At 43.4% G+C, this 57,671-nt stretch carries 52 protein-coding genes (1 of these 52 running past the window's edge); 11 read left to right on the top strand and 41 right to left on the bottom strand.

Annotated elements, in window-relative coordinates:
* On the top strand, positions 1-8 hold the 3' end of the coding sequence (locus FCV43_RS12965) for a sensor domain-containing diguanylate cyclase (protein ID WP_136995433.1). The gene continues 1,501 nt to the left of window position 1, outside the view; the window shows 8 of its 1,509 coding nt (coding positions 1,502-1,509); its start codon lies off the left edge, out of view; its stop codon occupies positions 6-8.
* 48 nt (positions 9-56) lie between these two features.
* Here FCV43_RS12965 and FCV43_RS12960 read toward each other — a convergent pair whose 3' ends face one another.
* A complete protein-coding gene (locus tag FCV43_RS12960; protein WP_170961657.1) occupies positions 57-965 on the bottom strand; it encodes a LysR substrate-binding domain-containing protein in 909 nt (302 codons plus the stop codon).
* 170 nt (positions 966-1,135) lie between these two features.
* Here FCV43_RS12960 and FCV43_RS12955 point away from each other — a divergent pair, with 170 nt between their 5' ends.
* Together FCV43_RS12955 and FCV43_RS12950 are read left to right on the top strand one after the other, a co-directional pair.
* Positions 1,136-2,392, top strand: a complete 1,257-nt coding sequence (locus FCV43_RS12955; protein ID WP_136995431.1) for a D-amino acid dehydrogenase — start codon at positions 1,136-1,138, stop codon at positions 2,390-2,392.
* Between the two features lie 329 nt (positions 2,393-2,721).
* Positions 2,722-4,269 carry an alanine/glycine:cation symporter family protein gene (locus FCV43_RS12950; protein WP_017053784.1) on the top strand — a complete coding sequence of 516 codons (1,548 nt, stop codon included), beginning with the start codon at positions 2,722-2,724 and terminating at the stop codon, positions 4,267-4,269.
* Positions 4,270-4,408: 139 nt separating this feature from the next.
* On the opposite strand, the gene FCV43_RS12945 is transcribed toward FCV43_RS12950, so the two are convergent.
* From FCV43_RS12945 to guaB, 4 genes are all read right to left on the bottom strand, one after another.
* Positions 4,409-5,005, bottom strand: a complete 597-nt coding sequence (locus FCV43_RS12945; protein WP_017053783.1) for an acetate uptake transporter — start codon at positions 5,003-5,005, stop codon at positions 4,409-4,411.
* A 235-nt stretch (positions 5,006-5,240) separates the two neighbouring features.
* Positions 5,241-6,971: a chitinase gene (locus FCV43_RS12940; protein WP_136995430.1), complete on the bottom strand. Its 1,731-nt coding sequence runs from the start codon at positions 6,969-6,971 to the stop codon at positions 5,241-5,243.
* A gap of 227 nt (positions 6,972-7,198) precedes the next feature.
* Positions 7,199-8,752 (bottom strand): glutamine-hydrolyzing GMP synthase, encoded by a 1,554-nt coding sequence (gene guaA, locus FCV43_RS12935; protein ID WP_136995429.1) that lies wholly within the window; start codon positions 8,750-8,752, stop codon positions 7,199-7,201.
* A gap of 83 nt (positions 8,753-8,835) precedes the next feature.
* Positions 8,836-10,299, bottom strand: coding sequence for an IMP dehydrogenase (guaB, locus tag FCV43_RS12930; RefSeq protein WP_017053780.1), 1,464 nt, complete (start codon positions 10,297-10,299; stop codon positions 8,836-8,838).
* Positions 10,300-10,521: 222 nt separating this feature from the next.
* Between guaB and xseA the strand changes: the two genes are divergently transcribed.
* Positions 10,522-11,871, top strand: a complete 1,350-nt coding sequence (xseA, locus tag FCV43_RS12925; RefSeq protein WP_240697166.1) for an exodeoxyribonuclease VII large subunit — start codon at positions 10,522-10,524, stop codon at positions 11,869-11,871.
* 97 nt (positions 11,872-11,968) lie between these two features.
* On the opposite strand, the gene FCV43_RS12920 is transcribed toward xseA, so the two are convergent.
* The 21 genes from FCV43_RS12920 to trmJ all read right to left on the bottom strand — a co-directional run bounded on the left by FCV43_RS12920 (position 11,969) and on the right by trmJ (position 31,763).
* Positions 11,969-12,196, bottom strand: a complete 228-nt coding sequence (locus FCV43_RS12920) for a zinc ribbon domain-containing protein (protein WP_136995427.1) — start codon at positions 12,194-12,196, stop codon at positions 11,969-11,971.
* A 4-nt stretch (positions 12,197-12,200) separates the two neighbouring features.
* Positions 12,201-13,208, bottom strand: coding sequence for a sensor domain-containing diguanylate cyclase (locus FCV43_RS12915; RefSeq protein ID WP_113796567.1), 1,008 nt, complete (start codon positions 13,206-13,208; stop codon positions 12,201-12,203).
* Positions 13,209-13,492: 284 nt separating this feature from the next.
* Positions 13,493-14,368 (bottom strand): alanyl-tRNA editing protein, encoded by an 876-nt coding sequence (locus FCV43_RS12910; RefSeq protein WP_136995426.1) that lies wholly within the window; start codon positions 14,366-14,368, stop codon positions 13,493-13,495.
* 126 nt (positions 14,369-14,494) lie between these two features.
* On the bottom strand, positions 14,495-15,979 hold the full coding sequence (der, locus tag FCV43_RS12905; protein WP_017053775.1) for a ribosome biogenesis GTPase Der: 1,485 nt from the start codon (positions 15,977-15,979) through the stop codon (positions 14,495-14,497).
* Positions 15,980-16,154: 175 nt separating this feature from the next.
* Complete coding sequence (gene bamB / locus FCV43_RS12900) at positions 16,155-17,312, bottom strand: outer membrane protein assembly factor BamB (protein ID WP_017053774.1); 1,158 nt, start codon at positions 17,310-17,312, stop codon at positions 16,155-16,157.
* Positions 17,313-17,324: 12 nt separating this feature from the next.
* Entirely contained in the window at positions 17,325-17,939 is a 615-nt protein-coding gene (locus FCV43_RS12895; protein ID WP_136995425.1) for a YfgM family protein, read from the bottom strand.
* A 107-nt stretch (positions 17,940-18,046) separates the two neighbouring features.
* The gene (gene hisS / locus FCV43_RS12890) at positions 18,047-19,315 is read right to left on the bottom strand and encodes a histidine--tRNA ligase (protein WP_017053772.1); all 1,269 of its coding nucleotides are present in this window, start codon (positions 19,313-19,315) and stop codon (positions 18,047-18,049) included.
* A gap of 31 nt (positions 19,316-19,346) precedes the next feature.
* Positions 19,347-20,468 (bottom strand): flavodoxin-dependent (E)-4-hydroxy-3-methylbut-2-enyl-diphosphate synthase, encoded by a 1,122-nt coding sequence (gene ispG, locus FCV43_RS12885; RefSeq protein ID WP_017053771.1) that lies wholly within the window; start codon positions 20,466-20,468, stop codon positions 19,347-19,349.
* An 8-nt stretch (positions 20,469-20,476) separates the two neighbouring features.
* Entirely contained in the window at positions 20,477-21,472 is a 996-nt protein-coding gene (gene rodZ / locus FCV43_RS12880) for a cytoskeleton protein RodZ (protein ID WP_136995436.1), read from the bottom strand.
* Between the two features lie 474 nt (positions 21,473-21,946).
* A complete protein-coding gene (locus FCV43_RS12875) occupies positions 21,947-23,065 on the bottom strand; it encodes a bifunctional tRNA (adenosine(37)-C2)-methyltransferase TrmG/ribosomal RNA large subunit methyltransferase RlmN (RefSeq protein WP_017053769.1) in 1,119 nt (372 codons plus the stop codon).
* 233 nt (positions 23,066-23,298) lie between these two features.
* Positions 23,299-23,724 (bottom strand): nucleoside-diphosphate kinase, encoded by a 426-nt coding sequence (ndk, locus tag FCV43_RS12870; protein ID WP_017053768.1) that lies wholly within the window; start codon positions 23,722-23,724, stop codon positions 23,299-23,301.
* Positions 23,725-23,784: 60 nt separating this feature from the next.
* On the bottom strand, positions 23,785-25,080 hold the full coding sequence (gene pepB / locus FCV43_RS12865; RefSeq protein ID WP_017053767.1) for an aminopeptidase PepB: 1,296 nt from the start codon (positions 25,078-25,080) through the stop codon (positions 23,785-23,787).
* Between the two features lie 179 nt (positions 25,081-25,259).
* Positions 25,260-25,460 carry a Fe-S cluster assembly protein IscX gene (gene iscX, locus FCV43_RS12860; protein WP_017053766.1) on the bottom strand — a complete coding sequence of 67 codons (201 nt, stop codon included), beginning with the start codon at positions 25,458-25,460 and terminating at the stop codon, positions 25,260-25,262.
* 39 nt (positions 25,461-25,499) lie between these two features.
* On the bottom strand, positions 25,500-25,838 hold the full coding sequence (fdx, locus tag FCV43_RS12855) for an ISC system 2Fe-2S type ferredoxin (RefSeq protein WP_017053765.1): 339 nt from the start codon (positions 25,836-25,838) through the stop codon (positions 25,500-25,502).
* A 49-nt stretch (positions 25,839-25,887) separates the two neighbouring features.
* Complete coding sequence (hscA, locus tag FCV43_RS12850; protein ID WP_136995424.1) at positions 25,888-27,756, bottom strand: Fe-S protein assembly chaperone HscA; 1,869 nt, start codon at positions 27,754-27,756, stop codon at positions 25,888-25,890.
* 22 nt (positions 27,757-27,778) lie between these two features.
* Positions 27,779-28,294: a co-chaperone HscB gene (hscB, locus tag FCV43_RS12845; RefSeq protein WP_017053763.1), complete on the bottom strand. Its 516-nt coding sequence runs from the start codon at positions 28,292-28,294 to the stop codon at positions 27,779-27,781.
* 62 nt (positions 28,295-28,356) lie between these two features.
* Entirely contained in the window at positions 28,357-28,680 is a 324-nt protein-coding gene (gene iscA / locus FCV43_RS12840; RefSeq protein ID WP_017053762.1) for an iron-sulfur cluster assembly protein IscA, read from the bottom strand.
* A gap of 74 nt (positions 28,681-28,754) precedes the next feature.
* Entirely contained in the window at positions 28,755-29,135 is a 381-nt protein-coding gene (iscU, locus tag FCV43_RS12835) for a Fe-S cluster assembly scaffold IscU (protein ID WP_017053761.1), read from the bottom strand.
* Between the two features lie 33 nt (positions 29,136-29,168).
* Positions 29,169-30,383 (bottom strand): IscS subfamily cysteine desulfurase, encoded by a 1,215-nt coding sequence (locus FCV43_RS12830; protein ID WP_017053760.1) that lies wholly within the window; start codon positions 30,381-30,383, stop codon positions 29,169-29,171.
* A gap of 27 nt (positions 30,384-30,410) precedes the next feature.
* The gene (gene iscR / locus FCV43_RS12825; RefSeq protein ID WP_017053759.1) at positions 30,411-30,917 is read right to left on the bottom strand and encodes a Fe-S cluster assembly transcriptional regulator IscR; all 507 of its coding nucleotides are present in this window, start codon (positions 30,915-30,917) and stop codon (positions 30,411-30,413) included.
* Between the two features lie 114 nt (positions 30,918-31,031).
* On the bottom strand, positions 31,032-31,763 hold the full coding sequence (gene trmJ, locus FCV43_RS12820; RefSeq protein ID WP_136995423.1) for a tRNA (cytosine(32)/uridine(32)-2'-O)-methyltransferase TrmJ: 732 nt from the start codon (positions 31,761-31,763) through the stop codon (positions 31,032-31,034).
* Between the two features lie 243 nt (positions 31,764-32,006).
* Between trmJ and suhB the strand changes: the two genes are divergently transcribed.
* Entirely contained in the window at positions 32,007-32,810 is an 804-nt protein-coding gene (gene suhB / locus FCV43_RS12815; protein WP_017053757.1) for an inositol-1-monophosphatase, read from the top strand.
* Between the two features lie 236 nt (positions 32,811-33,046).
* On the opposite strand, the gene secF is transcribed toward suhB, so the two are convergent.
* The 5 genes from secF to queA all read right to left on the bottom strand — a co-directional run bounded on the left by secF (position 33,047) and on the right by queA (position 38,706).
* Complete coding sequence (gene secF, locus FCV43_RS12810) at positions 33,047-33,994, bottom strand: protein translocase subunit SecF (RefSeq protein WP_017053756.1); 948 nt, start codon at positions 33,992-33,994, stop codon at positions 33,047-33,049.
* 15 nt (positions 33,995-34,009) lie between these two features.
* Positions 34,010-35,866: a protein translocase subunit SecD gene (gene secD, locus FCV43_RS12805; RefSeq protein WP_084654895.1), complete on the bottom strand. Its 1,857-nt coding sequence runs from the start codon at positions 35,864-35,866 to the stop codon at positions 34,010-34,012.
* Positions 35,867-35,885: 19 nt separating this feature from the next.
* On the bottom strand, positions 35,886-36,215 hold the full coding sequence (gene yajC, locus FCV43_RS12800; protein WP_017053754.1) for a preprotein translocase subunit YajC: 330 nt from the start codon (positions 36,213-36,215) through the stop codon (positions 35,886-35,888).
* Between the two features lie 124 nt (positions 36,216-36,339).
* Positions 36,340-37,470 (bottom strand): tRNA guanosine(34) transglycosylase Tgt, encoded by a 1,131-nt coding sequence (gene tgt, locus FCV43_RS12795; RefSeq protein WP_113796585.1) that lies wholly within the window; start codon positions 37,468-37,470, stop codon positions 36,340-36,342.
* 183 nt (positions 37,471-37,653) lie between these two features.
* A complete protein-coding gene (queA, locus tag FCV43_RS12790; protein ID WP_136995422.1) occupies positions 37,654-38,706 on the bottom strand; it encodes a tRNA preQ1(34) S-adenosylmethionine ribosyltransferase-isomerase QueA in 1,053 nt (350 codons plus the stop codon).
* 256 nt (positions 38,707-38,962) lie between these two features.
* Between queA and FCV43_RS12785 the strand changes: the two genes are divergently transcribed.
* Positions 38,963-39,412: a CBS domain-containing protein gene (locus FCV43_RS12785; protein ID WP_136995421.1), complete on the top strand. Its 450-nt coding sequence runs from the start codon at positions 38,963-38,965 to the stop codon at positions 39,410-39,412.
* 94 nt (positions 39,413-39,506) lie between these two features.
* Here FCV43_RS12785 and aceA read toward each other — a convergent pair whose 3' ends face one another.
* From aceA to FCV43_RS12770, 3 genes are all read right to left on the bottom strand, one after another.
* The gene (gene aceA / locus FCV43_RS12780; RefSeq protein ID WP_017053748.1) at positions 39,507-40,817 is read right to left on the bottom strand and encodes an isocitrate lyase; all 1,311 of its coding nucleotides are present in this window, start codon (positions 40,815-40,817) and stop codon (positions 39,507-39,509) included.
* A gap of 178 nt (positions 40,818-40,995) precedes the next feature.
* On the bottom strand, positions 40,996-42,573 hold the full coding sequence (aceB, locus tag FCV43_RS12775) for a malate synthase A (RefSeq protein WP_431188293.1): 1,578 nt from the start codon (positions 42,571-42,573) through the stop codon (positions 40,996-40,998).
* 630 nt (positions 42,574-43,203) lie between these two features.
* Entirely contained in the window at positions 43,204-44,109 is a 906-nt protein-coding gene (locus FCV43_RS12770) for a hydrogen peroxide-inducible genes activator (protein WP_136995419.1), read from the bottom strand.
* Positions 44,110-44,294: 185 nt separating this feature from the next.
* Between FCV43_RS12770 and FCV43_RS12765 the strand changes: the two genes are divergently transcribed.
* Positions 44,295-44,903 (top strand): peroxiredoxin C, encoded by a 609-nt coding sequence (locus tag FCV43_RS12765; RefSeq protein ID WP_017053745.1) that lies wholly within the window; start codon positions 44,295-44,297, stop codon positions 44,901-44,903.
* Positions 44,904-45,197: 294 nt separating this feature from the next.
* The gene (locus tag FCV43_RS12760; protein ID WP_136995418.1) at positions 45,198-45,938 is read left to right on the top strand and encodes a copper homeostasis protein CutC; all 741 of its coding nucleotides are present in this window, start codon (positions 45,198-45,200) and stop codon (positions 45,936-45,938) included.
* A 31-nt stretch (positions 45,939-45,969) separates the two neighbouring features.
* Here the strand turns inward: FCV43_RS12760 and phoU are convergent, their stop codons facing one another.
* The 7 genes from phoU to phoB all read right to left on the bottom strand — a co-directional run bounded on the left by phoU (position 45,970) and on the right by phoB (position 54,618).
* A complete protein-coding gene (gene phoU / locus FCV43_RS12755; protein ID WP_017053743.1) occupies positions 45,970-46,668 on the bottom strand; it encodes a phosphate signaling complex protein PhoU in 699 nt (232 codons plus the stop codon).
* A 43-nt stretch (positions 46,669-46,711) separates the two neighbouring features.
* A complete protein-coding gene (gene pstB / locus FCV43_RS12750) occupies positions 46,712-47,530 on the bottom strand; it encodes a phosphate ABC transporter ATP-binding protein PstB (protein WP_017053742.1) in 819 nt (272 codons plus the stop codon).
* A gap of 2 nt (positions 47,531-47,532) precedes the next feature.
* The gene (gene pstA / locus FCV43_RS12745) at positions 47,533-49,209 is read right to left on the bottom strand and encodes a phosphate ABC transporter permease PstA (RefSeq protein ID WP_136995417.1); all 1,677 of its coding nucleotides are present in this window, start codon (positions 49,207-49,209) and stop codon (positions 47,533-47,535) included.
* Positions 49,210-49,247: 38 nt separating this feature from the next.
* The gene (locus FCV43_RS12740; RefSeq protein ID WP_136995416.1) at positions 49,248-51,467 is read right to left on the bottom strand and encodes an ABC transporter permease subunit; all 2,220 of its coding nucleotides are present in this window, start codon (positions 51,465-51,467) and stop codon (positions 49,248-49,250) included.
* Positions 51,468-51,595: 128 nt separating this feature from the next.
* Complete coding sequence (locus tag FCV43_RS12735) at positions 51,596-52,591, bottom strand: PstS family phosphate ABC transporter substrate-binding protein (protein WP_136995415.1); 996 nt, start codon at positions 52,589-52,591, stop codon at positions 51,596-51,598.
* Entirely contained in the window at positions 52,588-53,886 is a 1,299-nt protein-coding gene (gene phoR / locus FCV43_RS12730; protein ID WP_113796608.1) for a phosphate regulon sensor histidine kinase PhoR, read from the bottom strand. Before phoR ends, FCV43_RS12735 begins: the two co-directional genes overlap by 4 nt.
* A gap of 42 nt (positions 53,887-53,928) precedes the next feature.
* Positions 53,929-54,618 (bottom strand): phosphate regulon transcriptional regulator PhoB, encoded by a 690-nt coding sequence (gene phoB, locus FCV43_RS12725; protein ID WP_136995414.1) that lies wholly within the window; start codon positions 54,616-54,618, stop codon positions 53,929-53,931.
* 191 nt (positions 54,619-54,809) lie between these two features.
* Here phoB and rdgC point away from each other — a divergent pair, with 191 nt between their 5' ends.
* The 3 genes from rdgC (at position 54,810) to FCV43_RS12710 (ending at position 57,539) form a co-directional block, all read left to right on the top strand.
* On the top strand, positions 54,810-55,724 hold the full coding sequence (gene rdgC / locus FCV43_RS12720; RefSeq protein WP_029203489.1) for a recombination-associated protein RdgC: 915 nt from the start codon (positions 54,810-54,812) through the stop codon (positions 55,722-55,724).
* A 154-nt stretch (positions 55,725-55,878) separates the two neighbouring features.
* Positions 55,879-57,282 (top strand): tRNA 5-hydroxyuridine modification protein YegQ, encoded by a 1,404-nt coding sequence (yegQ, locus tag FCV43_RS12715; protein WP_136995413.1) that lies wholly within the window; start codon positions 55,879-55,881, stop codon positions 57,280-57,282.
* A 2-nt stretch (positions 57,283-57,284) separates the two neighbouring features.
* Positions 57,285-57,539 (top strand): YfhL family 4Fe-4S dicluster ferredoxin, encoded by a 255-nt coding sequence (locus FCV43_RS12710; RefSeq protein WP_084654890.1) that lies wholly within the window; start codon positions 57,285-57,287, stop codon positions 57,537-57,539.
* Positions 57,540-57,671 lie beyond the last annotated feature (132 nt).

Genomic DNA, 57,671 nt, shown 5'->3' with positions numbered 1-57,671 from the left:
ATAAGTAGACGTGATGGTTCAAAACCAGCTTGAAATTATGGCAAAGAGGCAGAGCTTCAGGACTCATTCTTAATTTGCACTCTCAACCATGCCGTGAATTTTTCAACAGCTGGTGATGTGGTATTGGATATTAGAAAATAACCGGCTCCTGCAGTTATGGGCTCAAAAGGTGCGACCAATCTTTTGGTTCGTAGCTCATCTTGAATTAATGCGGTACGAGCCATCGCAATTCCAACGCCAGCTTCCGCAGCCGACATCGCCATATCAGTTCGATTAAAGAAGTGGCCTTGATTAACTTTAATTTCAACGCCATAGATTGAAGCCCATGATTTCCACTCTAGATCTCTGCTCGCGTTGTCCCACGGCATCGCATCATGTAGCAATACAACTGAGTCGAAATCAGAATGCTGTAAACTCGTCGATTCTAACTGTGGATGTCCTTTTAAATATGATGGACTCATGACCGGCAGCAACTTCTCTTTCATCAGTAATTCAGGCTTCAATAACATTGAGTCAGCATGTTTATGAGTAAGTGGGCCATAATCAATCGCAAGATCATAGTCTTTTATCTCACTTTCAACCAACGCTCCTTCCGCAAATATTTGTATTTGAATATCTGGGTATTGCTTATGAAAATTTTCTAAACGTGGCACTAACCATTTAAAAGCGAAAGATGGAGTGAGCTTCAAACGGATCTCATTACTGTCCACTTCTGACCTCAATATCTTATCAATCACACTATCAATATCTTCTAAACCGCTTTCAACGACATCAAGTAACTCTTTCCCCTCATCAGACAGTTGAATACCTCTTGAGTGCCTATGAAATAAAGTGAAACCTAATTGATTTTCAAGCTGAATCAACTGCTGGCTTACCGCACCCGTCGTTACACATAACGCTTTTGCGGCACTGGTTAAGCTACGATGTTTGGCAGTTTCGACAAAAGTAATCAACCCACTTCCCATGCTACTTTTTACATGCTTCACAACCACCAGCCTTTAGAATTTCTATAAACAGGATTCAAATAATATCGATTGTTATAAAAATGTAAAGCACTCACTATTTCGCCATTAACAAAGACTAAGAATTAGACACCGTCAGTCGACGATTCAATACATCATGGGCAGGAATAATAATGGAAATCATCGTTTTAGGTTCAGGAGTAGTAGGTGTAACGTCTGCTTGGTATCTTGCCGACAAAGGCCATCAAGTTACGGTCATTGATCGTCAACCACGCAGTGCTGAAGAGACCAGTTTTGCCAATGCTGGACAAATATCCTATGGCTACTCCTCCCCTTGGGCAGCACCGGGGATCCCGCAAAAAGCGTTAAAATGGCTATTCCAAGAGCATGCGCCACTGAAGATAAAGCCCTCTCTTTCTCCCGAGCTCGCAAGCTGGGCCTCTCAAATGCTGATGAATTGTAGTGTCTCCCGATATAACAAAAATAAACAGCGCATGCTGAGCATTGCCAACTATAGCCGTCAATGTTTAGCAGATTTAAGAGAAACGTATCAACTTAATTACCAAGGAAGACAGAAAGGGACACTGCAAGTTTTTCGAAACCAGAAACAGCTACAAGCGATTCAAAAAGACCTCAAACTCTTACAAGAGAGTGGCACCCATTACCAAATGCTTGATGTTGAAGGCTGCATTACTCATGAACCGGGGTTAGCCGCTGTACAAGAAAAATTAGTGGGAGGCTTACTTCTTCCAGGGGATGAAACCGGCGATTGCTTTCTCTTTTGCCAGCAGTTGACTGAGCTTGCCCAAAAAGCAGGGGTCTCCTTTAAGTTCAATACCCAAATTGAACAACTATTATATGAAGATAACCACATCATTGGTGTCCAAACCGATCAAGGTACTTTCACCGCCGATCAATATGTTGTCGCTATGGGCAGTTACTCTACTGATCTGCTTCATCCGTTAGGGATTAACATTCCTATTTACCCTGTTAAAGGTTACTCACTCACCGCTCCAATCAAGGATGCGGACCAAGCTCCGTTATCAACGGTAATGGATGAAACCTATAAAGTCGCCATCACACGTTTCAGTGATCGAATTAGAGTCGCAGGTACGGCTGAACTAACAGGCTATGACTATTCAATACCAGAAAAGCGCAAAGCCACAATCGAAATGGTCGTACGTGATCTTTTTCCTCAAGCGGGTGAATTTGATGATGCTGAATTTTGGACAGGTTTACGCCCAATGACACCAGACGGGACACCGATTATCGGAAAGACCCCTTTCCTGAACCTCTATACCAATACCGGACACGGAACTTTAGGTTGGACAATGGCTTGTGGCTCCGCAAAATTACTTGCCGATATCGTTTCTGGATCGCCTTGCGAGATCGACGACACGGATCTCAATATGTTTCGGTATCAATCTTAAAAGATGCATCAAGATGAATATTAGCAGTTATTAAATTCAAAAATCGCCCCTCATCTAGCATGAAAAGCTAGCGGGAAAATCAAAATGTGAATAGACATTCGTCGACAGGCATAGTCATTCATTGTCGAAACCTATGACCGTCACCACCGTTAACGGAGTGATACAACTGCGTTTTAACATTTTATTAGCATTTTGTGTCCGTAGTCACGCTACGAGACTAAAACAGATAAATCAGTTAACAAATGAGTTACAAGTCGATTAATATATCGAACACAAAACAACCATAAGAAACACAAGAGCCATACAATTACTAAACAGGGAAAATACTCATGCAGTCTATAGTTGATTTTTTGAATGGAATAATCTGGAGCCCAGTACTGATTTATTTGTGCTTAGGTGCTGGATTGTTCTACTCGGTTCTAACCCGCTTTGTACAAGTCCGTCACTTCTTTGAAATGTGGCGTTTACTCCTATCAGGAAAAAGTTCAACCAAAGGTATTTCATCTTTCCAAGCACTTGCGGTATCGCTTTCTGGTCGTGTTGGTACTGGTAACATCGCTGGAGTTGCTGCTGCTATCGGTTTTGGTGGCCCTGGTGCGGTATTCTGGATGTGGGTGGTTGCCTTCTTCGGTGCAGCAACAGCATACGCAGAATCAACACTGGCTCAAATCTATAAAGAAGAAGATGAAGGTCAGTTCCGTGGCGGCCCTGCTTACTACATTGAAAAAGCGATGGGTCAAAAGTGGTACGCTTGGATCTTCGCTATTTCAACTATTTTCGCTTGCGGTATTTTACTTCCAGGCGTGCAATCGAACAGTATCGGTAACGCAGTAGAAGCGGCGTTCGGTTCTGGCGATATGATCGAAACAGCTATCGGCACCTTTAGTTTTGCCAAAATTTTTACTGGTACTGTTATCGCAATCATTCTTGCTTTCATCATCTTCGGTGGTGTTAAACGTATTGCAAACTTCACTCAAATCGTAGTGCCATTCATGGCATTGGCTTACATCATTGTCGCTTTCGTCATTATTCTTCTAAACATTGGTCAAGTACCTGCTGTTTTTGCAATGATTGTTGGTGATGCATTCACACCAATGGCTGGCTTTGGTGCTGCAATTGGTTGGGGTGTTAAACGTGGTGTTTACTCAAACGAAGCGGGTCAAGGTACTGGTCCTCACGCAGCAGCGGCTGCAAGTGTTGATCACCCAGCTCAACAAGGTCTCGTTCAAGCATTCTCCATCTACATTGATACGCTTCTAGTATGTTCTGCGACCGCATTTATGATCATCATCACTGGTGCTTATAACGTTCATGGTGGTGCAGAAGGTGTATTCTTAGTACAAAACCTTGCTGCCAATATTGGTGCTAATGGCCCTGTATTTACGCAAATGGCAATTGAAAGCACAATGCCTGGTATCGGTAAACCGTTCATCGCATTTGCACTATTCTTCTTCGCATTTACTACGATTCTTGCTTACTACTACATTGCTGAGACGAACATCGCTTACCTACGTCGTACCATCAAAATTCCTGGAATGATGTTTGTTCTAAAAGCGGTTCTCATCACAGCCGTTTTTTATGGCACAGTAAAAACAGCGAACCTTGCATGGGCAATGGGTGATGTGGGTGTGGGCTTAATGGCTTGGTTAAACATCGTCGGTATTATCATTATCTTCTTCATGTCTAAGCCTGCGGTTAAAGCTCTGCATGATTATGAAGAGCAGCAGCGAGCAGGTGTCACTGAATATACATTTAACCCTGTTAAACTTGGTATTGAAGGGGCAACTTACTGGGAAGAGAAGTACAAACGTAAAACTGGCCAGGCTCCAACCTCAAAAGAAAAAGAGTCCCAAGCGGTTGAACAACCATCGACCTAACAAGGTAGATGACAATCTAGACGTTACCTAAAAAATATAACGCTAGATAAATTTAAGAAAGGCAGTGGATATGAAAAAGGGTTAGCTTAATCGCTAACCCTTTTCTTTTATCTTCTAACAATGATATTTAGACGATAACTTATGCTGTTGCAGTTTGAGCAGCAACAGTACGACCGATTGTCGGTTCGCCAACAGGCATAACAGTACGGCCAAATTCGTTGTTCAGTACTTGTGCCATTGCAAAGTAAACTGCAGATGCACCACAGAAGATACCTTCAAAGCCCGCAATAGTGCCGATCAGTTCACTACCCGTAAAATCACGAGCCGCTAATAGGAAGAAAAGTACGGTTAGTGAAGCAAATACCACTTGTTTTGCTTTCGGGTAGCATAGTGAACCGATGAACATGAAGCCTGTAAATACGCCCCAAAGCAGTAAGTACCAACCCATGAAACCAGCAGGGCTAGCAGGAAGACCCATGTGTGGCATAACAATAAGTCCAACAAGTGTTAGCCAGAATAGACCGTATGAGGTAAATGCTGTAGTACCAAATGTATCACCACGTTTAAAGCACATCATGCCAACTAGCACTTGACTCAAACCACCGTAGAAAATACCCATTGCTAGGATCATTGAATCAATTGGGAAAAAACCTGCATTATGGATGTTAAGCAGGATTGTCGTCATACCAAAACCCATAAGGCCAAGTGGAGCCGGGTTTGCTAATTTTGTTGACATGAAGGAGTACCTTTCAAAAATATTAGTAAAAATTACGCGCGGAGTTTAATGGAGCTAAGAGGAAAAAGGAAAAGACGATAACGAAAACTAAGATTGCAAAATAACACACTAACTTGTTCACAAAGTAAACAGGCGCTAACCTAAAGATAACGCCTGCTGTTTTGGCTTATACCACTATAATTACCGGATAATCAGGATTAAGTCCTTTGGCTCACATCAAAGTACTTCATTACCTTTACTGGCACACAATTTCATCCCAGAACCAATTACTCCTCGATGGTGACTCCCATACTCCTGGGCCATTTCTTGCTATGAAACATTTTCCGAGATAAGTCACTTTCTCACCGTTACTGACTTGAGAAACGCCAGGTTTCCACTCGATATAAGTATCCGGCACTGGCGCTACAGGGGGCTCAACGACCGGTGGGTCAATAACGGGAGGTTCTGTAGGGTTAGGGTCTGTCGGCTCAGGATCTACCGGGGTTGGTTCTGTCGGTGTAGGTTCTGTTGGTATTGGGGAGCCCGAAACTAACTTCCACGGATCACCTTTCGCAGGAACATTGCCTTGTGACCACCACTTCGCTTCATAGACGCTCTCTTGGTAGCTCACCTGATCGCCACCTGTATAGACTTTATTTGCATCCCAACTATCAATTCCGGGAACAGGGTTCGTTGGATCGGTAGGTTCTACAGGGTCAAGCTTATCCACCACTCGGATTTCAGGCCAATTCGCGTGAGAGCCATAAAAATTAGCCACACACTTTTCATAATCACCTTCAACTAATGCTGAATATGCCGTTTGGAAGCCGACTAACTCACATTCAAATGAGACTCCTCCAGGGCGATCCGCATAATACTTCCAGTTACCATCCCAGTTGGTATAAAGCACATCTTTTGCACCATCAAGGTTCAAACTTCCATAGGGGGTTTGCTGCCAACATGTGTTCTTTTCATCCGCTTCAACTGGAATTTGATAATAATCCGACAAGCCCTCCCAGTAACGAATGCGGTTGACAGGCTGCCCTTTATCTTGATTTTGAACACCACACTCAATACCACCATTGATCACGTTGATTGTGGTACCAAAACCGTAACCAATACCCGCTTCTGTTTCTCGGACTGAAGGTGACCACGTTCTATCGATAACGTGTAACATCGCGGGTTTTGGTGCTTGTGGCGTTAAGAAAAACCAAATGGCAGAAGCAAGATTCAACCACGAATCCGCGACGAGACCGGGATTATTCAATAGCACGGTTGCATCACCATCAAACATCACTTCAGAAAATGCACCGTAGTTAAAATGATAAGAGAGTTGCTTAGCACCACGACCAAAATACCCCTGACCTGCCGCGCAAGGCCAACGAGCATTTTGCCAATCGTTCTGCCCACAACCCGTGGTATACCCTGCTTGCCCTTCCGACCAACCCATTTCACGAACATGCACTAATGCTTGTTGCCACTCTTCTAAACCTTGCGGATTGTCCCAAGTGTTCTCTTTAGCAATATGCCCTCCGGTCTCCTGCGCAAAGTGTGCAAAAGCCGTCACTATCGATTTTTTACAAATGGCGTCAGAGTCTCGCCCATCGGTATACTCACCACAAAATGCGGGAAACTTACCGATAGCGCGTAAAAAGCGTTGGTATGTGTATTCTGGCGCCGCCATCTGGGTGAGAAAATCCCATTCAGATTGAGGGAAAACATGCTCAACACGCTTTACGTTTTCAGGATTTGAGTTCAAACCGGGCTCAATCGCTTCAACCACCGTATTGGTGCGAGTTTGTAACGCTTTCGACCAGATAGCATACATTGGGTCTGCTGTTTTCTGCTGCTCTATGGCTTGTAACTCAGCACGTGAAACAACGTAGCCCGTTGGATTTTGTGGATCTGGCTGTATATTCATAGAAGCAAGTGCAGGCTGGCTAACCGCGACCCCAACCATGACGGCAAGATAGTTAAATTTGTTCATTTACCAATCCCTTAAGGTAATAAAATCCCACTAAGCTAAACAGCAAATAGCTTATACCTGTAGCTCTGATTTAGCCGTCATTAAGGAACTGCGAGTCGGTTAGTATTAATTACGTAAGCCTAACATCTGAGTCAGGTTGGATTGATAGGTAGGTTCAAAAAAAAAGTATAAAAAACCAGCCCGAAAGCTGGTTAATATGATTGAATCTTACCGCTTACAATTGAGGATTATTCCCACTCAATTGTTGCTGGTGGCTTACCAGAAATATCGTAAACAACACGGGAAATGCCGTTAACTTCGTTGATAATACGGTTAGATACCTTACCTAGGAAGTCGTATGGTAGGTGTGCCCAGTGAGCAGTCATGAAGTCGATCGTTTCTACAGCACGTAGAGATACAACCCAATCGTACTTACGGCCATCGCCCATTACGCCAACTGAGCGTACAGGTAGGAATACCGTGAATGCTTGAGATACTTTGTGGTAAAGGTCAGCAGCGTGAAGCTCTTCAATGAAGATAGCATCAGCACGACGCAGTAAATCACAGTACTCTTTCTTAACTTCGCCAAGTACACGAACACCTAGACCTGGACCCGGGAATGGGTGGCGGTAAAGCATGTTGTATGGAAGACCAAGCTCTAGACCAATCTTACGTACTTCATCTTTAAATAGCTCACGTAGAGGCTCAACAAGGCCCATTTCCATATCATCAGGAAGGCCACCAACGTTGTGGTGAGATTTGATTACGTGTGCTTTGCCAGTCTTAGATGCAGCAGACTCGATTACATCTGGGTAGATGGTACCCTGAGCAAGCCATTTAGCATTCTTCAGTTTCTTAGACTCTTCATCGAAGATATCGACGAATACGTGACCGATGATCTTACGTTTAGCTTCAGGATCCGCTTCCCCTTCCAGAGCGTCAAGGAAACGGTCTTCAGCATCCACTTTGATGATATTTAGCCCGAATTGGTCACCAAACATCTCCATAACCTGCTCACCTTCGTTTAAACGAAGAAGGCCGTTATCTACAAATACACATGTTAGTTTGTCACCGATAGCACGGTGGGCAAGCATTGCAACAACAGATGAGTCAACACCACCAGAAAGACCAAGGATAACTTCATCGTCACCGACTTGCTCTTTAATACGTGCAACGGCATCTTCAATGATTGACGCTGAAGTCCACAGACCTTCACAACCACAAACGTTAAGAACGAAGTTCTCAAGCATTTTTAGGCCGTTCTTGGTGTGCGTTACTTCTGGGTGGAATTGAACACCGTAGTATTTTTTCTCTTCATTCGCCATTGCAGCGTATGGACAAGTTTCTGTTTCTGCAATTTTCACGAAATCAGAAGGAATCGCTGTCACTTTATCACCGTGACTCATCCAAACATCTTGAGTCGCTTCAAGATCTTTAAATAACGCAGATTCACCCGTCACTTGAACTGCAGCGTAACCAAACTCACGCTCAGTAGACGTTGATACTTTACCGCCAAGTTGCTCAGCCATAGTCTGCATGCCGTAACATACGCCAAAGACAGGAACACCTGAATCAAATACATATTGTGGAGCACGTGGCGAGTTTTCTTCCGTTACACTTTCAGGGCCGCCTGAAAGAATAATGCCATCTGGATTAAATTCGCGAATATCTGCTTCTTCTACGTCCCAGCTCCATAGCTCACAGTAAACACCAATTTCACGGATGCGACGAGCAACAAGTTGAGTGTACTGAGAACCGAAATCTAAAATAAGAATACGTTGATCATGGATGTTAGTTGTCATTTGGGGGAAATCTCAAAAATTAATTTATTGGATGGGGACAAGATTAATCATCCCCATAAGCTTCAAAATAATGTGGTTAGCTATTAACCCAAACGATAGTTTGGCGCTTCCTTGGTAATTTGAACATCGTGTACGTGAGACTCTTTCATGCCCGCACCAGAGATACGAACAAACTCAGCTTTAGTACGCATGTCTTCAACCGTTGCTGAACCTGTCAGGCCCATGCTTGAGCGTAGACCGCCCATCTGTTGGTGGACGATCTCTTTTAGACGACCTTTGTATGCGATACGACCTTCAATACCTTCTGGAACAAGCTTGTCTGCAGCGTTATCAGATTGGAAGTAACGGTCAGAAGAACCTTGAGACATAGCGCCAAGAGAACCCATGCCACGGTAAGACTTGTAAGAACGACCGTTATAAAGGATGACTTCACCCGGAGCTTCTTCAGTACCAGCGAACATTGAACCAACCATCACACAAGATGCGCCAGCAACGATAGCTTTACAGATATCGCCAGAGAAGCGGATACCGCCATCTGCGATGACTGGAATACCGTATTCGTTAGCCACTTCAGCTGCGTCTGCGATTGCTGTTACTTGAGGAACACCAACACCAGTAACGATACGAGTCGTACAGATTGAACCTGGGCCGATACCCACTTTAACTGCACTTACACCTGCGTCGATAAGAGCACGAGCGCCAGCGCCAGTTGCGACGTTACCACCGATGATTTGTAGATCAGGGTATGCGGCGCGAGTTTCGCGGATACGGTTAAGTACACCTTCAGAGTGACCATGTGAAGAGTCAATAAGCAGAACGTCTACGCCAGCTTCAACAAGAGCAGCAACGCGCTCTTCATTACCCGCACCAGCACCAACAGCTGCGCCTACACGTAGGCTGCCGCGCTCATCTTTACAAGCGTTTGGTTTACGTTCTGCTTTATGGAAATCTTTTGCAGTGATCATTCCAGTTAGTTGGAAGTCATCATTAACAACAAGAACTTTTTCAACGCGCGCTTCGTGCATTTTCTCTTGAACTTCTTCACGAGTTGCACCTTCTTTAACAGAAGCAAGGCGAGCTTTAGGCGTCATTACTACGTCAACTTTCTTAGAAAGGTCAGTCACAAAACGAACATCACGGCCAGTAATAATACCAACAAGTTCGTTATTTTCAGAAACGACAGGGAAACCAGCGAATCCATGTTTTTCTGTTAACTCTTTTACATCAAGGATAGTCGCATCAGGACGAACAGTAACCGGAGCAGAGACAACACCTGCTTCAAAGATTTTTACCAAGCGTACTTGCTCAGCTTGCTGTTCAATAGACATGTTTTTGTGGATAAAACCGATTCCACCTTCTTGCGCGAGTGCAATCGCAAGGCGCGCTTCTGTCACTGTATCCATAGATGCTGAGATCATAGGAATATTTAGTGAAATATTCTTCGTTAGCTGAGTGCGAAGATCAGCGGTATTTGGAAGAACAGTGGAGTGTGCAGGGACAAGTAAAACGTCGTCAAACGTTAAAGCTTCTTTGGCAATTCGTAGCATTTGCAATATCTCACAACATAGTTGATGTTAAAGGGAGTAAATCCCACTCTATCGTTTCGCATAATAAAGTGATTTGGATTTGATATTGCAGACGGATTATACGCACAGCGCAATCGCTTGACCACACATTTTTTTATTTTAAATTTGCATTCCCCCCCTTGCTATGTATTATCTTGCGGCTAATTTCCATATTTACGTCCCCTGAGATTAGCCGTGTCTTCCCTGAGCAATAACAATATTTTTACCGTTTCACGCCTCAACGCAGAAGTTCGCCTATTACTCGAAAATGAGATGGGGATTGTTTGGCTTGTTGGCGAAATTTCCAATTTTTCTGCGCCTGTGTCTGGCCACTGGTACCTCACTCTTAAAGACTCTCGCGCTCAAGTAAAATGTGCCATGTTCCGTGGCAATAACCGCCGTGTCACCTTCAAACCAGCCAATGGCAATCAAGTTCTGGTTAAAGCTCGCTTATCCCTGTACGAACCAAGGGGGGATTACCAGTTAATCATCGACAGTATGCAACCAGAAGGTGATGGTCGGTTACAACAAGAGTTCGAACAACTAAAGATGAACCTTGCGGCTGAAGGGTTATTTGCTCAAAGTAATAAACAGCCTCTTCCAGATCACCCTAAATGCGTTGGTGTTATCACCTCTAAAACAGGAGCAGCTCTGTTTGACATCCTAGATGTGCTCAAACGACGAGATCCTAGCTTGCCAGTCATTGTTTACCCAACCATGGTGCAAGGCGATAGTGCCTCCATTCAAATAGCCCAGGCGATTGGACGAGCAAATGAACGTGATGAATGTGATGTATTGATCGTTGGTCGTGGCGGTGGCTCTCTAGAAGATCTATGGTGCTTTAATAACGAGATCGTTGCCCGCACAATTGCTGCGAGTAGAATCCCAATCATTAGTGCCGTTGGGCATGAAGTCGACGTTACTATTGCTGATTTTGTTGCCGATATGCGTGCTCCTACTCCTTCCGCTGCTGCAGAATTAGTCAGTAGAGATCAAGGCAACAAAACTCAGTCTATTGATAGTAGAAGACAAAAGCTTACTTCCGCGATACAGATCTACTTATCAGATCAACGCCATCAAATTCAGCACTTATCGCATACGCTAGAGAAACACCACCCTAGCTATCAATTGGAACGTCAGAGCCAGCAACTAGATGATCTGGAAAACAGATTAAACCTTTCTATTCAAAGATTTATTTCTGGGCATCAACAAGGTGTTGAACGAAAACAGCATCGTTTACAGCTTAACTCTCCAATTAGGCGATTGGCCGAGCAAAAACTAAAAATGCAGAAGGCTGAGCAGAGCTTGTTGGACGCAATGGATCGCAAGCTATTGACGACAAGGCACCAACTTGCGATGGCAGCAGAGAAGCTTGAAACCGTGAGTCCTTTAGCGACACTCAAGCGTGGGTATTCAATTACGCACTCTGCAGATAACGATAATCGTGTTATCGCATCGGTGAAAGATGTATCGGTGGGTGAAGCACTTACCACACAAATAGAAGATGGTATTATCCACTCAAGTGTCGTCTCAATCACTCCGGCTTCAAGCTAGAAAGCGAATCATTTCCAACTTAAATGAAAAAGCCTAAATATCTCTGAAAACAGGAGAAGATATTTAGGCTTTTTTCTCAACTCCGTGAAAGACAACACTACTCAACGGCTGAAAATACGAACTTAACCCGCGATTTAGACTTCAATTCATTACATGCTGCATTACAGAAGTAACTCGCGGCTCCACAGGCTTGAAGCTTTTCTAACTCCGCATCACACTCAGGGCAAAACGCAGATTTTGTCCAGTGTTGATTGCAAGGTTTACATACGTAACGGCCATCCCAATCTAATTCTTGTTCGCACTTCGGGCAAATATTTCCACTCATAAGATCACCACTTCACTTTATTCTGTTTAATTTTGTACATATTTTTGTCGGCTTGAGCAATGAGAAAAGGCAGATCAACCTCTTCATTTTGCTTACTACATGCCATGCCAACACTCACTGAAAATTGATGATTATTCACGTTTAATACAGCTGCTAACTGTTCATTCAGATAAAGAAGAAACTGTTGAGCCTCTTGCTCCGAAGTAAAACAGCTAAATGCGACAAACTCATCACCACCATAGCGCCCAATTTTGGCACAGTGCACCATTGAATCCGTTAATGTATCAGCCACTTTTATTAAGATTTCATCGCCTAATTGGTGACCAAAAGTGTCATTAATATACTTAAATTTATCTATATCAATGAACAAACAGGCCATTATCTTCTGACCAAAGCAGCGCTCTTTAAGAAGCAGTGACGCTTTCTTCAATAAAGCTCGGCGATTATAACAATGAGTCAGCGAATCTCTGTCTGCATGAAATTTTAGCTGTACTTCCAGTTCATACTTCTCTAAGGCAACAGAGTACAACGAGGCTAATAAATCTAAAATCTCTAACTCAAATTCATTCGGTATGGATGGATACTCACTATAAATAGCAAATGTTCCTAATACTGAGCCTTTAGAGGTCATGATAGGAACTGACCAACATGCATGCAGATTTGCCTGTTGAGTCAACTCGGTGAATGGGGACCAGTTGGGATGTGTATTAATATCATCGACAATAATCGGTTTTTTTAAGAAAGCAGCAGCACCACACGAACCAACATTCTCACCGATAGCGACACCTTCAATGGCTTGACTATAAAAGCTAGGCAAATTGGGAGCGTATTCAAGATGCAAGGTTCCAGATTCTGAATTGAGCATTAATATCGATGCTTTACGTTTTCCAAACAGATGTTCAGTCAACTGTATGATTTCTCGATTCAGTACCGTTCGTTCCATACCAAGGGCTAATTTATGCAGTAATACGTTCACCGAACGGTGCGCGTCTAATAAAAAAAGGTATTCCATACTTAAACTGCTTTCTGCTATTTATTATTTCGATGAACTCATCATGATCTATTGCGACGCGATGATAGCATAAGTATCGTACAGCGATACAGAGTGAAAGATCGTTATATGATCTTTTGCTTTATCTAGATTGATCAGCGATCTACCCCTAAAAGAATATTTATATCACCACACACCGAAAGCATAAGTTACATATGCTGCATTTCAATTTTGAGCAGACAAAAACTCTAAATAATAATGTTTGTTAAAGTATTTTCAGCATATTAAAAAGGTCGGAGTATGGCTTATATCGTTTTTACATGGGTGTGCATTTCAATATTTTGTGCATCTTTCTGGATAAGAGAAACACAGATTGAACCCAACTCGGACGTCGATGAAATATGACTTCCACCGCAAGGTATAACCGCTAAATCATGCCCTGGGAGTTGCCATTGCCAATATCTAGAGTCCGTTAAGCTTTCACCTTCTAGTCTCATGCTGACCATACTCTCTGTTGATAACCATTCACCAATTTGTTGATTAACTTTTACTTCAATATCCGCCAATTCAGTAAAAACTTCTGCCGTATTAAGCCCACGCTTTTTTAATGTTTTTCCAAGTCGATACACATCATCGCATCGGTCAGGTGTCACAAAACTGGTTTCTTGTGCGTAGCTATTAAAGTCAAAATGCCCTAAAGGATCTTTTCGATCTGCATCTTTTCGCCAGTAGCTCTGCGCAAGTACCTTGTTCAGTGCTAAAAAAGCAATGTGGCCTGCACTATGCCCACGGCTTAAGCTCTGTTGGTATTCTTTATCAACATTAAGGCAAACGACATTTCCTACATTTAAATCAGCTTCTGAGCCAGACAAGCAGTGAACGACAACAAAGCTCCAACCGTCGGTGTCGCGTTTTACAGGGATCGCTTTCCCTACATACAATGTCCCACTTTCATGTTCAACCGCCCCAACCTGACAATCTGCCACACAATATTCATGTTCGCCAAAACTGATCGTTCCTTTATCTGCCGGATGATCTGGCCAAATATGACTGACAGGGTGAAATGGCGTCTCGCTTACAACAATGTAAGTCTGATCATTTTGTCTGCTTACTAGTTGAACTTCAGACTCTAGCTGCCAAATATTGTGGCAAAACATGGTTTTTGTTGGTCTTATTTGCATGGCATAACCTTCTTAAATTAGTGTTCGTCGCTACCGAGGAGAATTATCGCCTTCAGATAGACAAAAAGCGCCCGTTATCTACATAACGAAGGCGCTTTTTTTATTCATTTCACATTTGACCGGTAACTACTTCTTACGGCCTTTCATCATTCCCATCACGCGTTTACGTTGACGTTCTTGAGATAATGTCATTTTATTTGTTTTACCTTCAAACGGGTTGTCACTGTTTTGGAACTGAATACGAATTGGTGTACCCATGATTTCCAAAGAACGACGGTAGTAGTTCATTAAGTAACGTTTGTACGAATCAGGAAGCGACTTAACTTGGTTTCCGTGAACAACAACGATTGGAGGGTTGTAACCACCCGCATGCGCGTATTTCAGTTTAACACGACGTCCACGAACCAATGGTGGTTGGTGATCATCCGTTGCCATTTTCATTATACGAGTTAGAACAGAAGTACCAACACGTGTCGTCGCTGATTTGTAAGCTTCTTGCACAGATTCGAACAAGTGACCAACACCTGTACCGTGTAGAGCTGAGATAAAGTGAATACGAGCAAAATCAACAAAGCCTAAACGGCGATCGAGCTCTTTCTTCACGCTCTCTTTTGTATCGGTATCCAAACCGTCCCATTTATTAATGGCCAGAACAATAGAACGACCAGAGTTCAGAGCAAAGCCCAGTAAGCTGAGATCTTGATCTGAAATATTTTCACGAGCATCAATGATCAGCAACACAACGTTTGCATCTTCAACGGCTTTCAGTGTTTTCACTACTGAGAATTTTTCTACTGTTTCATTGATATTCTTACGACGACGAACACCCGCCGTATCGATCAATACGTATTCACGCTCATCACGTTGCATTGGGATATAGATAGAGTCACGTGTCGTACCTGGCATATCGTATACCACAACGCGTTCTTCACCCAGAATACGGTTAGTCAGTGTTGATTTACCTACGTTTGGGCGACCAATGATTGCGAGTTTAATTGGTTGCTCTTGTAGACGTTTGTACTCTTCTTCAGCCTCAGCTTCAGTGTATTCAAGTTGCTCTTCTTCAGCATCTTCAATATCTGTAAGATCAACAATTTCGCCACTTTCATTCTGAAGTTTTTCAGCAAATGGTGTCAGCGCAAGATCAATCATCGCCGTCACACCACGGCCATGAGCCGCGGCAATTTGATACATATCTGATACGCCAAGTTTCCAGAACTCAACACAAGCAGCATCCGCATCAATACCATCCACTTTATTCACGACAAGCATGAATGGCTTTTCAATTTTACGTAAATGCGTTGCAATGGCTTCATCAGAAGGTGTCAGACCCGCACGGCCATCTACCATAAATAGCACAACATCAGCTTCATCAATCGCCGCTAGCGACTGCTCAGCCATTTTAGTTTCAACACCATCTTCCGTTCCATCAATACCGCCAGTATCGATTACGATGAAATCATGTTCACCCAAATGAGCATGGCCATACTTACGGTCTCGTGTTAAACCAGGGAAATCCGCAACCAACGCATCACGAGTACGCGTCAAACGGTTAAATAACGTAGATTTACCTACATTAGGACGCCCAACAAGAGCAACAACAGGAACCATAACAACCTCTAAAATTTTCTAGTCTGATGTAGTTATAGGTAAATTCTAATACCATTCTTGGTGTATTTACCTATAACCACACAATATTTTATTTTACTGATATCCATATTTCAGTAATAAAACAGCTCCTAGCTGTTACCAACTAGGAGCCGAATGTGAATTATATCACGTTATCTTATTTGATCTGCAGTTTCTTTACATCACCATCACGTGTGACGATTAAATAACCATTTTCCAGTTCTATAGGACCAATGGCAAAACCACTGTTATCGACAAATTGCTGTGCGACAAACTCACCAGAGTTACGATCGATCCAGTGTAGATAGCCTTCGCTGTCACCCACAACGACATAGCCATTAATAAGGCTAGGTGCCGTTAGCAGTCTGTTTTCTAACTGATCATTGCTCCAAAGCTCTGTACCACTTCGAGCATCTACCGCTGCGATATGATCTTTATCCGTCACAACAAACAAGCTTCGCCCGTCACTTCCCATATCGATAGCAGAAGAGTAGTTACGCTTCCAAACTGGCTTTCCAGAACGAAGATCAATCGACATTAACTGACCATTAATACCAACGGTATACAGCTTTCCACCTAACACAATCGGAGAAGCATCGACATCAACCAACCGATCAATTTCAGTCGCGCCTTTTGGTGTTCCAACGGGTTGTTGCCAAATTAGTTGACCACGTTCAACAATGGCTGCGGCTAAACGTCCGTTTGCCGTTCCCCAGAACACGCCGCCTGAAACCGCAACGGGAGAGCTATCACCACGCAATGTTAAGTTAGGAACGTCGGTGCTGATCGTCCACTTCTGCTCACCATTCTCTTTATCTAGCGCAATTAACATTCCGCGACTGGTATGAACAATGATTAAGTTATTTTCGGCCACAGGTGCCGCTAATACTTCCCCATTCACTTCAGCACGCCACGCTTCTTCACCCGTTTCTTGGTTCAAAGCAATGACTTCACCATTCTCACTACCGATGTAAACTTGACCGTAAGCGGCAACTAAACCACCGGATAAACGAGCAATCACATCTTGTTCAAGATCCGATTCCCAAATCGCTTTGCCCGTTTCAGGATCTAATGCTTTGACAACACCATCGCGACTTGCGACAAAGATTTTGTTGTAAGCTAATTCTGGCGTTAACTTCGAGAAATAGTGCCCGACACCATCACCAATCGATGCAGACCAGTCGATGCTAGGCGTAAACTCGCTCGATACCACTGGCACAGGAGCCATGATGACCGTATCTTCTTCACTTGCGCAACCTGCCATTGTACCAATGACGACAGCGCAGAGGAGAGCTTTGTTGAACATCTTTTTCATCAATGATTGCCCTTATTTAGCAAGATCATCAAGCTTAAATTTGAGGCCTTGGCTTGCATCAGCGGCTTGTTGAGCCTCAGAGTAAGCACGGTAAGCTGCGTCTTTATCACCTTGACGAAGTGCTAGATCACCACGAAGTTCCGCAACACGACCTGTCCAGCTATCATCAGTGATAGTATTGAGTTCAGCCATCGCTGCATCTAGATTACCTTGCTCAGCTTGAATACGAGCAACGCGGTAGCTAACTAGTGGAGCTAAAGCGGCATCTTTGGTTGACGCTTTCGCCCACTCTAGTTGCTTAAGCGCGTTGTCATACTCGCCTGCATCTACTTGAACTTTTGCGAGTTGAAGTGCCGCTAATACCGAATATTCGATATCTTGGTTTTCATCAATAAAACCTTGCACTTGAGCTTGCGCGTCTGCACCTTGCTCAGTCAGTGTGGTGATGGTTTTGATGTAGTTTTCAGAAGCAAGATCGCGAGCCTCAAGAGCTGCATCTTGGTAGTAGCGCCAGCCAAAAAGACCGCCTAAGCCAAGAACTGCACCAAAAATTACCGCTTTACCGTTCTCTTTCCACCAATCTTTAATCGCTTCAACTTGTTGTTCTTCGCTATCGTAGAGTTCCACTTCCTGTCCTCTTTTATTCTGTTTCTAAAGTGGATTCAATTTGATCACTTCAGACTAATTCTAACCATTGAAGGACGAGCTTATTCTCACCCCTCAATAAATATTTTCTATAGTAAGCTGCTTAGCTTCGTTGCCGCTTCAGTTTGTGCAACAATCTCTTGCTCTCCACGAACCAAATCTTTAACGACGACGGTATTGTCTGCGACTTCACTCTCACCAAGCATCATAACCACAACGGCACCAACTTTATCTGCACGTTTAAACTGCTTCTTAAAGTTGCCACCGCCAAAGTGATTCATTACTCGAACACCTGGTATGGATTCTCGTAGTTGCTCTGCGAGCTTCATTCCTGCCATCATGGTGCCTTCACCAGACGTCACGATATAAGCATCGACACTACGGCGAACATCCGTCAGCTCTAGGGTTTCCATCATCAGAACGAGACGCTCTAAGCCCATAGCAAAACCAACTGCAGGTGTTGCTTTACCACCAAGCTGTTCAACTAGGCCATCATAACGTCCACCACCACAAACAGTGCCTTGAGCACCTAAGCTTTCAGTGATCCACTCAAACACCGTGCGGTTGTAGTAATCTAAACCACGAACTAAACGCTGATTAACTTGGTATTCGATACCCGCAGCGTCAAGAAGTTCACACAAACCTGCAAAATGTTGTTTTGACTCTTCGCCTAAATATTCTGCTAGTTTTGGAGCATCCCCTAAAATCGCTTGAACAGCTGGGTTTTTAGTATCTAAAACACGCAATGGATTAGTGTGCATACGACGTTTGCAATCTTCGTCGAGTACATCCATATGCTGCTCTAAGAATGCAATCAAAGCAGTACGGTAGTTCGCGCGATCTTCTTGTGAACCAATAGAGTTAAGCTCTAAACGTACATGTTTCTCGATACCAAGTTCGCGCCATAAGCGAGCCGTCATCATGATAAGCTCAGCATCAACATCAGGGCCGTTTAGACCAAACACTTCTACACCGCACTGGTGGAACTGACGGTAGCGACCTTTTTGTGGACGCTCATGACGGAACATTGGCCCCATATACCAAAGGCGTTGCTCTTGGTTATACAGCAGGCCATTTTCGATACCAGAGCGAACACAGCCCGCAGTACCTTCTGGACGTAAAGTTAAGCTATCGCCATTACGGTCTTCAAATGTGTACATCTCTTTTTCAACCACATCGGTGACTTCACCAATTGCACGGCTAAATAGATGCGTCATCTCAACGATTGGCATACGAACTTCGTTGTATCCATATGCGCTGATAACATTTTTAACTGCGCCTTCAACTTTTTGCCAAAGTGGAGACTGAGTTGGGAGACAATCGTTCATGCCTCGAATTGCTTGAATAGTTTTTGCCACAATACTTACCGTAATATCTCGTTGAGAGTAATTATTCTTCTACGCTTTTCACATCAATGCGATTATTTTCATCAAGCATTGACGCTTTAGCACGAATTCTGGTTTCTAGCTGATTTACAAGATCATCATTATCGAAACGGACTTTTTGGCGTTGACCATCTTCATAGAACGCACTCTTCTTATTACCACCAGCGATTCCCATGTGAGAAACTTCCGCTTCACCTGGGCCATTGACGACGCAGCCAATGATAGAGACATCCATAGGGGTAATAATATCTTCTAAACGCTCTTCTAATGCGTTCACTGTGTTGATCACATCAAACTCTTGACGAGCACAGCTAGGACAAGCGATAAAATTAATACCGCGAGAACGAATTCGTAGGGATTTTAATATATCAAAACCTACTTTAATCTCTTCGACAGGATCCGCCGCTAAAGAGATACGTAGCGTATCGCCAATCCCTTCCGCTAACAGCATACCAAGGCCAACAGAAGATTTAACCGCGCCAGCACGAGCACCACCCGCTTCGGTAATACCAAGATGGAGCGGTTGGATAATCTCTTTTGCTAGCAAGCGATAGGACTCAACCGCTAAAAAGACATCTGACGCTTTCACACTGACCTTAAATTGATCGAAGTTCAGACGATCTAAGATATCAACATGACGCATAGCTGATTCGACTAAAGCAGCTGGCGTTGGTTCCCCGTATTTCACTTGAATTTCTTTTTCTAGTGAGCCACCGTTAACCCCGATACGAATCGGAATGTTTTTATCACGAGCGCAGTCAACAACACTACGAATACGCTCTTCGCTCCCAATATTACCAGGGTTGATGCGTAAACAATCCACACCATACTCCGCCACTTTTAAGGCAATACGGTAATCAAAGTGGATATCCGCAACTAGAGGAATCGATACTTGTTGTTTGATTAACTTAAATGCTTCTGCTGCATCCATTGTCGGGACAGAAACCCGAACAATATCGGCACCAACATTTTGCAGTGCTTTAATCTGAGCAACCGTTGCTTCAACATCAGTTGTTCTTGTGTTGGTCATGGATTGCACCGCAATTGGCGCACCATCACCGATCGGCACATCACCAACGTAAATACGTGATGATGGACGGCGTATAATTGGGGATTCGTATTGCATATTGGCTTCTAAGGTAAGGTGAATCTTGCTACTTTCCCTGAAGTATACCCAGAAAGGTCGACAGGTTCACTCGCAAATGTCATTGATACGCCTTCTGGCGCACCTAGAATCACTTTTACAGGTCCAATCGCGGACAATTGAATGGTTTGCCCTGCTTTTTTAACACCCGTAGAAAGTGTTTTTCCATTGGCATCTTTCAATAAGATCCAACAGTCCGATGTAAACGTCATACTAATCGCTTTCTCATTTGAGTCAGCGGAAGTGTTCGATTCAGTGCTTGGCTTGCTGATTGTAGCCGTCACAGTTGGCTGAGCCATATTATCTTGAACTACCGGCTCTTGGATCTGCTCAGGCTCGGCGGTATTAGAAGATAAATCGGCTGAATCTGAGCCCGCTTCAATATTGTTTGTCGCAGGGTCTTCTGACGTCACATCATTTGCATTTTGAGATAGTGTATCTTCAACAGCGGGTGCAACTAACTCTTCTGATTCAGTGCTGATCGTATCTACGGATGCTGGTTCGGCTACGTCTTGAACTTCAGCCGTGGCCTCAGTCGTTTCATTCAATGATATGGTCAGCGTATCTTGTTGCTGATTTTGCCACCACCATAGCGAGGAAATACCCGCGATAATGGCGAAAATGCCCCAAGTCAGCTTCATAATTCTGTTGTTATGCTTCTCTACTTTGGTTTTGCGCGAGAAACTTTGCATCTCTTGCTCTTTATGTTGAGCATCGCCAGTATGATCAAGAGCGGAAAGTACTTCTTTTTCATCAAGAGAAACAGCTTTAGCGTATGATCTTAGGTAGCCACGAGTAAACGTCGCCACTTGAACGGATTCAAATTCATTATTTTCTATTTTTTGGATGGTCGAAATACGTAATCTTAAACGATCGGCTATCTGCTTTTGGCTTAACCCAAGCAGCTCACGTTTTTGTTTCAGTAGCGTTCCAGCTTCTATTTGTACTGGTGCTTGATCTGTACAGCTTTCTTGTTCCGTCGTCATCTGTAATGTACTTCTTAATCTGATATCGTCAGCTGAACTAAACACTACGCCTACCTTTTTAATTCTATTTATTGGTATATGCGTATTGACGCTCACGATATGTAAATGAATGATCTCGTGTATTACAGCTGAAAAAAGTTTTATTGTTAGTAAGTGAAATCGATAAATAGTGGTCTATTAAGCGGAAAACTAACGATTCTAAAACTCTCTACATGCTGCCGATAATCCCTATCAAACTTATTTTTTACTTCCAAGTAAAAAAGTCATGATAAGCGAATCTCATAACAAGGTAAAAACTCTGCATTAGAATTTACAGCGAACTCAAACTTTTGTCCAAAAATTAACGGAAATGTCCGAATAAACAGCGTGTTTAATTAACAAAAAGCTCGATGATCCCCCAAAACCGCGACCTAAAATACAAAAAAGCCAAAAGAGTGCATCTTTTGGCTTTTCAGATTGTAGCGGCTTATTGCTCTACACAGCTTTCACAGGAATCGTTTCACCCGCTTGTCTCTGCTTTGTGCGCTTAGTTCTATCGATCACATCACCCACTAGCTGACCACATGCAGCATCGATGTCGTCACCACGTGTTTTTCTTACCGTAACGGTATAGTCATATTGCATCAACGTTTTCATGAAACGGTCAATACGAGAGTTACTTGGCTTCTTGTATGGAGAGCCTGGGTAAGGGTTAAACGGAATTAAGTTGATTTTCGCAGGCGTATCTTTCAATAGTTCTGCCAATTCATGCGCGTGATCCATGTCGTCGTTGACGTGGTCAAGCAGTACATACTCAACCGTTACACGCCCACGGTTTGCATTTGAAGAGGCAATATAACGGCGTACCGACGCAAGGAAAGCTTCAATATCCCAACGATCATTAATCGGCATAATTTCGCTACGCAATTTATCATTTGGCGCATGCAAAGAAATAGCGAGGGCTACATCGATGTTATCAGTCATTTGATCAAGACCAGAAACGACACCTGACGTTGATACGGTTACACGACGTTTTGATAACGCGAAACCAAGATCGTCGAGCATGATTTCTAACGATGGAATCAAGTTTTTCATGTTAAGAAGAGGCTCACCCATACCCATCATAACGACATTGGTAATTGGACGACGACCTGTCTCTTTTTCTAAACCAATTTCACGAGCGGCACGCCAGATTTGACCGACAATTTCCGAAACTTTTAAGTTACGGTTAAAACCTTGCTGACCAGTTGAGCAGAATTTACATTCAAGCGCACAACCCACTTGTGAAGAAACGCATAACGTCGCTCGATCGCCGTCTGGGATATAAACCGTTTCTACATCTTGATCACCAACGCGCATTGCCCATTTGATGGTGCCGTCTTCAGAATATTGAGCATCTGCAACAGTAGGTGCTTTGATTTCTGTACGATGCTTCAATTTTTCACGTAACTTTTTATTAATATTGTTCATTGCATCGAAATCATCGACACCAAAGTGATACATCCACTTCATTAATTGATCGGCACGGAACGCTTTCTCGCCAAGCTCTTCAGCAAAAAATTTACGCAGACCTTTGCGATCAAAATCGAGTAGATTTACTTTTTCAGTGGACATGTTGCCTCTCAATGATGGAACGATATTTAAGGGCGCGAATTGTACAGCCTTTATTCGGGGACAACAAGAGTTGTAAATCCATGACTTTGTTAAGGCATTAATTTTATGTTGGTTATTTTTTAATCACACCCAATATTTAATAGCGGAGACAAAAAAAGGAAACCGAAGCTTCCTTTTTATTAGTCATAAATCTGTCACTGGGTATATTAATGACTCATTACCCACTGAATACTCTAGCGAGGGCAAATTTCAGATTCAGGGAAAAAGAACTCAATTTCACGAGCAGCCGATACAGGGCTATCTGAACCATGAACTGAGTTGTAACGCATGCTGAGTGCGTAATCGGCGCGAATCGTTCCGCATGCTGCTTCTTCTGGGTTTGTTTTACCCATCAGCTCACGGTAACGAGCAATCGCATTTTCGCCTTCAAGTACTTGAACCATGATAGGCCCAGAGGTCATGAACTCTTTTAATGCTGGGAAGAACTCTTTGCCTTCATGTTCAGCATAAAAGCCACTCGCTTGCTCTTCTGTCAAATGCACCATTTTAGCGGCAATGATTCTTAGACCTGACTTTTCAATTCGGTGATAAATTTCACCAATTAAGTTACGTTCTACTGCATCGGGCTTAACGATAGAAAACGTTTTTTCTAGAGCCATAAGGTATCCCTTCTACTTCCATTTGTTGTTATGGGGACTCGAACAGAGAGTCCCTGAATATTATTTTGCTTGTTCGATAAGTATGTTCGCTAAGGTGCGAACGCCCATACCAGTTGCGCCTGCCGCCCATTTATCATTCGCTGATTTACGGTAAGTGCCAGCACAGTCAAAGTGCAACCAACCTTTTTTGTAATCATCCACAAAGTAAGACAAGAATGCCGCGGCTGTACTTGCTCCAGGGCTGTAATCGCCACTGCTGATATTGGAGAGATCAGCAAAGTTGGATGGCAACATGCTACGGTGGAAATCGGCAAGAGGTAGAGGCCATAGCCCTTCTTTCTCTTGAGCCGCACTGGTTAGCGCCTGATGTGATAGTTCATCATCAAAGCTCAGTAGTGCATGGTAGTCATTACCCAGCGCGTTTTTCGCGGCACCGGTGAGTGTTGCGCAGTCAATGATTAACGCAGGGCTTTGCGCACTGGCGTACAGCAAACCATCCGCTAGCACTAAGCGACCTTCCGCATCGGTATTCATTACTTCAACGGTTTTGCCATTTTTATAAGTGATCACATCACCAAGTTTCAATGCTCGGCCTGAAATCATATTCTCTGCGCAGCATAAGATAAGCTTCACACGCTTATTGAGGCCACGGCTAATCGCAAGGGCAAAACCACCCGTGATCGTGCCAGCACCGCCCATATCAGATTTCATTGCGGTCATGAATCCAGATGGTTTCAAGCTGTAACCGCCTGAATCAAAAGTGATACCTTTACCCACAAGACAAGCGAAAACAGGGGCATTTTCATCGCCTGTTGGGTTGTAATCTAATTGCAGCATAGCTGAGGTGCGTGAAGAGCCGCGACCAACGGCATAAATGCCTTCCCAGCCTTCTGTAAGAAGATCTTTGTCTTTCACGATTTTAGCGGTAATTGTGCCTTCTGGAGCGACTGACTTGATAAACTCAGCGGCCATTGTGGCAAGTTGACGGGGAGCTACTTCTTCTGCGCTTTTATTGATGATATCGCGAGTCCAATCGGTCGCTTTGATTCGAGCTTCGAGCTCCGCTTGTTCACCCTCGGCAAGTGAATCCCACTCAAGATAGTTTTTTTTCTTTGGTCCACGGTAGCCTTGATGGAAGGCCCAGACACTTTCTAAGCTCCAGCCCTCGCCTTGTAGTGCAATAGACTGAATGCCCTGTCCGTCTAACTTACGTGCAGCGCGTTGAACGGCGCCAAAATCATGCGACTCATTTAAGTGAATCGTTGCGCCATTTTCAGAAAATGACAAAATTGCGTTCTCTCCCCACTGAGGCTGGGCAGTTTCTTTACTTAAAAATACAGACATCTGTGTAGACATGGTTTCTCCTTGTCCGAGATAGCGTTTCTACGCCATGTGTGATTACTTTGTGATATTGGCTAGATGTTAGCATTTTGTAGAGATAAAAGGTCGCTATGATAAAAAAACGGACCATAAGGTCCGCTATTTTTAGTAAGAAATGTTAACTGCGCTACGTTTTCAAAACACGAATCATTCAATTAATCCGCTTCATCCATCCAACATAGAATTACCGCTTCTAATATTTTCTCATTAGAGTTATTGGGTTCATCCTCAAATCCGTCTAATTCCGTGATCCATCGATGTAAATCAGTGAAGCGAACGGTTTTAGGATCGGTGTCTGGATATAAGTCGCAAAGCTCAATCGCAATATCTCGCGAATCAGTCCATCTTAAGCTCATAATCAACTCCTTTAATTATCGTTAACGTTGAAGCGCGTCTTAATGATCTTCAGATGCGTGGTTCAATGTGTATTTAGGGATCTCAACGACAAGGTCTTCATCGGTTACTACGGCTTGGCAACCTAAGCGAGATTCAGGCTCCAGTCCCCATGCTTTATCTAGCATGTCATCTTCCAGCTCTTCACTCTCTTCTAGCGAGTCAAACCCTTCACGGATGATCACGTGGCAAGTGGTACAAGCGCATGATTTTTCACATGCATGCTCAATTCCGATACCATTTTTTAGTGCTACATCAAGAACAGTTTCGCCCTTTTGAGCTTCAAATACTGCGCCTTCAGGGCAAAGATCTTCATGAGGTAAAACAATTATTTTAGGCATTCTTAATCTCGGTCTTCATATAACTAATTAATATTGGTCAAATTAACGATTAAATATCGTTGACTGACTGCCCTGATAAAGCAGCTCGAATCGATTTGTCCATACGACGAGAAGCAAAGTCTTGGCTTGCTTTATCTGTCTCTTTTATTCCTAATTCAATCGCTTCGGCACTGTGGCCATTTCGCAATTCAATCAATGATTCGATGGAGGCTAGCAAAGCTTGCTTTTCTGTCTCTGAGAGCAGTTCATCGCCATCCGCATTCATCGCAACAATCAAGCCTTCTATGACTCGGTCCGCTTCCACTTTTTGCTCTGCCAGAGTACGTGCATCCATATCTTCTTGAGCGTATGTCATCGAATCTTTCAGCATGCTTGCGACTTCATTCTCACTTAAACCATAGGAAGGTTTAACTTGTATCTCCGCTTGAACGCCAGTGCTTTTCTCCATAGCAGTAACAGACAGTAGGCCATCAGCGTCTACTTGATATGTCACGCGGATATGCGCTGCACCTGCCGCCATTGGTGGAATACCTTTAAGCGCAAAACGAGCCAGTGAGCGACAATCGTCTACCATTTCTCGTTCACCTTGGACGGTGTGTACGGTCATTGCCGTTTGCCCATCTTTAAAGGTGGTAAATTCTTGAGCTTTAGCTACTGGGATAGTGGTATTGCGTGGAATGATTTTTTCAACCAAACCACCCATGGTTTCAATACCGAGTGACAATGGGATAACGTCTAGCAGTAACATTTCAGAATCAGGTTTGTTGCCTACTAAAATATCCGCTTGAATCGCTGCGCCTATCGCGACAACTTCATCAGGGTTAATGCTGGTTAGAGGTGTTTTACCAAAGAAGTCACCCACCATGTCACGCACTAATGGCGTTCTTGTTGAACCGCCCACCATCACGACGTTCTGTACATCATCAGCATCTACATCTGAATCTTTCAGCGCACGTCGGCAAGACAATAAGGTTTTTTTAACAAGTGGTCGTAAAATATCATTCAGTTCGTCACGGCTTAATGAGCCATTCCAGCCGAGTACACTTACTTGGGCAATATCACTATCTGAAAGGGCAATTTTAGCGTCCGTCGCAGCATCCAATAACTGGCGTTGCTGCTCCGCTGTGATTGGAGCATCAAGATTGATTTGGCTTTGGAAATGTTCAGCGATCAAGTGGTCAAAATCATCTCCACCTAGTGCTGAGTCACCGCCTGTTGCCAACACTTCAAAGATACCTTTCGACAGGCGAAGAATGGAGATATCAAAAGTACCACCACCGAGATCGTAAACAGCAATAACGCCTTCTTGACCTGAATCGAGACCGTATGCAATGGCTGCTGCTGTTGGTTCGTTTAGTAGGCGTAGAACATGTAAGCCAGCAAGGTTTGCCGCATCTTTTGTTCCCGCACGTTGGGCATCATCAAAATAAGCAGGGACAGTAATAACCACACCAGACAGTTCACCACCGAGCGTTTGCTCTGCGCGATGAGTTAGTGCTTTTAAAATATCCGCCGATACTTGAATCGGGTTTTTAGCCCCTTGCGCGGTTTCTAAAACTGGAAGTCCGTTATCACTTGCAACAAATTGGTAAGGCAGTGAAGGATAGCGAGATTGAATATCGGCTAATGAACGACCAATCAGACGTTTTACTGAAATGATCGTATTTTTTGGATCTGTCTGCGCCAATGCACGTGCGTCATGACCGACTGAGTGCGTCACGGCATCGCTTTGTGCTGCCGGGTAATGAACAACCGATGGCAAAATACTGCGCTGTTGCTCATCCAATAGGGTCGTCGCGTTTCCACTACGAACACTTGCCACTAATGAGTTAGTCGTACCGAGGTCGATACCGACGGCAAGTTTATGTTCATGAGGTGCAGAGCTTTGGCCGGGTTCTGCAATTTGGAGTAGTGCCATGGGTTGGTCCTTATTATCTAAACTAACCGAGTAAACGATCTTCGACGAGTTCTATTTCATGCTTTAATTTCGCAACAAACTTTAGCTTTCTTACTCTATCCGCAGCTTGAATCCATAGGTTTTGATCTAATTCTTCTTCTATGGCTTTTAAATGCTGCTTATACATTTTGCTTACTTTGCTATCAAAGTCATATACAGCATCTTCAACATCAGCACTTGCAGCGATATCTTCTAGCTCTTCACGTAGTTCCATCTGTTCCATTAGAAACTCAGGATCTTGCATCGTCTGCTGCTCTGCTCGAATATCAATACTTTGCAATAAAAGCATGTACTCTGCACGAGAAATGGGATTTTTTAATATTTGATATGCATCGTTAATTTGCGCCGCTTTTTGAACTGAAAGCAGGCGATCACGCTCAGATGCCGTCGCAAAGTTATCTGGGTGAAAACGACGTTGCAGTTCTCTAAACTGCGAAGAAAGAAGGCTACCATCCAGTGAAAACTGAATTGGTAGCCCAAATAATTCAAAATGATTCATGTAAAAATCAGGTCCTAAGTTCTAGGCCCTAGCTAAGAGCCTAGCTAATATGGAATGGCTATTTATACGTTAAAGCTTTCACCACAACCACACTCGCTTTTCGCGTTCGGGTTGTTGAATTCAAAGCCTTCGTTAAGCCCTTCTTTCACATAATCAAGCTCAGTGCCATCTAGGTAAACCAAGCTTTTCGGGTCGATAATAACGGTGACACCTGAATGTTCAAACGTTTTGTCTTCTTCATTCAAGTCATCCACAAATTCTAAAACATAAGCCATGCCGGAACAGCCCGTCGTTTTTACACCTAGTCTCAAACCGATGCCTTTGCCTCGATTATCTAGAAATGCTCTAACTCGGCTTGCTGCTGCTTCTGTCATTGTGATGGCCATACTACAACCTTGTTCTATTTTCTGTGGAATTCATTTAGGAGGCTTTCACCTCCCATTGTTATTAATCGAGGTTATTAATCGTGTTTCTTTTTGTAATCAGCAACAGCCGCTTTAATTGCATCTTCGGCAAGAATTGAACAGTGTACTTTCACTGGAGGCAATTCTAGCTCTTCTGCAATTTCTGCATTTTTGATTGCTGCCGCTTCGTCAATGCTTTTACCTTTAACCCACTCAGTCACCAGTGAGCTAGAAGCAATCGCAGAACCGCAACCGTACGTTTTAAACTTCGCATCTTCGATAATACCTTCTGGTGTTACCTTGATTTGTAGTTTCATTACATCGCCACATGCTGGAGCACCGACCATGCCGCTACCTACACTTGGGTCTTCTTTATCAAAAGCACCAACGTTGCGTGGATTTTCGTAGTGATCAATTACTTTTTCGCTATAAGCCATGATAGTTTCCTCTCTTCCTCTACTGACTAGGGATTAGTGATGCGCCCACTCAACAGTGTCCAGATCAATCCCTTCTTTATACATATCCCATAGAGGAGACATGTCGCGTAATTTATTTACGGCTACACGAATTTGTTCAATTGCGTAGTCCACTTCTTCTTCCGTAGTAAAACGGCCGAATGAAAATCTTACTGAGCTATGTGCTAATTCATCATTTAGACCAAGTGCACGTAGAACATATGACGGTTCCAAACTTGCTGATGTACAAGCTGAACCTGAAGACACTGCAAGATCTTTAAGAGACATAAGCAGCGACTCACCTTCGACGAAGGCAAAGCTAACGTTAAGGTTGTGCGGAACACGTTGGTCCAAATCACCGTTAACGGTTACGGCTTCAAGATCTTTCACGCCGTTGAGTAAACGCTCACGTAACGCTTTAGCATGATCAAAATCGAACTGCATATCTTGTTTAGCAATGGCAAAAGCCTCACCCATGCCCACAATTTGGTGCGTCGCTAAAGTACCTGAACGGAAACCACGCTCATGACCACCACCATGCATTTGCGCTTCTAGGCGAATACGTGGTTTACGGCTAACATAAAGCGCACCAATGCCTTTAGGTCCATACACTTTATGAGCTGATAGTGAAATCAGATCCACTTTCATCTCTTGTACGTCTAGTGGAATTTTACCCGCTGATTGTGCGGCATCGACGTGGAAAATGATTTTGCGTTCACGACACATTTCACCAATTGATGAGATATCTTGAATCACACCAATTTCGTTATTCACGTGCATGATAGAGACAAGAACGGTGTCTTCACGCATTGCTTCTTGAAGCTTATTCAGATCGATGATGCCATTCGCTTCTGGTGCAAGGTAAGTCACTTCATAACCTTCACGCTCAAGTTGGCGACATGGATCTAATACGGCTTTGTGTTCTGTTTTGCAGGTAATGACATGCTTACCTTTCTTACCATAAAAGTGCGCGGCACCTTTTATCGCAAGGTTATCTGATTCTGTTGCACCAGATGTAAATACGATTTCACGTGGGTCTGCATTCAATAAACCTGCGATCTGCTCACGAGCGTTATCAACTGCTTCTTCAGCCTGCCAGCCATAGCGATGCGAACGAGATGCCGGATTACCAAAGTTTCCGTCCATCGTCATGCATTGAACCATCTTTTCAGCCACTCGAGGATCTACTGGACATGTTGCTGAATAGTCAAAATAAATAGGCAGTTTCATTCTCTACTCCAATGTAAACATGGTCGCTTATGAGCGAACATTGACACCGATGGGAGCGGTGCTTGTATTTTTTTGTGCAAACCCATGATTTACCGCAAGATCAATGTCTTGTCGGCCTGAAATTTCTAACACTTCATTATCTTCCATCAACTCTCCAAGAGTGATGTTATTTAAGAAGTCGCTAATGCGTGAACTTAAATCGCGCCAAAGTGTATGAGTAAGACAGCGAGTGCCACCCTGGCAACCCTCTCGCCCATGGCACTTAGTTGCATCTACTGATTCATCGACGGCGGCAATCACGGTTCCAATCGCGATATCATTGGCATCTGCGCCTAAACGATATCCACCACCAGGGCCACGTACACTTGCCACTAAACCCGCTTTACGTAACTTGGAAAATAACTGCTCTAAATATGAGAGTGAAATACCTTGTCGCTCTGAAATATCAGCCAGAGGCACGGGGTTATTTGTCGAATGCAATGCAACATCCAGCATGGCTGTCACCGCATATCTTCCTTTAGATGTAAGTTTCATACCATCACCGTATCCACATTGATTATGTGGATACGATTTTTCCATACCCGACTATTTTAGTCAAGTATTTATTTGACTGTTTTAGTCAAGTATTTAACCCTAATATAAAAGCGGCTATTTTGAGCTATTTATGCTTCTTTCTACAGAGGTCAAAACACCTCTTAAGGTATTGATCTCTTGTAACTCTGGTCTAGCTCGGCTAAATAAACGACGTAATTTATTCATCACTTGCCCAGGCTGATCCTTAGAGATGAATTGGGTATCCAACATCACTTTTTCAAGGTGCTCATAGAACATTTCTAGCTCTTTGTGACGTGGGTACTCTTCTTGTTCTTGAGGTGCATATTGGCTCTTCTCTCTTTCAAGATGTGCAACCCTAATTTCATAACTTAAGGTTTGTACTGCCATTGCTAAGTTCAGGGAGCTGTATTCAGGGTTAGCCGGAATACAAACGTGGAAGTGACATTTTTGCAGCTCTTCATTAGTAAGACCTGTACGCTCACGACCAAAAATAAGTGCCACTGGGTGCTTTTCACCCTCTACGGAAAACTTTTCACCGCACTCTCTCGGCTCTAGCATCGGCCACTCTAAAGTACGTGAACGAGCACTTGACCCTACAACTAGGCCACAATCTGCGATCGCCTCATCTAACGTCTCAACGATTTGAGCGTTCATTGCAATATCCCCAGCCCCGGCAGCCAATGCCATCGTCTGTGAATCGACTTCACACTGGGGAGCCACCAATACCATTTGGTTAAGCCCCATAACTTTCATTGCACGAGCTGCTGAACCAATGTTACCGGGATGAGAGGTTCCTACTAAAACGACTTTTACATTGTCTAACATAACTTGACGACACCACTAAAATTAAAACCGCGAGATAATAACAAAAAACAAAACAAGCTTATATAGCCACCGCGATACTCCTGTCATTCAAGACATTTAAAAACTCACTAAACACGCTAGATCACAATTTTCATCTGTCATTCGATTGAAAAGCTCATTAAATAACCACTTCCTTTTTAATAAAAGTTTGGTATACTCCCCGCCGCTTTAAATCGTTCTTTAACATCCGTTGGGAAAATCCTTATGCATCCTATGCTAAATATTGCTATACGCGCTGCGCGTAAAGCAGGCAATCATATTGCTAAATCGTTAGAAACTGTTGATAAAATTGAGATCACTCAAAAAGGTAATAACTCATTTATTACTAATATCAATGAAGAAGCTGAATACCTTATTCTTGAAACTATCAAAGCTTCTTACCCAGATCACAGCACGATTGCGGAAGAAAGCGGCCTTATCGAAGGCTCTGATTCAAGTGTACAATGGATTATCAACCCACTGGATGGCACGAATAACTTCGTAAAAGGCTTCCCACACTTCTCAGTATCTATCGCTGTTCGTATCAACGGTAAAACTGAAGTCGCTTGTGTTTATGACCCAATGCTAAATGAACTATTCACAGCTCAACGTGGTGCTGGCGCTCAACTAAACAATGCTCGTCTACGTGTATCTCAACTTAAAGACCTTCAAGGTTCTGTTCTTGCGACAGGTTTCCCTTACAATCAAAAGCAGCACTCTGAAAGCTACCTAAAAATTCTTTCTGCTCTATTTACTGATTGTTCTGATTTCCGTCGTACAGGTTCTGTAGCGCTAGACTTATGCTACCTAGCCGCTGGCCGTGTTGATGGTTACTTCGAACTAGGTTTGAAACCTTGGGATCTTGCTGCTGCTGAGCTTATTGCTCGTGAATCTGGCGCTATCCTGACTGACTTTGCTGGTGGTACTGAGTACATGAAGTCTGGCAATATCGTTGCATCAAGTGCCCGCGGTGTTAAGTGTATGCTTAAGACTATCCGTGAACACGGTAACGAAGCTATCTGTAAGTAATTTAACTTACTCAAAATTGTAAACGCCCGCATAGCAATATGCGGGCGTTTTTTTATGCCTATTACTGAGTCCTTTCTGATTTAAACTTGAATCTTATAGTGCCATCTTTGAAATGAAGCTTTTATGCATGGTTCTGATGAAATAGCGGCAAGCAAACAAAAAGTGACAAGCAAATAAAAAGCCGCTGATTTCTCAGCGGCTTTTTGTGACAACTTGTCTAGATGAGTTAACTCTCGTTAAGGCATCTCGTCAAATTCAGCGCCTTCTTTGTCAATCTGTGGTGGCATTAGGTGTTCACGAGTGATACCTAGTTTAAGAGCCAGTGCAGATGCAACATAGATAGAAGAGTAAGTACCAACAGTGATACCTAACAGCAATGCCGTTGCAAAGCCGTGGATCATTGCCCCACCTTGTGCGAACAATGCAATAACAACAAACAAAGTAGTACCGGAAGTAATCAAAGTACGACTTAATGTTTGTGTGATTGAATTATTCATCACTTCAGCAGACTCACCTTTACGCATTTTGCGGAAGTTTTCACGGATACGGTCAAATACTACGATGGTATCGTTGAGGGAGTACCCCACTACCGTCAATAGTGCTGCCACAATCGTTAAGTCCACTTCAATCTGCATGATGGAGAATACACCCAGCGTGATAATAACATCGTGCGTTAATGCGAGTACCGCACCAGCAGCAAGACGCCACTCAAAACGCATTGATACGTATATCAAAATACAGATTAATGAAACGATAATGGCTAAACCACCCGCTTCAGTTAGTTCATCGCCAACGTTAGGACCAACAAACTCGATACGGCGCATCTCTACGCTTTCGCCAGTTCCATCTTCAATCGCTGATAGAATCTGGTTACCAAGAGTTTCACCTTGAAGGTCATCTCTTGGACGCAAACGAACCATTACTTCACGAGCAGAACCAAAGTTTTGTACCGTTGCATCGCCAAAACCTTTTGCCTGTAAAGCACCACGAATATCTTCTAGGTTTGCTGGTTGCTCAAAACCAACTTCAATCAGAGTACCGCCCGTAAAATCTAAACCCCAATTCAACCATTTTGTTGAAAGAGTAAAGATTGCAGCACCAATCATGATTATAGAAAAAGCAAAGGCAAATTTAGACCAACGCATAAAGTCGATCGTTTTGTCTGCTTTCAAAATCTGAAACATCACATTTCCCTTAGCTTAGATCGACAGTTTATCGATACGTTTGCCACCATATAGCAGGTTCACGACACAACGCGTTCCAACAATAGCGGTAAACATAGAAGTCAGAATACCGATAGACAGAGTCACGGCGAAACCTTTGATTGCACCTGTACCTACAGCAAACAAAATAATTGCTGTAATTAAGGTCGTAATGTTCGCATCGGCAATAGTACTGAATGCATTGGCGTAACCTTGGTGAATCGCTTGTTGTGGATTACGTCCATCACGTAGCTCTTCACGAATACGCTCAAATATCAGCACGTTCGCATCCACCGCCATACCAACGGTCAAAACGATACCAGCGATACCAGGAAGCGTCATGGTTGCCCCAGGGATCATCGACATGACACCGATGATCAATACTAGGTTTGCCATTAGTGCCATGTTCGCAATTAAGCCAAACTTACGGTAGTACAGTAGAGTAAACAGCATAACTGCCGCCATACCCCAAACACACGCCATCACACCCATATCGATGTTCTGTTGACCCATAGATGGACCAATTGTGCGCTCTTCAACGATTGAGATTGGAGCAATAAGAGCACCAGCACGAAGTAGCAGAGCTAAGTTATGAGCTTCTGACGCTGAATCAATGCCTGTAATTCGGAAACTACGGCCAAGCGTTGATTGAATCGTTGCTTGGTTGATCACCTCTTCATGCTTAGTCAGGATAACGCTGCCTTCTGGGTTTTTACGCCCACTGTCTTTGTACTCAGCAAATACGGTTGCCATAAGCTTACCGATGTTTTTACGTGAGAACGCTGACATTTTGCTGCCACCTTCACTATCAAGTGAGATATTCACTTGTGGACGACCGTACTCATCAACGCTTGAACTTGCGTCTGTAATGCTTGAACCACCAAGGATTACACGTTTCTTCAGTACGACAGGGCGACCATTACGATCTTGTTTGATTTCGCTTCCAGCAGGCGCTCGGCCACTTGCCGCTGCTGCTAAGTCAGCTTTGTCATCCACTTCACGGAATTCAAGGGTCGCTGTTGCACCTAAAATTTCTTTAGCGCGAGCAGTATCTTGAACACCAGGCAATTCCACAACGATTCGGCTTGCACCTTGACGTTGAACAAGAGGTTCAGCAACACCAAGTTCGTTTACACGATTACGCAAAATAGTAATATTCTGCTCAACAGCGTAGTTACGAATCTCTTGAAGGCGAGCTTCCGTAAACTTAGCCACCAGCGCAAAACGACCATTTGATACTGACTCTTCAAACGTCATATCTTGGTGTTTTGATGCAAGGCTTTGTTTAGCTTGAGAGAGTTGCTCTTCATTGCGAAGTAATACTTCTACCGCGTCTTTACCCGATGGGCGAATAGAGCGGTAACGAATTTTTTCTTCACGCAGTTCACTTCTAAAGGCTTCTTCTTGCTGTCCAACAAGCTTACCCATCGCAGCATCCATATCCACTTCCATTAAGAAGTGAACACCACCACGTAAATCAAGGCCAAGTTTCATTGGTGCAGCACCAATAGACTCAAGCCAATCCGGGGTAGAAGCCGCTAAGTTAAGGGCAACAATGACATCTTTGCCTAATGCTTCACTAATGATATCGCGAGCACTAATTTGGGTGTCAGTATCGGTAAAACGAACAAGAATAGAACCGTTTTCTAGAGCAACGGATTTATGAGATAAGCTCTTTTCATCAAGAGCTTCGGTGACAGCATCCAGCGTCGACATATCTACAGAGGCGCCACGCACCCCTGTGACTTGAATCGCCGGATCTTCACCGTATATATTTGGAAGAGCGTATAACGCTGCAATGGCGATGGAGAACACCACCATTAGATACTTCCATAACGGGTAACGGTTTAGCACAGCGAGGATCCTCTAGCTGTTATAGAGACTTAAGCGTACCTTTAGGTAGCACTGCAGTAACGAAATCTTTTTTGATCACAACTTCGTTATTATCGTTAAGTGCAATTGACACGTAGTCATTGTCTTCAGCGATTTTCGTAATTTTGCCTACAAGGCCGCCACTAGTCAGTACTTCGTCGCCTTTACCCATCGCGCTCATTAAGCTTTTGTGCTCTTTTACACGTTTCGCTTGTGGACGGTAAATCATGAAGTAGAAGATTACTGCGAACATGCCTAGCATGATTAGCATTTCGAAACCGCCACCTTGTGCAGCGCCTTCAGCAGCTGCGTGAGCTTGAGAAATAAACATTTAAAAACATCCTCTATTTAATTTTTATTGATAATCCAACTAATTGGGCTGCACCGCCCTATTTTCAAGGCTTCAAAGTCTAGTTTAGAGATTGAGGTCGCAAAAATAGGGCGATAGAGACAAATTATTTATTCATTGGTGGAACTTCACGATCACGACGAGCGTAAAATTCTTCTACAAATGCATCAAAACGGTCTTCATCGATCGCGTTACGGATACTTTGCATCAAACGTTGGTAGTAACGTAGGTTATGAATAGTATTCAGTCTTGCACCTAAGATCTCATTACAACGATCTAGGTGGTGTAGATATGATTTTGAATAGTTGCTGCAAGTGTAACAGTCACACTGTGGATCTAGTGGTGTTGTATCCGTTTTATGTTTCGCATTACGGATCTTGATCACACCGCCAGTCACAAATAGGTGTCCATTTCGAGCATTTCGAGTCGGCATTACGCAGTCGAACATATCGATACCACGACGAACGCCTTCAACGAGATCTTCAGGTTTGCCTACGCCCATCAGGTAGCGAGGCTTATCTTCAGGTAGTTGTGGGCAAGTATGCTCAAGAATACGGTGCATGTCTTCTTTAGGTTCGCCTACCGCTAAACCACCGACAGCGTAACCATCGAAGCCAATTTTAGTTAGCGCTTCAACAGACACATCACGTAGATCTTCGTAAACACCACCTTGTACAATACCAAATAGTGAATTGGTGTTGTCTTGGCGATCAAATTCATTACGGCTACGGTCCGCCCAACGAATAGAACGCTCCATTGAAATACGAGCTTCATCGTGGGTTGCCGGGAATGGCGTACATTCGTCGAAGATCATCACGATATCAGAACCAAGATCGTATTGGATTTGCATTGATTTCTCAGCATCCATAAAGATCTTATCGCCGTTCACAGGGCTACGGAAATGAACACCTTCTTCGGTAATTTTACGAGTCTTACCTAAGCTGAATACTTGGAAACCGCCTGAATCGGTTAGGATTGGGCCTTTCCAGTTCATGAAGTCATGGAGATCACCATGTAATTTCATGATCTCTTGACCAGGGCGTAACCAAAGGTGGAAAGTGTTACCAAGCAGAATTTCTGCACCAGTGTCTTTCACTTCTTCCGGTGTCATACCTTTCACAGTACCGTAAGTACCTACAGGCATGAATGCTGGTGTTTCTACTGTACCGCGTTCAAACTGAAGTTGACCACGACGTGCGTTACCATTTGTTTTTTTAAGTTCGTACTTTAATCTCACGAGACCTCCAATATGCCAGAGAAACAATCTGACGATTTTACTGGGTTATTCACCCTACCGAGAGCGGTCGCTTATCCTTGCGAGAAGTAAAGTTACCTTCCCTTCCTAGCTCAATGCTAGCACTCGACTATTAAACTTTTTTTCTCGAAAATGCCACGAAATCCGGGAATTTACGAGTGATGATTATTTCGTTTTCTTATTGATGAACATCGCATCGCCATAACTGAAGAAGCGGTATTCATTTTTAACGGCATGATCGTAAGCGGCCATCACTTTGTCGTAGTCTGCAAAAGCACTAACAAGCATAATTAATGTTGACTCAGGCAAGTGAAAGTTGGTGATCAAACAATCAACCAATTGATACTCGTAGCCTGGGAAAATAAAGATTTCTGTGTCGCCAAAAAATGGAACGAGCTCAGTACCTTTTTTCAGTGCATCTTGAGCAGCACTCTCTAATGAACGAACAGATGTCGTCCCAACCGCGATGACACGTCCGCCACGAGCTTTTGTCGCAGCAATCGCATCCACAACCTCTTGTGGTACTTCTACGTACTCAGCATGCATGTGGTGATCATGGATATTATCCACTTTTACTGGCTGGAATGTACCCGCTCCAACATGCAAAGTAACGTAAGCAAACTCGACACCTTTATCTTTGATCTGCTCTAGTAGCTGCTCATCAAAGTGTAAACCTGCTGTTGGTGCTGCAACGGCACCCGGCTTTTTGTTATATACCGTCTGATAACGCTCTTTATCTGCGTCTTCATCAGGACGATCAATATAAGGCGGTAATGGCATATGACCAACCGCATTTAAAATCTCTAATACACTTTGATCAGAGGTAAAGCGGATCTCAAACAGAGCATCATGGCGTGCGACCATTTCAGCTTGGTACTCATCATGTTCACCAAGGAATAGAGTAGTACCTGGCTTAGGTGATTTAGAGCAACGTACGTGAGCAAGAATGCTTTTCTCATCAATCATACGTTCGACTAAGACTTCTAGCTTACCGCCAGACTCTTTACGACCAAACAGCCGAGCTGGAATCACTCGTGTATTATTAAAAACAACTAAATCACCCGGTTGAACAAGATCTAATACGTCTTTAAATGAACCATCACTCAAGGTTCCAGTATTTCCATCTAATTGTAGAAGGCGACTCGCGGTACGTTCCGCTTGAGGGTAACGAGCTATCAGCTCATCAGGTAATTCAAAATGAAAATCAGAAACTTGCATGCGACTTATCTTGTTTGGTTGATAAATAAAGGGTTGCGAGTAAAAATTTCGCAGTGGAGTAGTATAGGCAGACAAAACGCAATAGCAAGGATTGTTCGAAGGGATAATGGTAACTAAGGGTAAAACTTGCTCCTATCGTAAACTTGATCGCAATCTAATTCGTTGCATAAAGCTCAATAAAAATGAGTTAGCTCCCAGATATTAAGACAATAAAAACCTATAGTTAAACTACACCAACCCATAAAAGGAGATCGTGATGATCAAAGTCGAAGACATGATGACTCGTAACCCTCACACTCTATTACGATCACATTCGTTAGCCGAAGCTAAGAGTACAATGGAAGCCTTAGATATCCGCCACATTCCTGTTGTGGACGCTGAAAGAAGACTGCTCGGCGTGGTTACTCAACGTGATATTCTTGCCGCTCAAGAGTCTAGCCTGCAAAACATTCCAAGCTCACAATCTTATACTCTATCGACCCCTCTCAATGAGGTGATGCATCGTAATATCATGACTGTAGAGCCAAGAGCAGGGTTAAAAGAGAGTGCCACTTATATGCAAAAGCACAAAGTTGGCTGCTTACCTGTGGTGGAAGATGGAGAGTTAGTCGGAATTATTACTGACAGTGATTTTGTCACTATTGCCATCAATTTGCTTGAGCTACAAGAAGATACCGAGCCAGAAGAAGTCGATACTGATGTTTGATGCTGCCATATCTCGCTCAAATAAAGTCGATATGTCAGCATAAAAAAGAGCGGCTAGATCGCCGCTCAGATGGGTTGTAAGAGTAAAGCTATCGCTAGAATTGCTCTTCTTCTGTTGATCCTGTCAGTGCCGTCACCGAAGAGTTGCCACCTTGAATCGTATTGGTCATACGGTCAAAGTATCCTGTACCCACTTCTTGTTGATGCGCCACAAATGTGTAACCTTTTTCTGCCGCTTCAAACTCAGGGCGCTGTACTTTCTCTACATAATGACGCATACCTTCACCTTGCGCATAGGCATGAGCTAATTCGAACATGTTAAACCACATATTGTGGATACCTGCCAATGTAATGAACTGGTATTTGTAGCCCATATCCGCAAGCTCTTGCTGGAATTTTGCAATCGTTTCTGAGTCTAGATTTTTCTCCCAGTTAAACGATGGTGAGCAGTTATATGCCAATAGCTGGTCTGGGTATTCTGCATGTACTGCTTCAGCAAATTTACGTGCTTCTTCCAAACACGGTTTTGCCGTTTCACACCAGATCAAATCTGCATATGGCGCGTAAGCTAGGCCACGAGAGATAGCTTGGTCGATGCCCGCTTTCACTCGGTAGAAACCTTCAGCGGTTCGCTCACCTTGAATGAAGTCGCGATCGTACGGGTCACAATCGGAAGTCAGAAGATCCGCAGCGTTAGCATCAGTACGCGCAATCACAAGTGTTGTCGTGCCTGAAACATCAGCGGCTAAACGTGCCGCAATCAGTTTTTGTACCGCTTCTTGAGTCGGGACCAGTACTTTACCACCCATGTGACCACATTTTTTCACTGATGCTAATTGGTCTTCAAAGTGAACCCCAGCAGCACCGGATTCAATCATGTTTTTCATCAGCTCGTAGGCATTAAGAACACCACCAAATCCTGCTTCAGCATCCGCAACGATAGGTAGGAAGTAATCAATACCACCTTCATCTTCTGGGCTCTTACCACCAGCCCACTGAATTTGGTCTGCACGTCGGAATGAATTGTTAATGCGTTTAACCACTGAAGGTACTGAATCTACAGGGTATAAAGATTGATCAGGATACATGGTTGATGCCGTATTGTTATCTGCAGCAACTTGCCAACCTGATAGGTAAATCGCTTCGATACCCGCTTTGGCTTGCTGAACCGCTTGACCACCAGTCAGTGCACCCAAACAGTTTACATAACCTTTTTTAGATGACCCGTTGACCAAAGACCATAATTTATCAGCACCACGTTGGGCGATAGTATTGGCAGGCGTCACTGAACCACGAAGTTCAACCACTTCTTCTGCTGTGTAAGTACGCTTTACGTTATTCCAGCGTGGATTAGTTGCCCAGTCTTTCTCTAGAGCTTCGATTTGTTGGCGGCGAGTTAATGTCATGGTCTATCCCTCTGTAGTAATACGATGCTTCATGCATCTGTCATCCTTTTCTCCGTCAGTACAACTCTCTCTGACCTCGAACTCTTTGTTTCACGTTGTTAGTAATAAATCGTGTTCATTTTTTATAATGTACGCTTAGCGTTGGCTAAACATAGGAGCTAGCTAAGCATCCAATGATTTACGGCAAATAATCGTAGCCTGGAACCGTTAAGAAATTCGTCAGTTCATCGCTGGTGGTGAGATCTGACATCAATGCAGACGCTTCTTCAAACCGACCATTAATGAATCGTTGTTCTCCAACTTCTTGACGAACAACTTGGATCTCTTCAGTCAGGTAAGATTCGAACAATGACTTGGTAACAACTTGTCCGTTATCCAATTTTTGTTCGTGCTGAATCCATTGCCAAATTGAAGCTCGTGATATTTCAGCCGTGGCCGCGTCTTCCATTAATCCATAAATAGGAACGCAGCCATTACCTGAGATCCACGCTTCTATATATTGCAATGCCACTCGAATGTTGTGGCGCATACCTTGCTCCGTGATGGCACCGTCACATGGAGCAAGCAACACCTGTGCGGTTATAGGGCTGTCGTCTTTTCGTAGTACATTCAGTTGATTGGTGCGTTCACCCAACTTTTGGTCAAACACTGCCATTGCCGTATCGGCAAGCCCTGGATGCGCGACCCACGTTCCATCATGTCCGTTGTTCGCTTCTAAAGATTTATCTCCCAGAACCTTGTCCAAAACTTGTTGGTTCACTTGCGGATCTTTGGCTGGAATAAAGGCGGCCATTCCGCCCATCGCAAACGCCCCACGACGGTGACACGTTTTAACTAGGAGTTGTGAATAAGCCTTCAGGAAGGGTTTATCCATTGTCACCACTTGTCTATCTGGCAGAATGCGGTCTGGGTGTTTACGTAAGGTTTTAATGTAGCTAAAGATATAGTCCCAACGTCCGCAGTTTAGACCAACGATATGCTCTTTTAAGTTGAACAGTATCTCGTCCATTTCAAATACAGCGGGCAAAGTCTCAATCAATACCGTTGCTTTAATGGTTCCGGTATCCAACCCAAAAAAGTCTTCAGTGAAATGGAAAACATCACTCCACCACTTCGCTTCTTGATGAGATTGCAGCTTAGGAATATAAAAATATGGGCCGCTGCCTTTCTTCAGCAGGGTTTTGTAGTTGTTGTAGAAATACAGTGCGAAATCGAATAGCGCTCCAGGAATAATCTGGCCGTTAAATTCTACATGCTTCTCTTTTAAGTGCAGACCTCGAACACGGCAGATAAGCACCGCAGGATCATCACTTAATTGATACTGTTTGCCGTTACTCTCATTGGTATAGCTGATATCGCCATTAACAGCATCACGTAAATTCACCTGTCCATCGAGCACTTTGCCCCATGCTGGCGACATTGAATCTTCAAAGTCCGCCATGAAGACTTTCACGTTGGCGTTTAATGCATTGATCACCATTTTTCGATCGGTTGGACCGGTGATCTCTACTCGACGATCTTGTAAATCTTGTGGGATACCGAGTATTTTCCAACTGCCTTCTCGGATATCTTGAGTCTCACTTAAAAAGTCCGGTAGCTCCCCAGCATCAATCCGTGACTGCTTCTGCTCTCGCTCTTCGAGCAATAAATCCACTCGCTCACTAAATTGAGCGCATAAAAAAGATAAAAAGGTTTGGGCTTCTAAAGGGAAAATTTCTTGATGCTCAGGAGCAAGCTCACTATTAATCACCAACATACTTTGAGGCGATGTTCTTTTTATATTATTTGAATTTGTTGGTGTTGTTTCAGCAAGCATAATTCTTTCCTTAAATTACATTTGTAACTCAAAAACCACAAAGACAAGCAACATCCTAAAGCTCAATATTCATGATTCGTTTTGGTTTGTGCCTATTACCTTCACCTATCCAAACCTGTATTTCAACAGCCTCCGATGTAGACATAGATCTTACAAGACAGTATTAAACTTACCTCAACAACCACTAGAGTAAAAGTACTAAAGTTAACAAAAGGTTAAATTCAAAGTTTTATATTGTTGGACTTTAGGGCTCTGAAAATTGGTTGTTTGTGTAACTTATTACGTAATTAAATTACACGCGATTTTTTATGCTAATTCTGTTTTAAACAGGCGTTCGAATTCTAAGTTTGGGCTCGAAACCTTTGACAGAAAGGGTTAACGAATAGGTATGAATGACCATTCAAACGACAAAATAAAAGAGAGATGTGAAATTAGGTGTGTAAAGAAAGGATTTTTTATGAAAGGCACGTCAAAAAAGTTCTGTGAAATTTTACAAGTCAAACAACACTAACAGAATAAAAACCTAAAAAGCACACCGAAAACAGTGTGCTTTTTAGGTTAGACCAATCGCTAGAGCAGTTCTGATACCACTTCAGCTAATTGATCAAAGGTCTCAGAACGAGAAGTGCTAGGTCGCCAAACGAGTCCTATCTCTCGATAAGCTTGCTGACCAGGGGGATCTATCACCACTAGATTTTGATTATCAAGCAGACCATGCTCAATCGCCATTTGAGGTATAAATGTCGTCCCAAGCCCATTCGCAACCATCTGCACCAGGGTATGTAAGCTTGTTGCTGAAAAAGGATTTATCTTCTCTTTGTCTGTGAGCTTACATGCTGAAACGGCATGTTCCGTTAAGCAGTGTTCATTTTCTAATAGGAAAACCGATTCATCGGGTAAATCATCGTATCGGATTGGCACTCGAATCCCATCAGCTTGATTACGACTAATGACCATCCGAAACGGATCCTGTCCGACAACTTTGCTATGCATATGCCCAATATCAACAGGGAGTGCCAGTATCAATACATCGAGTTCACCTTGATTCAAGGCGGCTAATAAGTTGGTGGTGGTATCTTCACGTAGTAATAGGTGAAGTTGAGGAAAGCGAGCGTTAACCTCTTGGACGACATCGCATAATAGAAATGGTGCAATGGTCGGAATACAGCCCAGTTTTAACTGCCCCTGCATACTTTCTCCCTGACATAAACTGCCAAGCTCAACCAGATCTTGTCCTTTCGCCAGTAACTCTCGACCACGAGCGACGACCAATTCGCCTGCTTGAGTAAAGACTAAAGGGCTTTTTTTATCTTTTTTTTCGTATAAAGGACAACCAATCAACTCTTCAAGGTTTTGGATCCCTTTACTGAGTGTCGACTGGCTCACAAAACAACGTTCTGCGGCATCACTAAAATGACGGGTTTCGTGCAAAGTTACTAAATAATGCAACTGCTTTAAGCTGGGCCATTTATTCATGCTAATTACTTTGTCATATTAATAAGATAGAAGATTTGATGAGAAAGCATCCTCATCGCTTTTTTCGATTAAGTTAATCTATTTAATTCGCTTTTTTCTATAGTAACGTTTGTACTATAGTTTGTCCCGTAGAAACGAAAGCCCAAACAAAGATGTTTGGTCATCATATTTTAGGAGATTTCAAAATGGTACTAGTAGGTCGTCAAGCCCCTGACTTTACTGCAGCAGCTGTTCTAGGTAACGGCGAAATCGTTGATAACTTCAACTTCGCAGAGTTCACTAAAGGTAAAAAAGCTGTTGTATTTTTCTACCCACTAGACTTCACATTCGTTTGTCCTTCAGAGCTAATCGCTTTTGACAATCGTCTAGAAGATTTCCAAGCTAAAGGTGTTGAAGTAATTGGTGTTTCTATCGATTCACAATTCTCACACAACGCATGGCGTAACACTGCTATCGAAGATGGCGGTATCGGTCAAGTTAAGTACCCTCTAGTTGCTGACGTTAAGCACGAAATCTGCAAAGCATACGATGTTGAGCACCCAGAAGCAGGCGTTGCTTTCCGTGGTTCTTTCCTAATCGATGCTGACGGTCTTGTTCGTCACCAAGTTGTTAACGACCTTCCACTAGGCCGTAACATCGACGAAATGCTACGCATGGTAGACGCACTAAACTTCCACGAGAAGAATGGTGAAGTTTGTCCTGCACAATGGGAAGAAGGCAAATCAGGTATGGACGCATCTCCAAAAGGTGTTGCAGCATTCCTATCTGAGCACGCTGACGACCTAAGCAAATAATAACTCCTTCACCCGCGCTCAAACGGGTTGATGGTTGGACAATATAAGCGAGAAACGCACTGCCAATCGGAAGAAGTCATTAGTTAGCCAAATAAAAAAGCCCGAAGTTTACGCTTCGGGCTTTTCTCGTTTTAGTCCCACGAGATGATATCTGTATATCGCACTCTTACTGTCTTTAAAATGAGGAATCGATTCTTGTAAAACATTACCTCTATTTTCCCTACGCTCATTGCATAAACCAACCGTAAATCTTGTTAAGCTCTATATTATTAAATTGCGCCAATTAGGATTTACATGTCTTATCAAATTGAAGTCTGTATCGATAACTTAGAGTCTCTTCATCATGCGATTGCGGGAGGCGCGACTCGAATTGAGCTCTGTTCATCTTTAGCGTTAGGTGGTTTAACGCCAAGTTTCGGTTTGATGAAATTAGCCGCTCAGCTATCGTCAGTTCCAATCTATGCCATGATCAGGCCTCGACAAGGTGATTTCCTTTACAGCGCTGATGATATTGATTCTATGATTGAAGATATACACGCAGCAGCCACCGCAGGCGTTGATGGGATTGTATTTGGTGTACTGAAAGCTGATGGTTCTATCGATATGCGCTTAGCTCAACGTATCATGACAGTGGTGACTGAATGCCAATTAGGTGCTACATTTCATCGAGCCATAGACCAATGTGCAGATTACTCTCAAGCTATTGAAGATATTGTAAATTTAGGTTGTGAGCGAATACTCACTTCAGGGCTAGCACCTACCGCCATTGATGGGCTTGATGTGCTTAAAAAGATGGTAATTCAAGCCAGTGGCCGTGTAGACATTATGGCTGGAGCTGGCGTCACTGCGGATAATGCTCTACTCATTACTCAGCAGACTGGCATTAAATCGTTGCACCTTTCAGGAAAATCGACCCGTGAAAGCCATATGACGTTAGTATCGAACCAAGCCAAGATGGGTGATAGTGATGACTTTGCTATTCCAATAACAGACAGTAAAAAAATCGCAGCGGTTTTGGACAGATTATGTTCTTAGCTAACTAGTGGCTTTCAACAGCCACTTCTAGCTATTTCAGCAGGTCATCAATACTCTGCTCACCTAAGTGACGTACATCTTTACCTTTGACGAAGTAAATAATGTATTCACAGATATTCTGGCAGCGATCGCCAACTCTTTCGATCGCTCTCGCCGACCACATCACTTGAATAATATTGGGGATGCTTTTAGGGTCTTCCATCATATAGGTCATCAATTGACGAATAACCGCTTCGTATTCCGCATCCAATTTATCATCTAGCTTATACACGCTCGCGGCGGCGTCGACATCCATTCGAGCAAACGCATCCAGCACTTGGTGTAGCATTGCAATGGCCTGTCGCCCCAGAGGCTCAAGAGATATTTGAAACGTTTGATCTTTCAGTGGTGGGCTCTCAATCGCGACGGTTGCAATTTTACTTGCCACATCGCCAATGCGCTCAAGATCGGTAATCGTCTTGATGATCGCCATAATTAATCGCAGATCTTTTGCCGTTGGCTGTCGCTTAGCAATAATACGAGTGCATGCTTCATCAATAGAAACCTCCATCGAATTCACTTTATGATCATCCCGAACCACTTTTTTCGCCAGATCAATGTCATCTTTATGCAACGCTTGCATGGCAAACGAAAGCTGTTGCTCAACTAAACCTCCCATCGTCAACACATGGGTACGAATAGACTCAAGCTCTACATTAAATTGACCTGAAATGTGTCGACCAAACTGCATGAAAATTCCTTATAAAGAGTGCTCAATCATCATAATGACTATTTTATCCATATCTACCTGTAATGTAGTCTTCTGTGTGTTTTTTCAATGGTGAGGTGAAAATTGAATCGGTATCTGAGTACTCGATCAATTTTCCCATATGAATAAATGCCGTGTGATCGCTCACCCTCGCAGCCTGCTGCATGTTATGAGTAACGATGACCACTGTATATTGTGTTTTCAATTCACTGATCAACTCTTCAATCGTCAGTGTAGAAATAGGATCCAGTGCAGATGTCGGCTCATCAAGCAGTAACACTTCTGGCTCAATAGCAATGGCCCGCGCAATAACCAAACGTTGCTGTTGCCCTCCTGAGAGTCCAAAGGCATTTTCGTGCAAACGATCTTTTACTTCGTCCCACAAGGCAGCCGCGCGTAATGAACGTTCAACGGCATCATTTAAGGTTCGGCTATTTTTGACACCTTGCAACCGCAGTCCATACACCACATTTTCATAAATCGATTTAGGAAATGGGTTGGGACGCTGGAATACCATCCCAACTCGGCGGCGTAATGTCGCCACATCGACTTTAGGGTGATACACATTATTTCCGTATAGCTTAACTTCACCTTCGACGCGGCAGCCTTCCACTAAATCATTCATACGATTAATGCAGCGTAGCAGGGTCGACTTACCACAACCTGAAGGCCCAATAAATGCGGTGACTCTACCTTTAGGTATCCGCATTGAAATATCGTTAAGCGCTTGAGTCTGCTGGTAATAAAGATTAAGACCTTCAATTGAGATCGCGGTTTGCTCATCCGTTAGTTTATGTACATCCAACGGCGCTTGATAACCTAGAGTGTCACTTAATGAGAACATAATCAGTCTTGTCCTAGGGTTCGGTACTTTTCGCGTAAATTGTTACGAATACTAATCGCAGTTAAATTCAGCCCGACAATAACCGTCACCAGTAAAAATGAAGTGGCATAAACCAGTGGTCTCGCAGCTTCAATGTTTGATGTTTGGAAACCGATATCGTAAATATGAAAGCCCAGATGCATGAATTTGCGTTCTAAATGAACGTATGGAAATTGAGCATCCACAGGTAAGCTCGACGCGAGTTTAACCACACCAACTAACATTAATGGGGCAACCTCACCTGCCGCTCGCGCAACCGCAAGAATCAGCCCAGTGATGATCGCAGGGCTAACCATCGGCAAGACAATTCGCCATAGGGTTTCAAACTGTGTCGCACCTAACGCTAACGAACCATGCCGAACTGAGCTTGGGATCCGCGTTAATCCTTCTTCCGTCGTCACAATCACCACTGGCAATGTCAACACTGCTAATGTTAATGCTGACCACAATAACCCCGGAGTGCCAAATGTTGGAGCCGGAAGTTTCTCGGTATAAAACAGCGTATCAATTGATCCACCGATGGTATAAACAAAAAAGCCTAAGCCGAAGACACCATAGACAATGGATGGCACACCCGCGAGGTTAATCACAGCTATCCGAATAATTCTCGTAAAGGCGTTACTTTTGGCGTACTCATGTAAGTATATTGCCGCCACAACCCCAAGAGGCATGACGATAATAGACATCACTATCACCAAAAATACCGTACCAAAGATAGCAGGAAAAACACCGCCTTCAGAGTTGGACTCTCGTGGGTTTTGAGACAAAAACTTCCAGACCTGTTTTCCCCAATGCGCCACTTTTTCGGTGTAGCTCATCTGGTTGGGGTACCAAATATCTAAAATCTGACTAAGTGGTATTCGTGTTTTTTGACCACTCATGTCTTCAAGCAATAACGACTCTATTTGTAGTTGTGAGTTAAGCAAATCCAGATTTTTTTCTGATTCTGACAGCTTTTCATTTAACGCTTGCGTTTCTTGTTGATAAGAGACGATGAACTCTTCATTCAGTTCCTCATTCAACTCATATTTTCGTTTTTTAAGACGCAATTGTTCAAGCTGCCAGCTGATTAAACGAATTTCCTGATTACTGATACGATCAATTTCCGATCGTAATGAGTCCGCAAAGTCGAGTCCTCGAATCAGCTCTTGGTGAATATTCTTAGTTCGAATGCCGTCTAAACTAGAAAAGCCTATCGGTTTACCAAAGAAGTCACCACCTCGAGTTCTCTCTATTACGGCCCACTCTGCTGGCTGAGTCGACGCCGTTAATTCAGGCTCAAGAACCGAGACAAAATCTGCGGGATAAAGCTCTCGATTAGCGACTTTGATACTCAATCGCCCGACAACACCCTCCTCTAAAACGGCTGCTGGCAACTTATTCTCTGCATCCACAATATGATCTATCGGGATATAGTCTCGCTGATAAAGTTGACCGATAAGTCGATGGTTCGCCTCCACACTTTGAGGCAAGATATTGTTATTCACTACTTCCCATTGATACAGAGGAGCAGGCCAGAAGTAAGTGAGTCCTTTCCAACCAATCAATAAAAGTAAGCCTAATACGGATAACAGGCTGATGCTCACGGCTCCACCAGTAAGCCAAATCCAAGGTGAGCCAGATCGAAGCCACTTAAACATAAGTGAACTCTGTGCTGATAAATGAACAATATTGAAAGCTACAATGCACGGTATTTATCTCTAAGCCTTTGTCGAACCACTTCCGCAAGAGCATTCACAGCGAAAGTAAATATGAACAGTAATAATGCGGCCAAAAACAGCAATCGATAATGAGAACTGCCCACTTCTGATTCAGGAAGTTCAACGGCGATCGTGGCAGAAAGTGTGCGCATCCCTTCGAATATATTCCAATCCATGATCGGTGTATTCCCTGTCGCCATCAACACAATCATGGTCTCTCCAACCGCTCTGCCTAACCCCATCATCACCGCAGAAAAAATCCCTGGGCTAGCCGTTAACAGCACCACATACAATAAGGTCTGCCACGGTGTTGCCCCTAAAGCTAACGAGCCATCAGACAAATGTTTAGGCACAGAAAAAATAGCATCTTCCGCGATAGTGAAAATCGTCGGGATCACCGCAAACCCCATAGCAAACCCCACCACTAAGGCGTTACGTTGATCAAAGTCGATTCCATAGCTAGACAGAAACAGCTTCACATCGCCAGCGAACAGTATCGTTTCAATATCAGTGCCAAACAAGAATACGGTTACGATGGAAATCAACAACGCAGGGATCAAGATCACCGCATGCCAACCATTAGGCAAACGACGAGTGACCGCTTGAGGGACACAGTGCCATAAGCCTCCAGCCACAAGTGTTGTCAAAGGCAATATGATGAGCAATGCCATTACTGCTGTTAAATGAGTTTCAACAATCGGCGCAAACCATAACCCCGCTAAGAAACCAATAATCACCGTGGGTAATGCTTCCATGAGTTCAATGGTCGGTTTAACCACTCGGCGCATGCTTGGAGACATAAAATAGGCCGTATAGATCGCACCTAACACCGCAATCGGCACAGCAAAAATCATCGCAAATACCGCCGCCTTTAATGTACCAAACGCAATCGGCACTAAACTGAATTTCTCTTCAAATTCATCACTGGCCGATGTCGACTGCCAAACGTATTCGGGTTCCGGGTAACTCTCATACCAGACTTTATTCCACAGCGATGAAAACGATATCTCTGGAAAGTCATTATTCACTTTCGCAACATTGAGTTGCTGACCGGATAGGACTAATAAATGCTTTTCGTTTTTAGACATCGCAGCAAGATCAGGGGATTTTGAATACGGACGTTCAAACAAAACCAGCTTTTCACTGGTCGTATAATGACTTTGTAACGTGCCATTTTGATAGAAACTATAAAAGCCTTTGCGATAAATATCGGGAAGTAAAAAGTCCACTTCAGGCGCTAACTGAAAATTTCGAATGTGGGTCAGTGATCGGACTTCATTTTGAAGAACATCAAACCATTGAGAAACAAGACCGTTTGAATAAGTGACGAGCAGAGAATACGCACCTGACAATAGGTCAATATTCTTCACCTGTTGTTGTTGGTCCCCTTGAGTCAAATCAACAATCTCTCGAATGCGGAATTGCTTGCCATGCTTCATCGCAATCATTAATTCAGAACCCGAACGTAGGAACAGTTGCTGACCATTAGGTGTAACCAAGATTTGATCCAAGGTAGGAAATGCGGTCGGGAAGGTAAACCTTTGAGGCAACCAAGCGTCCTTCTCTTGGTTCAACTCTAGTCCTTTTTTTAAGGTCAGGACTGACACCGTTCGATCCCTCGCTTGGCCAACTAAAGTCATGCTGCTCGGTTGTGCTGACAACCCAAGTAAGCTCAATGGGTTTGAATCATCGAAAAGCGACAAGTCGGTGCCGTTATTGAAAAACTCAACATCAGGATCAAAATAACGACCTGTTTTATTAATACTGGTTGAAAACACTGGCTTGAAGAGGGTTATGTTGCTCTCTGCATCGACTGAAGCTAACCAACCGGAGGAAGCATCACTACGAGCAAATAACATGGACGGGGCAATTTTCTGGGTAAATTCAGGTTGCGGTTTTTTATCAGTCAAAGACCAAAAGCTTAATGATCCTGATTTATCAAATGTATAAGCATGATCACCGTACTCATTCACCCCAATCGCGACTGGCGAATGAACAGAGATTTGAGTATCGATATCTGCCGGCTCAATATTCGCATCCGAGAAAATTGGTGCAACCACGATCGCCAAATAGACAAAGATAAGCACTAAAGCGCCCAGTACACTCACGCCGCCACATGTCACTACAAGACGAATCAGGCGATCTTGAATAAAACGCTTACGATCCTGTTCTTTGAGTGAAAACTCGGCTTGAGCCATGTACTGTTCTACCTTCTTTTGAGCAAACCTTAAGTTTATGTCATTTTAATGACAGATATATTACAACTCAAGTGACGAGTTCTGTCAGTAATATTTCCGACTAATTTATTTTTATAACAATGAATTAGTCAATTCTGGTCAGATAACGTTAATTCAACTTTCGCGAGTTCCTGTTTCGCGAGACTTTGACTAATCGGCACATACCCATCTTTTCGAACAAGCTCTTGTCCTTGCCTCGAAAAAATAAATCGAATGAACTCAGATTGAACCTTACTTAATGGTTTAGTTGGATGCTTATTCACATAAACATATAAAAAACGAGAGAGAGGATAACGCCCATTTAAGATGTTTTTACGTGTTGGATAAATATAGTCATCGCCAGATCTCGCGATTGGAATTAATTTGATCCCTGCGACTTGATAACCAACACCAGAGTAGCCAATCCCACTGATAGATGAGGCAACGGACTGAACAACAGATGCCGACCCTGGTTGCTCATTAACACCTTTTTTAAAGTCACCATCACATAGGGCATTTTGTTTAAAGTAACCATAAGTACCAGAGACTGAATTACGGCCAAACAACTGGAATTTCCGCTTCGACCAATCACTATCTAAACCGAGTTCGTGCCAGTTGTTTAGTGACTTGGTCGCCCCGCACCTCAAGGTGACGGAAAAAATGCTATCTATCTGCTGAAAATTAAGGCCTTGAATCGGGTTATCTCGATGAACAAATATGCCAATAGCATCAATTGCCACCTTCAATACTGTCGGTTTATAACCATGCTCTCGCTCAAATGCCTCAATTTCGCGTAATCTCATCGGTCGACTCATCGGCCCAAAATGCGCCGTACCTTCAGTTAATGCTGGTGGCGCGGTAGATGAACCCGAAGCTTGAACTTGAGCATTAACGTTAGGGTATATCGATTCAAACTCTTCAACCCATAGCGTTGTCATTCCAGCAAGCGTGTCTGAGCCGACAGAAAGTAAGCTTCCTGAAACACCAAACACCCGTTGATAATCTGGTAACTGAGCCATGACTCGAAAGCTCAGCACAGAAGCCATGGTGATAGTCAGCCAAGTCATCACTTTTACAAAAGGTAAGGACTTCATTTTCTTCATCATTTAACAATCAATCGACTAGGTAAAATGAATGAGAATTTACTCCCAATCCCGACTGTACTTTGGATTTCAAGGTGTGAATCATGATGAGTAAGCGCATGTTTTACAATCGCAAGACCAAGTCCACTGCCTCCCGTATCTCTTGAGCGAGCTTTATCTACTCGGTAAAAACGCTCAGTTAACCGGTGTAAATGCTGTGGCTCGATTCCCTCTCCGCTATCAGACACTTCCAAACACGCTCCCTGAATCGATTGATACCAGCGAACTTTTACTTCCGCCCCTTCAGGTGTGTATTTAACCGCATTATAAACAAGGTTGGAGATCGCACTGCGTAGTTGATCCTCATCGGCAAGTACTTTCAGTTTTGGATCGATTTGAAAGTCGAGTCGATGTCCTCTATCACCGCTCAAGCTTTGAGCCTCTTTTTCAAGGTTCTCTAGCATTAATGGAACGTTGACGACTTCATCTAACTCATGCATTGGTGCGGCTTCAATTTTAGATAATGTGAGTAGTTGGCTCACTAAACTATTCATTCGGTTAAGCTGTTCTGTCATCACACCGTGAGCCTTTGGCCACATCGGCCCAACCACCATATCGGGATCTTCTGTCATCTCTAGGTAGCCTTTGAGCACCGTCATAGGAGTCCTAAGTTCATGAGAAACATTGGCAAAGAAGTTACGACGCATGCCTTCTAGCTGCTTGAGTTGGGTAACGTCACGCACAACCATCAAGTGCTCGCCTTCTGTATATGGCACGATACGCAATTCAAGCATCCGCTCTACGTTTAATGGAGAGCACATCTCAAGAGGCTCAGAGAAGTCCTGCTTGTTGAGATACTTAATAAAATCAGGGGTTCGAATCAAGTTGGAAATTGGCTGACCATTATCATCAGGCCAGTGAAAACCTAAAAGGTGCTGGGCGAGTTTGTTGCACCACACAATATTGCCTTCACTGCGAAAGACAACAACCGCATCGGGTAAAGATTCAGCACCGTTACGAAATCGACGGATTAAGTTCGTTAACTCTTTGCGCTTTTTTCGCTGTCGCTGCTGCAACCGATAAATGCCATTAAATAGCGACTCCCAATTACCGGTTCCAGAAGGTGGTGTTAAACGCTTTTCATCCCATAACCATGTTGATAATTTCATTTGGTTATGCAGATGCCAAGCTAATTGTAGAGCGGTGGCAATGAAGAGTAGCCACGGCATGTAACCGAAGATCCACCCCACAATAATCCAAGGGGTGTAAAAAAAAGCCAGCTCCCATGCCAGCCTTTTTAAGGTCAGTCGTTCAACCATTCAAATCTCCGATATGTCACTCTAGTTAATCTTAGTCCTTCATTACGCTTTTACAGAAAAACGGTAGCCAGCACCACGGACGGTTTGAACTAACTTATCATGTCCGCCCTGCTCTAACGCTTTTCTCAAACGTCTAATGTGAACATCCACAGTGCGATCTTCAACGTATACGTTAGTACCCCAAACATTATTCAACAGCTGTTCGCGGCTATAAACACGTTCTTGATGAGTCATGAAGAAATGCAGCATCTTAAATTCAGTTGGTCCCATATCTAACGGCTCCTCATTCGCAGTCACACGATGGGAAACAGGATCTAATTTCAGCCCTTGGACATTAATAACATCTTCAAGTGCAGTCGGTGTTACACGTCGAATCACGGCTTTAAGGCGAGCTACTAGCTCTTTGGGAGAGAATGGCTTGGTGATGTAATCATCGGCACCAACTTCTAAACCTCTAACCTTATCTTCTTCTTCTCCACGAGCCGTTAGCATCACGACAGGAATGTTTCGAGTCAGCTCTTCACGCTTCATATGTTTAATGAAGTTAATTCCAGAGCCACCAGGCAACATCCAATCTAACAGAACAAGATCGGGGAAAGGTTCACAGAGTTTATTCACCGCGGTATCGTAATCTTCCGCTTCTATCGCTTGATAGCCTTTCTGCTCAAGAACAAAACACAGCATTTCACGAATGGGTGCTTCATCTTCAACAACCAGAATCCTTCTAGACATTATTGATTAACCTTTATAATTCATCGACGCAAAGCATTATCAAGGTTAATTATGACACTTTTGTGACCTTTGAAAACAATTATTAATATAAGTTTATTAGCATATTCATTGTGATATTTTGAATTTGGAGTAGGACAAAAGATTTGAAATCTCCTATCATGGGCTCCTTCTTACAAGCTCAGAGAAATAATATGTGGTTTAAAAACTGTATGGTGTATCGCTTTAACCGCGGTATCGACTTCAATGCAGATCAACTAGAAAAACAATTGGAAGAGTTTCGCTTCACTCCTTGTGGCAGCCAAGACAGACAAAAATTTGGCTGGGTAAATGCAATGGGCAGACATGGCGACATGATGACTCACACTTCTGAAGATCGCATTCTAATCTGTGCTAAAAAAGAAGAAAAAATGTTACCTGCATCTGTTATCAAAGATTCGTTAAACGCGAAAGTGGATATGATGGAAGCGCAAGAAGGTCGCCCTCTAAAGAAAAAAGAGAAAGACAACCTAAAAGAAGACATCATTATCGATCTTCTGCCACGAGCTTTCAGCCGCAGCAGTCTTACGTTTGCTCTTATTCTTCCTAAGCAAGGCATGATCCTCGTTGACTCTGGTAGCTACAAAAAAGCAGAAGATGTTTTAGCACTTTTACGTAAAACAATGGGCAGCTTGCCTGTTGTCCCTGCGATCCCAGAGCAAGCTATTGAAACAACCTTAACCGAGTGGGTTAAGAGTGGCGATACCCCTCAAGGCATAACAATGCTTGATGAAGCTGAATTGAAATCCGTTCTTGAAGATGGCGGCGTAATTCGTTGTAAAAAACAAGAGCTTTCAGCGGATGAAATTCTAAGCCATATTCACGCAGATAAGCTTGTGACTAAATTGGCTCTAAACTGGCAAGATCGCATTGAGTTTATTCTTGCTGAAGATGGCAGTATCAAGCGACTCAAATTCTGCGATGAGTTGAAAGATGAGAATGACGATATTCCAAGAGAAGATCAGGCTGCGCGTTTTGATGCAGATTTCTCTCTAATGTGTGCAGAGCTAGGCGCTTTCTTGCCTAACTTATATGAAACATTAGGCGGCCTTCCTCACCCAGAAGCGTAACAACCCAAGCATCAACCGTTATATAATGCCGAGAGATTTTCTTTCGGCATTCTCTTTTCTGTACTCTCACTTGTAATTGACGTAAAATTTGCGCCCCTTCGATATCACTCGGTGACATCGACCTGACTTGTGATCAGAACTAGAGAATTAAGCAATGTTTAAACCAGAACTCCTTTCCCCTGCGGGTAGCCTTAAAAATATGCGTTACGCTTTTGCCTACGGTGCAGATGCTGTATATGCAGGTCAACCACGTTACAGCCTTCGCGTTCGTAACAACGAATTCAACCATGAAAACCTACAGATCGGCATTAATGAAGCGCATGCTCAAGGTAAAAAGCTGTATGTGGTATGTAATATCCAACCACATAATTCAAAGTTAAAAACCTTCATTCGTGATTTAAAACCAATCGTTGATATGGGCCCAGACGCTCTAATTATGTCGGATCCAGGCTTGATCATGATGGTTCGTGAAGCTTTCCCTGAAGTGGCTATTCACCTTTCGGTACAAGCAAATGCCGTTAACTGGGCAACTGTGAAATTCTGGTCAACTCAAGGCGTAGAGCGAGTAATCTTATCTCGTGAACTATCGCTAGAAGAAATTGAAGAGATTCGCGAACACTGTCCTGACACTGAATTAGAAATTTTCGTACACGGTGCTCTATGCATGGCGTATTCAGGTCGCTGCCTACTGTCTGGTTACATGAACAAGCGCGACCCAAACCAAGGTACATGCACGAACGCGTGTCGCTGGGAATATAAAGCTGAAGCAGCTAAAGAAGACGAGAACGGCCAAATTGTTGCCGCAAACCCTACTGGTGTTGCTATACAAGAAGTTGAAACTCAAGAGATTGAAGTTCAAGAGGAGCGTCCAGACAATACTCTCGGTTTAGGCAAACCAACTGATGAAGTTGTTCTACTTTCAGAATCTCATCGTCCAGAAGAGAAGATGGCTGCTTTTGAAGATGAGCATGGTACTTACATCATGAACTCTAAAGACCTTCGCGCAATCCAACACGTAGAGCGCCTAACTAAGATGGGTGTTCACTCTTTGAAAATCGAAGGGCGTACTAAGTCTTTCTACTACTGTGCTCGTACCGCTCAAGTGTACCGCAAAGCAATTGATGATGCCGTTGAAGGCAAACCATTTGACGAAAGCCTAATGGGTACTTTAGAAAGTTTAGCGCACCGTGGCTACACCGAAGGCTTCCTTCGTCGCCATACTCACGACAGCTACCAAAATTATGAATACGGTTACTCTATTTCAGACTCTCAACAATTTGTTGGTGAGTTCACTGGCGTTCGCAAAGGTGAGTTAGCTGAAGTTGAAGTTAAAAACAAATTCATCAAGGGCGATAGCCTAGAATTAATGACTCCAAATGGAAACGTTGTCTTCACTTTAGAAAAAATGGAAAACCGCAAGTCTCAAGAAATTGATGATGCTAAAGGCAATGGCCACTTTGTCTTCATTCCAGTGCCTGAAGATATGGATTTAGAATTCGGTTTATTAATGCGTAACCTTAGTGAAGGGCAAGACACCCGAAATCCAACAGGTAAGTAGTAATGGCATTACTGATTCAAGATAGCTGCATCAACTGTGATATGTGTGATCCTGAATGTCCAAATGGTGCGATTACAATGGGTGACAGCATCTATGAGATCGATCCTAATTTATGTACTGAATGTAAGGGACACTATGACAAGCCAACTTGTCAATCAGTTTGCCCTATTACGAAATGCATAATCACAGATCCAAAACATGTTGAAAGTGAAGAGCAGCTCCTTGAGAAGTTTGTAATTATCCAAGGTTTTGCTTAATACTCCAATCATGCAAAAGCCCCAACAACTCAGTTGTTGGGGCTTTTTTTTGCTTTGTAGAGCCACGAAGTTAACCGGACTCGCAGCTCTTTCTAAATGCTCTCGAATAAAGTTCAGCATTTCTGCTGAGGC

Origin of the sequence: Vibrio genomosp. F6 (genome assembly GCF_005146325.1) — a bacterium.
GTDB classification, from domain to species: domain Bacteria; phylum Pseudomonadota; class Gammaproteobacteria; order Enterobacterales; family Vibrionaceae; genus Vibrio; species Vibrio cortegadensis.
Note: the sequence above shows the minus strand (reverse complement) of the source record. Positions and strands in the feature narration are given on the sequence as shown.

Excerpts from the sequence above, each read along its gene's own strand:
- FCV43_RS12940 (WP_136995430.1), bottom strand. The coding sequence starts at position 6,971 with ATGAACAAATTTAACTATCTTGCCGTCATGGTTGGGGTCGCGGTTAGC.
- FCV43_RS12920 (WP_136995427.1), bottom strand. The coding sequence starts at position 12,196 with ATGAGTGGAAATATTTGCCCGAAGTGCGAACAAGAATTAGATTGGGAT.
- FCV43_RS12740 (WP_136995416.1), bottom strand. The coding sequence starts at position 51,467 with ATGGCTCAAGCCGAGTTTTCACTCAAAGAACAGGATCGTAAGCGTTTT.
- phoB (WP_136995414.1), bottom strand. The coding sequence starts at position 54,618 with ATGTCTAGAAGGATTCTGGTTGTTGAAGATGAAGCACCCATTCGTGAA.
- aceA (WP_017053748.1), bottom strand. The coding sequence starts at position 40,817 with ATGACATTAACTCGCCGCCAACAAATCGAAGCTCTAGAGAAAGACTGG.
- FCV43_RS12950 (WP_017053784.1), top strand. The coding sequence starts at position 2,722 with ATGCAGTCTATAGTTGATTTTTTGAATGGAATAATCTGGAGCCCAGTA.
- pstA (WP_136995417.1), bottom strand. The coding sequence starts at position 49,209 with ATGTTTAAGTGGCTTCGATCTGGCTCACCTTGGATTTGGCTTACTGGT.
- FCV43_RS12735 (WP_136995415.1), bottom strand. The coding sequence starts at position 52,591 with ATGATGAAGAAAATGAAGTCCTTACCTTTTGTAAAAGTGATGACTTGG.
- suhB (WP_017053757.1), top strand. The coding sequence starts at position 32,007 with ATGCATCCTATGCTAAATATTGCTATACGCGCTGCGCGTAAAGCAGGC.
- phoU (WP_017053743.1), bottom strand. The coding sequence starts at position 46,668 with ATGCAGTTTGGTCGACACATTTCAGGTCAATTTAATGTAGAGCTTGAG.
- FCV43_RS12760 (WP_136995418.1), top strand. The coding sequence starts at position 45,198 with ATGTCTTATCAAATTGAAGTCTGTATCGATAACTTAGAGTCTCTTCAT.
- secF (WP_017053756.1), bottom strand. The coding sequence starts at position 33,994 with ATGTTTCAGATTTTGAAAGCAGACAAAACGATCGACTTTATGCGTTGG.
- rdgC (WP_029203489.1), top strand. The coding sequence starts at position 54,810 with ATGTGGTTTAAAAACTGTATGGTGTATCGCTTTAACCGCGGTATCGAC.
- ndk (WP_017053768.1), bottom strand. The coding sequence starts at position 23,724 with ATGGCTCTAGAAAAAACGTTTTCTATCGTTAAGCCCGATGCAGTAGAA.
- rodZ (WP_136995436.1), bottom strand. The coding sequence starts at position 21,472 with ATGACGACGGAACAAGAAAGCTGTACAGATCAAGCACCAGTACAAATA.
- pepB (WP_017053767.1), bottom strand. The coding sequence starts at position 25,080 with ATGTCTACACAGATGTCTGTATTTTTAAGTAAAGAAACTGCCCAGCCT.
- iscA (WP_017053762.1), bottom strand. The coding sequence starts at position 28,680 with ATGGCCATCACAATGACAGAAGCAGCAGCAAGCCGAGTTAGAGCATTT.
- FCV43_RS12765 (WP_017053745.1), top strand. The coding sequence starts at position 44,295 with ATGGTACTAGTAGGTCGTCAAGCCCCTGACTTTACTGCAGCAGCTGTT.
- guaB (WP_017053780.1), bottom strand. The coding sequence starts at position 10,299 with ATGCTACGAATTGCCAAAGAAGCTTTAACGTTTGACGACGTTTTACTT.
- pstB (WP_017053742.1), bottom strand. The coding sequence starts at position 47,530 with ATGTTCTCATTAAGTGACACTCTAGGTTATCAAGCGCCGTTGGATGTA.
- FCV43_RS12770 (WP_136995419.1), bottom strand. The coding sequence starts at position 44,109 with ATGAATAAATGGCCCAGCTTAAAGCAGTTGCATTATTTAGTAACTTTG.
- FCV43_RS12955 (WP_136995431.1), top strand. The coding sequence starts at position 1,136 with ATGGAAATCATCGTTTTAGGTTCAGGAGTAGTAGGTGTAACGTCTGCT.
- FCV43_RS12910 (WP_136995426.1), bottom strand. The coding sequence starts at position 14,368 with ATGCAAATAAGACCAACAAAAACCATGTTTTGCCACAATATTTGGCAG.
- yegQ (WP_136995413.1), top strand. The coding sequence starts at position 55,879 with ATGTTTAAACCAGAACTCCTTTCCCCTGCGGGTAGCCTTAAAAATATG.
- hscA (WP_136995424.1), bottom strand. The coding sequence starts at position 27,756 with ATGGCACTACTCCAAATTGCAGAACCCGGCCAAAGCTCTGCACCTCAT.
- hscB (WP_017053763.1), bottom strand. The coding sequence starts at position 28,294 with ATGAATCATTTTGAATTATTTGGGCTACCAATTCAGTTTTCACTGGAT.
- FCV43_RS12915 (WP_113796567.1), bottom strand. The coding sequence starts at position 13,208 with ATGGAATACCTTTTTTTATTAGACGCGCACCGTTCGGTGAACGTATTA.
- yajC (WP_017053754.1), bottom strand. The coding sequence starts at position 36,215 with ATGTTTATTTCTCAAGCTCACGCAGCTGCTGAAGGCGCTGCACAAGGT.
- iscR (WP_017053759.1), bottom strand. The coding sequence starts at position 30,917 with ATGAAACTTACATCTAAAGGAAGATATGCGGTGACAGCCATGCTGGAT.
- phoR (WP_113796608.1), bottom strand. The coding sequence starts at position 53,886 with ATGGTTGAACGACTGACCTTAAAAAGGCTGGCATGGGAGCTGGCTTTT.
- FCV43_RS12875 (WP_017053769.1), bottom strand. The coding sequence starts at position 23,065 with ATGTCCACTGAAAAAGTAAATCTACTCGATTTTGATCGCAAAGGTCTG.
- ispG (WP_017053771.1), bottom strand. The coding sequence starts at position 20,468 with ATGCAATACGAATCCCCAATTATACGCCGTCCATCATCACGTATTTAC.
- fdx (WP_017053765.1), bottom strand. The coding sequence starts at position 25,838 with ATGCCTAAAATAATTGTTTTACCTCATGAAGATCTTTGCCCTGAAGGC.
- iscX (WP_017053766.1), bottom strand. The coding sequence starts at position 25,460 with ATGAGCTTAAGATGGACTGATTCGCGAGATATTGCGATTGAGCTTTGC.
- iscU (WP_017053761.1), bottom strand. The coding sequence starts at position 29,135 with ATGGCTTATAGCGAAAAAGTAATTGATCACTACGAAAATCCACGCAAC.
- guaA (WP_136995429.1), bottom strand. The coding sequence starts at position 8,752 with ATGACAACTAACATCCATGATCAACGTATTCTTATTTTAGATTTCGGT.
- FCV43_RS12830 (WP_017053760.1), bottom strand. The coding sequence starts at position 30,383 with ATGAAACTGCCTATTTATTTTGACTATTCAGCAACATGTCCAGTAGAT.
- FCV43_RS12785 (WP_136995421.1), top strand. The coding sequence starts at position 38,963 with ATGATCAAAGTCGAAGACATGATGACTCGTAACCCTCACACTCTATTA.
- FCV43_RS12945 (WP_017053783.1), bottom strand. The coding sequence starts at position 5,005 with ATGTCAACAAAATTAGCAAACCCGGCTCCACTTGGCCTTATGGGTTTT.
- aceB (WP_431188293.1), bottom strand. The coding sequence starts at position 42,573 with ATGTTGGTGATTAATAGTGAGCTTGCTCCTGAGCATCAAGAAATTTTC.
- bamB (WP_017053774.1), bottom strand. The coding sequence starts at position 17,312 with ATGAAAAAGATGTTCAACAAAGCTCTCCTCTGCGCTGTCGTCATTGGT.
- der (WP_017053775.1), bottom strand. The coding sequence starts at position 15,979 with ATGGTTCCTGTTGTTGCTCTTGTTGGGCGTCCTAATGTAGGTAAATCT.
- trmJ (WP_136995423.1), bottom strand. The coding sequence starts at position 31,763 with ATGTTAGACAATGTAAAAGTCGTTTTAGTAGGAACCTCTCATCCCGGT.
- FCV43_RS12960 (WP_170961657.1), bottom strand. The coding sequence starts at position 965 with ATGGGAAGTGGGTTGATTACTTTTGTCGAAACTGCCAAACATCGTAGC.
- FCV43_RS12710 (WP_084654890.1), top strand. The coding sequence starts at position 57,285 with ATGGCATTACTGATTCAAGATAGCTGCATCAACTGTGATATGTGTGAT.
- queA (WP_136995422.1), bottom strand. The coding sequence starts at position 38,706 with ATGCAAGTTTCTGATTTTCATTTTGAATTACCTGATGAGCTGATAGCT.